Raw genomic sequence first — 57,671 nt, 5'->3', positions numbered from 1 at the left:
GCCTAACCCGACGATAAAGCTCACTTCATGACCGGAAAACGCGCTGCCGGCGATGGCCGCTGTCAGAACGCCTAGCGTCATCGATGCCTGCGTGCCCAGCACCGTCCCGCTAAAGACGCACAAAAACGTTTTCGCGCCCGAGACATTACGCGGCAGATAGCGAGAGTAATCCGAAACGTAGGGGCAGAATGCAATCTGCCACGACGACGATAACGACACGGCCAGTAAAAACATCGGCAGTGAGAAATGGTTATTCTGCGCGATCGCCGGCAGATTGGCAGACAGCAGCAGCGTCACAAACAGATAGACAAACGCCAGCACCCCGACCACGCTCGCCACTTTGCCCAGCTTATGAATGACGCGATAGCCCAGCACGGCAATCACAATAATGATCGTGCTGAACAGCAGCATACCGGCCACGTCAGAGATCGACAGCAACCTTGCCAGCGCCTGACCGGCCAGCACGGTACCGCTGGCCGAAAAGCCGACATACATCACGCACACCAGTACCAGCGGCACCACGGCGCCAAACACGCCAAACTGCGCCCGGCTGATGATCATCTGCGGCAACCCCAGGCGCGGCCCCTGCAGCGCATGCAGCGACATCACCGCCGCGCCGAGCACCTGCCCCACCAACAGCCCAATCAGCGACCAGACAACATCGCCTCCCAGCACCACCGCCAGCGCTCCGGTGACGATGGCGGTAATCTGCAGATTACCGCCAAACCACAGCGTAAACTGGCTAAAGGGATGTCCATGGCGTTCATGATCGGGAATATAATCGATCGACCGCGATTCCGTTATCCCCTGCTCGCGATGGGCTGACTGGCGGTCGGCTGGTGAAAAAGAAGACATCGTTCCCCCGCTATAGCTTATTGTTATTGATGTATTTTATTTTTATATTCTGCTGTTATTGACCGTTCAGCCGCTATGCCAGCCTGTCTGCCCGGTGGCGCTTGATGGTCGCGACCGCTTTGCCTATTTCTGGCGCCAGCCAGCGATCGTCTTCCCATGTCGCCACGCTCTGTCGCAGCAGCGCCAACGCGTGACGCGTGCCGGCTGCCAGCATGTCCTGAGCATGAAACTCCAGCCCTTGAGCGGCCAGCAGATACTCGATCGCCATAATTTGATACAGGTTGGCCAGCAGGCGCTGTAGCTTGAGCGAAGCGCCGGTTCCCAGGCTCAGGTGATCTTCCTGCAGCGCCGAGGTCACAAAATTATCGAGCACCGCCGGCTGCGCCAGCTGCTTGTTCTCCGCACAAAGCGAGGCCGCTACGTACTGGGCGATCATCATGCCGGAGTTCACCCCGGGTTTGGCCACCAGGAATGCCGGCAGGCCGCTGATTAGCGGGTTAACCAGACGATCCAGACGCCGCTCGGCGATAGCGCCCAGTTCGGCCATCGCAATCGCCAGCACATCACAGGCCATGGCGACTGATTCCCCATGCGGATGCGCCTGCGACACCACTCGCCAGTTCTCGAGGGTGCCGAGAATCAAGGGATTATCCGTGCAGGCGTTCAGCTCGGTGTTAATTTGCCGCTCGGCATGAGCGAACTGATCGCGGCAGGCGCCGTGCACCTGCGGCATAGAACGCAGACTGAGCGCATCCTGGGTGCGTATCCCCTGGCTGGCGCTCAACAGCGGGCTGTCGGCCAGCAGTTGACGTAATCGGGCTCCGCTCTGCTGCATTCCAGGACTGGCCTTCAATGCCAGGATCTCGGCGTCAAACGCCACGATTTGTCCACGCAGAGCTTCAAAACTCATTGCGCCGGTGACATCGGCCCAGTCCAGCAGTTGGCTGGCATCGTCGAGGGCCAGACAGGCCATCCCGGTCATACACGGCGTCCCGTTGACCAGGCTTAATCCCTCTTTCGCCCCTGGCGAAATGGGGGCAAGCCCCGCCTGTGCCAACGCGTCGGCAGCCGGTACCACCCGCCCCTGCCAGCTCACCTCGCCGATCCCCATCAGCGCCAGACCGATATGCGCCATATGCGTCAGATAGCCCACCGAACCTTGCGAGGGCACCTGCGGCGTGATTTGCTGATTCAGAAAGGCGAGCAGCTGGTGCACGATGGCGCAGGAAATCCCGGATTTGCCATGGCTGTAGTTGGCGACGGCGGCGCACATAATGGCCCGCGTCTGCGCGTCGTCCAGCAGAGGACCGACGCCGCAGGCGTGGCTCAGCAGCGTATTGCGCGATAGCTGGCTCAGCTGCTCTTCGGGCAGAGTGATATTGCACAAGGCCCCGAGGCCGGTATTAATCCCGTAGGCTATCTGCCCCGCGTCGATAATATGCTGAACAATCGCCCGCCCCTGTGCGATGCGCTCCCAGGCGCCGGCGCTGAGCGCCAGTTGCGCCTGGCCTCTGGCGACCTGCACGACATCCTGCCAGCATAACGGGGCGTCGCCCCACAGCACCTGTTGATTCATACGGATTGTCCTGGTTGATGATGGCTGGAGATAAACTGTTGAAAACGCGGCGACCCATGCGCGCCGAAAAGCGCCTCCGGCGGACCGTCGCAGTCAATGGTGCCTTGATGCATAAACACCACGCGGTTGGAGACATGACGGGCAAACCCCAGCTCATGCGTGACCACCAGCATCGTGCGCCCCTCTTCCGCCAGGCTACGCATCACTTTCAATACCTCCCCCACCAGTTCCGGATCTAACGCCGAAGTCGGCTCATCAAAGAGCATGACCTCCGGATCCATCGCCAGCGCCCGGGCTATCGCTACGCGCTGTTGCTGACCGCCAGAAAGCTGGGCCGGGTAAAAATCCTTGCGGTTCAGCATGCCGACACGGTCAAGCAGCTGTTCCGCCTGTTCAATACACTCCTGCTTGCTGCGTTTCAGGACATAATGCGGCCCTTCAATCACGTTTTGCAGCACCGTCATATGCGACCACAGGTTAAAGCTTTGAAACACCATCCCCAGCCGCGAACGCAGACGTTCTATCTGCTTAGGGTTGGCCGCTAACCGGTGGCCGCGCGCATGGTGCTTCATCTCAATGGTTTCACCCCCCACGCTGACCACGCCCGCATCGGGTGTTTCCAGCAGGTTGATGCAGCGCAAAAGCGTACTTTTACCTGAACCGCTGGCGCCCAGAATCGAGATCACATCGCCTTTTTGCGCCTGGATAGAAATCCCCTTCAGCACATCAAGTGAGCCAAAGGATTTATGGATATCGCTGACGGACAGCGTCACGGGACGGGGATCGTGCATACTATTCTCCTTTGGTGGCCGGTTTGAGTGCTACGGTGGCAGGGGTTTGCCGGGTATGCGGCGTCAGACGACGCTCAAGCAACGCATAAAGCTGCACGATGATAAAGTTGAGCAGCAAATAGATAACCGCGGCGCAAAGAAAGACCTCCATCGTCCGGTAGGTTCTCTGGATAATTTGCTGCGCCACGCCGGTCACATCCCACACCGTCACCAGACTGGCCAGCGCGGTGGATTTCACCAGCAAAATCGCCTCGGTCGAATAGGCCGGCAGCGCATAGCGCAGCATCACCGGGGCGATGATGCGTCGCAGCAGCAGAAAACGGGACATCCCGCAGGCCTGTCCGGCTTCAATCTGACCAGAGGGCACCGCCAGCAGCGCGCCGCGCAGGATTTCAGCGGTGTAGGCGGCGGTGCACAGCGCCAGCGCCAGCACCGCGCAGATAAACGGCTCGCGCAGCAGCGGCCACAGAAAACTGTGGCGAATCACGCCAAACTGTCCCAGTCCGTAATAGATAAGAAACAGCTGGATCAGCAGCGGCGAACCGCGAAACAGCAGAATATAGCCTTTAGCAAAACTGCTGAGTAGCGGCCAGCGGCTCATGCGCAGCGCCAGAACCCCCACCGCCAGTACACCGCCGCAGAGAAAAGAACAGATAAACAGCCCCAGCGTAACCGGCAGCGCGGCGCAGAGCTTCAGGAACGTATCGCTGAGAAAGGCAACGTCGATAAACATAAACTCTCCTTAAGCCTGAGTCGCGGCGCGACGCAGCCAGGCGCGATTCAGGCGAAGTTCCGCCCGAATAAACGCCCGGTTGGACACCAGGGTGAGTATCAGGTAGCAGCCGCCGCCAATCACATAGAACAGGAAGTATTCGCGGGTGGAGCCGGCGGCAATCTGGCTGGCGCGCATTAACTCCGCAATCCCCGTCACCGAGACCAGCGCCGAATCTTTGAGGCTCATCTGCCAGACATTTGACAGCCCAGGCAGCGAATAGCGGGCAATCTGCGGTAGCATGATGCGCTGAAAAATCCGCCAGCGCGGCATGCCGATTGCCGACGCCGCCTCGACTTCACCGGGCATCAGCGCCAGGCGCGCCGCGCGGTAAACTTCAGCCTGATAAGAGGCGGAAATTAAGCCGATAGCCAGCGAGCCAATCAGAAACGGCGGCACCTCAATAAAGCCATCGGCGCCAAACAGCTGACCAATCGCCGAAACCAGTCCAGAACCACCAAAATAGAACAGGTAAATGACCAGCAGTTCAGGAATGCCGCGGAAGACAACCGAATAGGCGGAGCCGAACCAACGCACGGGGGCGTGTGGCGACAGCTTTGCTGCGGCAATCATGCCGCCGACCACCGCGCCGACCGCTAACGCGGCGAGAGACAGCAGCAGCGTGGTCAGCGTCGCGCTCAGGATGAGCGTGCCCCAACCGTTCTCACCAAAACTCAGCAGACTAAGCATCTTCAACCTCACTTATGGCGTGACATCGCTTTTAAACCATTTTTCGCTCAGCTTTTTCACCGTTCCGTCCGCCAGCGCGGCCTGAATCGCGGTATCCAGCTTCGCTTTTAAATCGGCATCGGCGTGACGAACGCCCATCGCTTCGCCCTCGCCCCAGATGGGGCCACTCAGCTGCGGGCCGCTGAAGTTAAGGTTGCTGTTTTCCGGACGCGCAAGCGTGGTGTTGGCGAAGGTAATATCGTCGAAGACGGCATCAATACGTTCGGCCTGGAGATCCAAAATAGCGTCCGCTGAATTGCTGTATTCCCGAATATCGGCCACATCTTTGAAGTATTTGTCGATGAACGGGGTATACACGGTGCCGGAAGCGATACCGATCGTTTTCCCTTTCAGGGCCGCTTTTAATGGCGCAATCGCCGCCTGAATCTCTTTTTCATCATCGTTAAGCTTGATGGTGTGGTTGGACCCGCTCGCCGGCGGCAGCAACGTGCCTTTTACCGCGATAAATGACGCCGGTGTTGCGGCGTAGGGGATCGTGAAGGAGACCACCTGTTTTCTTTCCGGCGTAATGACGATGGCATCCATAATCACATCGTATTTTCCGGCGTTGAGTCCGGCGATCATTCCGTCCCAGTTTTGCACGACCAGCTTGCACTCCATGCCCATGCGCTGGCAGAGATTGGCCATCAGTTCCGGTTCGAAGCCGCTGAGCTTGCCGCCCGGCAGCGTCAGGTTCCAGGGTTCATAACCCCCTTCCGTTGCGATGGTGATGGACTTCCACTCTTTGGCATTGGCCGCACTGCCGCAGAGCAAGAGTCCTGAAAACAGGGTTGTCAGACAGACCTGGCGAAAAGTGATGCTCTGCTTCATGATAATTCTCCTGATTTCATTTAAGTCATGCCGCTCTGGCGGTGCCAGCCGGACGTAAATTTCAGATGACAGAGCATGTATATACAAGCATTGACAAATCAGCACACCCTCCTGATGATGGATTTGTGAGCTGCACTGTAAATAATTTGTGATCGAATTGAAAATCATGTGTAGCCAAAACTTTACACAAAGCGACAAGGCGATGGTGAAACTGCGATGATAACTCCCTTTAACTTCTCTTCCCTGCCGAGGACTCCGTGGAAAAACGGCGGCGGCGAAACGCGTGAAATTGTCAGCGTGCCCTCGCCTGACTCCGATGCCCCGTTTCTTTGGCGAGCCAGCGTGGCCACGCTGGAGAACGACGGACCGTTTTCCCGGTTCAGCGGTATTGACCGGGTCATTACCTTAATTGAAGGGCAGCCGCTCTGGCTGCGCGGCGACGGGATTCATCATCATCTGAGACGCTGGGAGCCGTGGGCATTTTCCGGCGAATGGGCGCTGGGCAGCGAAGGCATTGCCGCGCCGGGGCTGGATTTTAACATTATGACGCAACGTACCCGCGCGGCGGCGCAGGTCAGCGTAGTCTCCGGCGAACAGCATCCCGGCAGCGAAGGCATTGCCTGGGTACTTCAGGGATGCTGGCAACTTGCCGGCGAACGCTATGACGCGCGCTCAGGGCTCTGGTGGCAGAGTCAGTCGCCCGGCGCCCTGATTCCGCTCTCGCCTGATGCCCGGCTTCTGCTGGCCGGCATAACCCGTCGTTAGCCGACTCAACGCCGGGCAAGAGGCGTAAAACGAGCCTGATATCCGGTGATATACTGGAGTGTGTCCGGCCGTCATTACGCGTTAAGGCACGAAAATATCGTGACACAAGGGGTCGTCAGTGGGATATAATTCTCGGCTAAATTTGAGTTATTTTGAAATAACAACCTTAACCCCATGATTGTTAAAGTAAAAATAAGCAATAACGATAAGGATTAAAGCTATGGGTTTTCTTTCCGGTAAGCGCATTCTGGTCACTGGCGTTGCCAGCAAACTGTCCATCGCCTACGGTATTGCGCAAGCAATGCACCGTGAAGGGGCTGAACTGGCGTTCACCTATCAGAACGAAAAACTGAAAGGTCGTGTGGAAGAATTTGCAGCGGCACTGGGTTCTGACATCGTACTGCCGTGCGACGTGGCTGAAGATGAGAGCATCGACTCTCTGTTCGCTGAACTGACTAAAGTCTGGCCGAAATTTGACGGCTTTGTTCACTCAATCGGCTTCGCGCCGGCTGATCAGCTGGACGGCGACTACGTCAACGCGGTCACCCGCGAAGGTTTCAAAATCGCTCACGATATCAGCGCCTACAGCTTTGTGGCGATGGCGAAAGCCTGCCGCGGTATGCTGAACCCGGGTTCCGCCCTGCTGACGCTCTCCTACCTGGGCGCAGAGCGTGCGATTCCTAACTACAACGTTATGGGTCTGGCAAAAGCCTCTCTGGAAGCGAACGTGCGCTACATGGCGAACGCGATGGGTCCGGAAGGCGTGCGCGTCAACGCCATCTCTGCGGGTCCAATCCGTACGCTGGCAGCTTCCGGCATTAAAGATTTCCGTAAAATGCTGGCGCATTGCGAAGCGGTTACCCCGATTCGCCGTACCGTGACTATCGAAGACGTGGGTAACAGCGCAGCCTTCCTGTGCTCCGACCTGTCTGCCGGTATCTCCGGTGAAGTCGTTCACGTCGATGGCGGTTTCAGCATCGCGGCAATGAACGAGCTGGAACTGAAATAAGTTCCGTTCCCTCCTCACCCCGTGAGGAGGGATTGCCATCGCGGCATCCCGCTCTTCCCTGCATTCCCTGCATTCCAGAGACCTACATTCACCCCTGTTATTCCAAACAGCTATTTGTTAGCACGTATCAATATTTTCTCCCGCTTCAGGGTTACGCCAGGATAGTTATGCATATATGGCCCACGGAAGTGCGGCTCGCCACATACCGATCAAGGAACGCCCATGGAGCAACGCCGCGTTTATGGCAAAAACCACTGGTATCATGAAACCCAGTCAACAATCTGCCCGGTGGATGTGCTGCCGCTCGTCCCTGAAGCCGCCCATGTCGAAGATCGCTTTTTACTCGATCTGACGTTACCGGAAGAGTGGCTGCGCGCGCATGCGGGCTGGCTGGCCCCAGCGCGATGTCTGGCCGATGCGCTCTTCCCTGCCTCCGTCGTCGTCAATCGCCTACAAACCGTTAGCGCTTATGACCGTCTGAGCACGGCGCTGACCGTCGCTCAGGTGTATGGCGTGCAGCGGCTGTGTAATCACTATGCCGCCCGACTGGCGCCGCTGCCGGGACCGGACTCTTCACGTGAGAGCAACCGCCGGCTGGCGCAAATGACCCAATATGCCCGCCAGTTGGCCGGTTCGCCTTCGGTCATTAACACCCTTTCCCGCAGCCAGCTGGATGAGGTCGGATTAACCAGCCGCGATATGATTCTCATTAATCAAATTGTGGGCTTTGTCGGTTTCCAGGCGCGCGCAATTGCCGCGTTTCACGCCAGCCTCGGCTTTCCGGTGCGCTGGATGCCCGGCATGCCGCAGCAGGAAGATGCGCCGGCAGACGATTTTACGATCGGTCAGTTGACCTGGACACCTGACATCAACGATACCGATCTCCGCTATGCCAATGACGAGCGCCAGGCGCTGCTGGCCGACTGGCTACCGCATCCAGGCCTGTCTGAGCTGGCGCCGCTGCTTGCGGCCCACGAAACCATACTCAAAGCCCAGCACCAATTACTCGCCCAGTTGAGCGTGAATCAGCCTTTTGCTTCGCTGGTGGCGCTGATGACCGCGCGCATCAACGGTAGCGCCAGCTGTTTTAACGCCTGGGCTGAAGCCGGGTCAGTTTCCCCGCAGCTTACTGAGGCGTTGCGCAACGATGAGCGCGCGCCAGAAGCCTGGGAACAAAGCCATCCCACCGAGCGCATCATCTTGCAGGCGGTACAGCTTTTAACCCGGGCGCCCGACCGTTTCAGCGCGGCGCAATTAACGCCCCTCGCTGAACATGGGCTTTCCCATGCGCAGATTATCGATATTCTGGCGTGGAGCGGCGTGTGTGGCTGGGTGAATCGTCTGAAAATCGCCCTCGGGATGGTTCGTCAACAGACGTAAAATGCCAAACATCGCTTGCTGCAACAGGCATTATCGCGTAAAAATGTCAGCCGCTCTTTTAGCCACGAAAATACCTAATTATGTTTCAGGACAACCCGCTGCTAGCGCAGCTTAAACAGCAACTGCATTCCCAGACTCCTCGTGTTGAAGGGGTCGTTAAGGGGACGGAAAAAGGTTTTGGCTTCCTCGAAGTTGATGCGCAGAAAAGCTACTTTATTCCGCCGCCGCAAATGAAAAAAGTGATGCATGGCGACCGCATCAGCGCCGTGATCCACACTGAAAAAGAACGTGAAAGCGCCGAGCCGGAAGAGTTGATTGAACCTTTCCTGACCCGTTTCGTCGGTAAAGTGCATAAGAAAGATGACCGACTGTCGATCGTTCCCGATCATCCGCTGCTGAAAGACGCCATACCCTGCCGCGCCGATCGTAGCGTGAGCCATGATTTTAAAGAGGGTGACTGGGCCGTTGCTGAAATGCGCCGTCATCCGCTGAAAGGCGACCGCGGCTTTTATGCCGAATTAACCCAGTTTATTACCTTCAGCGACGATCATTTCGTTCCGTGGTGGGTTACCCTGGCTCGCCACAATCTGGAAAAAGAAGCCCCGGACGGCGTTGCGACCGAGATGCTGGATGAGGGTCTGGAACGTCGTGACTTAACGGCGCTGGACTTCGTTACCATCGACAGCGCCAGCACCGAAGATATGGACGATGCGCTGTATGTCGAAGCCGCCGCCGACGGCACGCTGCATTTGACCGTAGCGATTGCCGATCCGACCGCCTGGATTGCCGAAGGTAGCAAACTGGACAAAGCGGCAAAAATTCGCGCCTTCACCAACTATCTGCCGGGCTTTAACATCCCGATGTTGCCGCGCGAGCTGTCTGACGACCTGTGCTCTCTGCGCGCCAACGAAGTGCGTCCGGTCCTCGCCTGCCGCATGATCCTGACGGCTGACGGCACGATTGAAGACGATATCGAATTCTTCGCCGCGACCATTGAGTCAAAAGCCAGACTGGCCTACGACAACGTCTCTGACTGGCTGGAAAACACCGGCAGCTGGCAGCCTGAGAGCGAGTCTATCGCTCAGCAGATCACACTGCTGCAGGATGTCTGTCTGCGCCGCAGCGAATGGCGTAAAACCCATGCGCTGGTGTTCAAGGACCGTCCGGACTACCGTTTCGTGCTGGGTGAGAAAGGCGAGGTGCTGGATATCGTTGCCGAACCGCGCCGCATCGCCAACCGCATCGTCGAAGAGTCAATGATTGCGGCAAACATCTGCGCGGCCCGCGTTCTGCGCGACAAGCTGGGCTTTGGTGTCTATAACGTGCATACCGGCTTTGATCCGGCCAACACCGAACAACTGGCCACGTTGCTGAAGACCCACGATGTCCACGTTGATCCGGTTGAAGTGCTGACGCTCGACGGTTTCTGCAAACTGCGTCGCGAGCTTGATGCCCAGCCGTCGGGTTTCCTCGACAGCCGCATTCGTCGCTTCCAGTCCTACGCGGAAATCAGCACCGAACCGGGTCCGCACTTCGGCCTTGGCCTTGAAGCCTATGCCACCTGGACCTCACCGATTCGTAAATATGGCGACATGATTAACCATCGTCTGCTGAAAGCGATCATCAAAGGTGAAACGGCAACGCGTCCGCAAGATGAGATTGCCGTACAGATGGCCGAGCGCCGTCGCCTGAACCGCATGGCCGAACGCGATGTTGGTGACTGGCTGTACGCCCGTTATCTGAGCCCGCAGGCAGGTACCGATACGCGCTATGCCGCGGAAATTATCGATATCAGCCGGGGCGGAATGCGCGTTCGCCTGGTGGATAACGGCGCCGTAGCCTTTATCCCGGCGCCGTTCCTGCACGCCGTTCGTGATGAGCTGGTCTGTAGCCAGGAAAACGGTACCGTGCAGATCAAAGGCGAGACCGTCTACAAAGTTACCGACGTCATCGACGTCAAGATTGCCGAAGTCCGGATGGAAACCCGCAGCGTCATCGCGCGTCCGTTCGCCTGATAGCCGTCTTCAGCGGCTCCCGTTATCGGGGGCCGCTTATTTTTCTCCCGCGTGGTCTGATATTGTCCCGTTTTTCCTCGTTTTCCTGACTATCTATCGCAGATGATTTACGTTGTGCGTTTTTTTCTCTTCTCTTTTTCATCTGTTTTTTGCATCATTGATTTCATTCGTTTTTGTAACCAGGATAATGCTATGTCTGATCTGAATGCCCGCCTGCTCGCCCAACGTATCGATACCGTGCTGGATATTCTGGTTGCCGGCGATTATCACTCTGCGATTCATAATCTGGAGATCCTCAAAGCGGAACTTCAGGCGCTTTCTGCCGATGAGCCGGAAGCGAAACCCGGCCAACCCAAAGCGCCCTGGGAAATCTGATCGCCCATATCGCCACAATCGATCAATGATGTCGATTGTCAGCCAAAATAGCCCCCTAACTGTGATGTTGCTATGAACGCCCGACAACAAAGTATTTTACAAATGGTCATCGATAAAGGCCGCATGAGCGTGGCCGATCTCGCGAAAATGACCGGTGTCTCTGAAGTGACGATTCGTCAGGATTTGAATTTACTGGAAAAGCAGAGCTATCTGCGCCGGACGCATGGTTTCGCCGTACCGCTGGATAGCGAAGATGTCGAAACCCGTATGATGACCCATTTCTCGATCAAACGTGAACTGGCTACGCGCGCCGCTGAGCTGGTCAACGCCGGTGAGACGGTATTTATCGAAAACGGCAGCTGCAACGCCCTCCTCGCCCGTACGCTTGCCGAGCGCGGCGACATTACCATCATCACCGTCAGCAGCTATATTGCGCATCTGCTTAAAGAGACGCCTGGGGAGGTCATTCTGCTCGGCGGAATCTACCAGAAGCGCAGCGAAAGTATGGTCGGCCCGCTCACGCGGCAGTTTATTCAGCAGGTCCACTTCAGCAAAGCATTTATTGGCATCGATGGCTGGCAGCCGGAAACCGGGTTTACCGGCAGGGATATGATGCGCGCGGATGTGGTCAATGCGGTCCTTGAAAAGGGCTGTGAGGCGATTGTCCTGAGCGACAGTTCGAAGTTCAGCGTCGTGCACCCTTATCCGCTCGGTCCGGTGGCGCGTTTTAGCCGCATTATTACCGACAGCAGTCTGCACGATGATGCCCGCCAACAGCTGACAGAAAGCGGGCTCACCGTCGATATTGTCAGTTTTTCCTGAATTCATCCCGACTTTCTTTTTCACCCGGCGTTTTTTCTACCCCGCCGCCCACTCACGTGGGCGCAGGCCGCATGAAGCCCTGTCTGAGAGTTTTCCGAGACCGCAATTAAGAGTTTTTACCTGCCGGTAAAATTAAAAAAAAGTAGAATTAATGTTAGCGATATAACAGGAAGTGACTATCACCCGCGTGATTAAAGTAACACCTGCGCAACTTAAGTTTCATGGAATAGCCCTTAAAATCTGGCATCACGCTATGCTTTAAGGAAGTTGTATCCATGAATAGATTATTCAGGAGAAAATTATGATGACTTCAATGAGCAAAAAAATGGCTGCAGCTGTTCTGGCCGTTACCGTAGTAATGTCTCTGAGCGCATGTTCCAACTGGTCCAAACGCGATCGTAATACCGCAATCGGTGCCGGCGCAGGCGCACTCGGCGGCGCAGTATTAACCGATGGCAGCACCCTGGGCACCCTGGGTGGCGCAGCGGTTGGTGGGATTATCGGTCACCAGGTTGGTAAATAAGGCCTGAACCGGATCAACGATAAAAATAATCCGCATCGGTAGACTTACAGACTTACGCACCGGCTAAAAATCAAGGCCACGGTATTTACCGTGGCCTTGTTGTTTATTAACCGCCGGCCAGCTTAACTTTCATGCCTTTGGCTTCCAGCAGTGATTTAAGCAAATCACGCTTATCGCCCTGAATTTCAATTACGCCATCTTTCACCGACCCGCCGCAGCCGCACTTCTTTTTCAGCTCAGCGGCCAGTTTTGCCAGCGCATCATCATCCAGGTCGATACCGACGATCAGGCATACGCCCTTCCCCTTACGGCCGCTGGTCTGACGCTGAATGCGCACCACGCCATCGCCTTTAGGGCGCTCAACCACCGCCCTGGGTTCGTCAATACGGCCGCTTTCCGTCGAATACACCAGGCGACTATTGGAATCGGTCATTATGCCCCCTTAGTCAGTGACGCATTGATACTGCGTAAGGTCGCCGCCGGATCCGCAGACTGAGTCACCGGACGACCAATCACCATATAGTCTACGCCGGCTGCCTGCGCCTGTTCCGGCGTCATGATGCGGCGCTGGTCTCCGGCATCGCTGCCCTGCGGGCGAATTCCGGGCGTCACCAGCTTAAAGGCCTGCCCCAGCTCCTGCTTGAAGCGCGCCGCTTCCTGCGCAGAACAGACCACGCCGTCCAGTCCACAGCGCTGCGTTAACGCCGCCAGTTTTGCCGCATGATCGGCGGGAGAAAGCGTGATACCAAGATCCTGGAGATCGCTGGCTTCCATGCTGGTCAGGACGGTCACGGCAATCAACAGCGGCGCATCCTGGCCAAACGGGAGCAGCGCTTCGCGGGCTGCGGTCATCATTCGCGCACCGCCAGAGGCATGAACATTGACCATCCAGACGCCCAGCTCTGCCGCAGCGGCTACCGCGCGCGCAGTGGTGTTAGGGATATCATGAAATTTCAGGTCGAGGAAGACCTCAAAACCACGCTGATGCAAGTCGCGAACAAACTGTGGCCCCAGCAGCGTAAACATCTCCTTGCCCACCTTCAGGCGGCAGTCGCGTGGATCAATGCGGTCAACAAAGGCCAGCGCTTTGTCGCGGTTATCATAATCGAGCGCAACAACAACGGGAGAGGATGTGACAACGCGAGGCGAAGATGAAGCAGTAGACGTCATGACCAGACCTTAATTGTTGATGGGCGCCGTTTTGGCGCAAAAAAGGTAAACGGGCAGCATTCTACCTGCGATGAAGGGAAATTGACAGGCTGCTTTTTGCCGCCTGCCGGGCGATGGCAGCGCTGGCGTTACAGGGAGCAAGCGTTAAAAACCGATAAGTATGTTGTAACTAAAGTGCGGTTTTTTAAAAAACTATTGTCCGTCGAGACCGCGAATCGGTTTAATCGTTGACCACGAACGGCAGGACGGGCAGTGCCAGTACAGGGTATGAGCGGTGAAGCCGCACTTTTGACAGCGGTAGCGCGGTTTACTGCGGACCTGCTCCCCCACCATATTGCGCAGCACGCCAAGGCTCTCCTTCGCGCGCCCCTCTTCGGCTTCATTGAGGTGGTAGTCCATCAGCTTATGGAAGACCCGCATCGTCGGATGTCGCTCCAGCTGACGGGTAACATAGCTCTGCGCAGCCTCCACGCCTTCGCGCTGTTCGAGAATTTGCGCCAGCATCAGCTCCGCGGTTGCCCCGGTGTTTTCATCAACGCAGCGGCGCAGGAAGAGCTCCCATTCATCGGGTTTACCCAGCTGCTGATAGCAGGTCTGCAGCATGTCGAGCGTTTCGCCCACCAGCTCTTTATCCTGATTGATGACCCGCTCCAGGCTCTCTACCGCTTTTGCGTAATCGCCCTTCTCCATCCATACCCGGCCCATCATAATCGACACGCGGGCGCTGTTGCGGTCAGCCGCGGCCCCTTTTTTCAGCAGCGACATCGCTTTATCCATATCGCTGTTCGCCATCTGCTGCAGCGCGAGCTCGCACCAGAAGTTGGCAATATCACCCCGGTGTTTTTCTTTACCCAGCTTCACTAACCGCTCGGCAACATCAATAGCCGACTGCCAGTCGCTGGTGGCCTGATAGATTTGCAGCAGCTGCTGCAGCGCGCTGAGGCGAAAATCGGTCTCATCCACCAGCTGCTTGAACATATCTTCCGCGCGATCGTAAAGGCCGGCGGCCATGTAGTCGCGCCCCAGCTGCTGAACGGCCAGCAGCCGCTGATCGTAGGTCAGCGAGGCGCTTTCCATCAGGCTCTGGTGAATACGGATAGCCCGGTCAACCTCACCGCGGGAGCGGAACAGGTTACCCAGCGTCAGGTGGGCCTCAACGGTACCGGTATCCTCTTTCAGCATGTCGAGGAACAGATCCACCGCTTTATCCTGCTGGTTGCTCAGCAGGAAGTTTACCCCGGTCACGTAGTCACGCGACAGGCGGTTAGCGTCGTCCTGTTTGGACTGTTGTGCACTTCTGCGCCCCATATACCATCCGTAAGCAGCGGCAACGGGCAAAAGCAGAAACAACAACTCCAGCATAAATGATTATTCCTTCACCGCAGGAACACCTGCGTCGGCCGGCACGGCGTTGGTGGGCGCAATCTGATGTTCAAGACGCTTGATTTTACGTTCAGCGCGAACCAGAGAAACGCGAACCCGCAGCCAGAAAAGGCCGCAAATCAGCCAGCCAATAGCAAACCCTGCGGCAAAGAGCACTGCCAGCAACGTCGAAATACGGAATTCACCCTGCGCGAGCAAATAGTTGAACGTGACCAGTTGATCATTCTGTGCACCTAACGTCACGGAGATGACGAAGATGGCTAATACCAGTAAGAAAATCAGTAAATATTTCACACTACTTCCCGTTTTGTGGGTTGAGCGAAAAAATCCCGCGTTCAGCCCTATAAAGTATCATTTTCGCTGCAGCGGTGAAATGGAAAAGCATGACACCCTGTCAGGATATGCGTCCGTCTGGCGCGAAAATCAACGTTATCCCTGATTTATCGTCCGTGTCTTAATCTCCTGCGCCTCTTCTCCCGGCGGCGTAAGCGGACCGCACAGCCGCTGGGTGAGCCAGGTGGCCAGCGTCACCAGCAGCCCGGAAATAAGCGTGGCGACCAGCAAATCTTGCGGCCAGTGCATGCCAAGCGCCAGGCGGCTGCCCATCACGGCCGTCGCCCACGTCAGCAGCGCGGCGATGGTCACCCAGCGTCGCCGCGGCCACAGCAGTCCGACACCCAACAATGCCCAGCTGGCTGCAAACATCGTATGCCCGGACGGAAAAGCAAAACCGGTCTCTTTCTGCCAGTGCTTGCGCAGGAATCGAGGAATATCCTGCTCTTGCGCCAGCTGCTCATGCACCAGTTTAGCGCGTTCTTTGCGTTTTAACGCGTAGAATTGATCGACCGGCACCTGACGGGTCTTTTCCAGCCAAACCACAAAAGGACGCGGCTCCTGAACCTGCTCTTTGATCCAGGATTTTATGCCCTGCCCCAGCAGAATCGCCGCCCCCAGAATCACAAACAGCATCACCGCGGCGCGCAGACGAAAACGCAGACACCACAGAAACCAGCCGCATAAAACCGTATGGGTGATGATACCCCACGGCTGGGTCACGCTTTCGGTCACCCAGTAGAGCAGTTTTAACCACGCCTGCGGAAGGTCTGGCTGCCACTTCCAGCCGGATACCCACACCATGCCGGGCATAATCATAAGCAATGCCGCACCGATGGCGGTTCGTCTGGCGATCGACAGCATCTTATCTCCTTATCTCTTCTTCCGACTATCATAACGGAAAGTGGTGCGTTTGTGCGCTTTACGCGCAGGCAGCCGTGCGTAATTAGGAGAACGTCGCGCCACTGTGGCAAAATAGCGCCAAACAGAAAGCACATTCAGGTGCTGACAGAATCTGGAGAATCACATGCAGCTTAAACGTGTGGCAGAAGCCAAACTGCCAACCCCCTGGGGCGATTTCCTGATGGTGGGATTTGAAGAACTGGCAACCGGGCAGGATCATGTCGCGCTGGTCTTCGGCGATATTTCGGGCCAGTCCCCCGTCCTTGCTCGCGTACATTCTGAGTGCTTAACGGGCGACGCCCTTTTTAGTCTGCGTTGTGATTGCGGTTTTCAGCTCGAAGCGGCGCTGTCGCATATTGCCGAAGAGGGGCGCGGTATCCTGCTGTACCATCGTCAGGAAGGCCGCAACATTGGCCTGCTGAATAAAATTCGCGCCTATGCGTTGCAGGATCAGGGCTATGACACCGTGGAAGCCAACCATCAGCTGGGCTTTGCGGCAGACGAGCGCGACTTTACGCTGTGCGCAGATATGTTCAAACTGCTCCACGTCGACCAGGTGCGTCTGCTGACCAACAACCCGAAAAAAGTGGAAATTCTCAGCGAAGCCGGGATTAATATCGTTGAACGCGTGCCGCTGATTGTCGGGCGCAACCCGAAAAACGCCCACTATCTGGACACCAAGGCCGCCAAAATGGGGCATCTGTTGAATAAATAAATCGGCAGAAAATGAAGGGCCAGCGCTTGCTGGCCCTTTTTTTTACAGCATGTTGCGAATCACATAATGCAGAATACCGTCATTCTGATAGTAGGTCAGTTCGGTGGCGGTATCGATGCGGCAACGACAGTGGATCACCTCTTGTGTACCGTCCGTCCGCGTCAGGGTCACCGGAACCGTCGCGCCAGGCTGCAAGGCCTGCAGATTGCTGATATCTATCCGCTCCTCGCCGTTCAGCCCCAGCGTTTTACGCGTGACGCCCTGCGGGAACTCCAGCGGCAGGATCCCCATCCCGATCAGGTTGGAACGGTGAATACGCTCGAATGATTCGGCGATCACCACCCGCACGCCCAGCAAGCGCGGGCCTTTCGCCGCCCAGTCGCGGCTGGATCCTGAGCCGTACTCTTTCCCGGCCACCACCGCCAGCGGGATCCCCTCATTTTTATAGCGCATTGCCGCGTCATAAATCGCCATCGGCTCGCTGCCCGGCAGATGTCGGGTCATCCCCCCTTCCACGCCCGGCACCATTTCGTTGCGAATACGGATGTTGGCAAAGGTGCCGCGCATCATCACCTCATGGTTGCCGCGGCGGGAACCGTAGGAGTTAAAGTCAGCGCGCGCGACGCCGTGTTCCTGCAAATAGCGTCCGGCCGGGCTGTCCTGCTTGATACTCCCGGCAGGAGAAATGTGGTCCGTGGTGACCGAATCGCCGAGCATCGCCAGAATACGCGCGCCGTGAATATCTTCCACCGGCTCAGGCTGAATCCCCATCTCGTCAAAGAATGGCGACAGGCGAATATAGGTCGAATCCTCCTGCCAGTCGTAAGTATCCGAGCGATCGACGTGAATGGCTTTCCATTCTGGCGTTCCTTCAAACACCTCCGCGTACTCTTTGTGGAACATGTCGGTCGTGACCTGCTCAACCGCCTGGGCGATCTCAAGGCCGCTCGGCCAGATATCCTTCAGATAGACCGGCTGACCATTTTTGCCGGTGCCAAGCGGATCGCGGGTCAGATTGACGTTCATATTCCCGGCCAGGGCGTAGGCCACCACCAGCGGCGGTGATGCCAGCCAGTTGGTTTTCACCAGCGGATGAATACGCCCTTCGAAGTTACGGTTACCAGACAGCACCGCGCCGACGGTTAAATCCCCTTTTTTGATCGCCTCTTCGATCGGTTCCGGCAGCGGGCCGGAGTTACCGATACACGTGGTACACCCGTACCCGACCAGGTTGAAACCCAGCGCATCGAGATACGGCGTCAGCCCGGCGTGGGCCAGATAATCGGACACCACTTTAGATCCTGGCGCCAGAGAGGCTTTAACCCACGGTTGCGGCTTCAGACCCAGCTCAACGGCTTTTTTGGCCAGCAGGCCGGCGGCCATTAGCACGCTGGGGTTGGAGGTGTTGGTGCAGGAAGTGATGGCGGCAATCGCCACCGCGCCGTCGGGCAGCGAATATTGCTGTCCGTTCAGCGTATAGTCGACCGGCTGGCGCTGTTTTTGCGTCAGGTTAACCTCCAGCTCGCTGCTGGCGGCGAAGGCTTTCGGCACGTCGCCAAGCGCCACGCGGTCCTGCGGCCGTTTTGGCCCGGCGAGACTCGCTTCGACAGTTCCCATATCCAACGCCAGGGTACTGGTGAAGACCGGCTCGTCGCCCGTCTGACGCCACATTCCCTGCGCTTTGGCATAGGCTTCCACCAGCGCCACCTGTTCATCGCTGCGCCCGCTCAGACGCATGTAGCTAAGGGTTACCGCATCAATCGGGAAGAAGCCGCAGGTGGCACCGTACTCAGGCGACATATTGGCGATGGTCGCGCGGTCGGCCAGCGGGAGCGAATCCAGGCCATCGCCGTAAAACTCAACAAACTTACCCACGACGCCGTGCTGACGCAGCATCTGGGTGACGGTGAGCACGAGATCGGTGGCGGTAATGCCTTCACGGAGCTTACCGCTCAGTTTAAAGCCCACCACATCCGGGATCAGCATCGAGACCGGCTGACCCAGCATTGCGGCTTCCGCTTCAATACCGCCGACGCCCCAGCCCAGCACGCCCAGGCCGTTGATCATCGTAGTATGCGAATCGGTACCGACCAGCGTGTCGGGCCAGGCAACCCATTCGCCGTTTTGCTCTTCGCTCCAGACCGCTTTGCCAAGGTATTCGAGGTTAACCTGGTGGCAAATGCCGGTACCCGGCGGCACGACGCTGAAGCGGCTGAACGCCTGCTGTCCCCAGCGCAGGAAAACATAACGCTCGTGGTTGCGTTCCATCTCAAGACGGACGTTTTCTTCAAACGCATCGTCATTGCCGAAGCGATCGACGGTGACCGAGTGGTCGATAACCAGGTCCACCGGCGACAGCGGGTTGACCTTCGCCGTATCGCCTCCCAGGCGTTTGACCGCCTCACGCATTGCCGCAAGATCCACCACCGCGGGTACGCCGGTAAAATCCTGCATCAGCACGCGCGCCGGACGATAGGCAATTTCCCGGTCAGCATGAGCGTGTTCAAGCCAGCCTGCCAGCGCATGAATATCTTCGGCGGTGACCGAGTCACCGTCCTGCCAGCGCAGCAGATTCTCCAGCAGAACTTTAAGCGATTTGGGCAAACGGGTCAGATCGCCCAGTTCTTTAGCGGCCAGCGGCAAGCTGTAGTAATGGTAGGTTTTATCTTTGACCTGTAGCGTATCCTTACTGGCTGCTCGTAGGGTTGACGACATAGCTCCTCCTTTATCACAGGGATGGCATGCCCTGATCCTCCTCAGGGTTAATATTAAAGATAACACATACCAGGCATAACACTTTGATAACAACCCAAATTGCTAAAATCGGTAAAATCACCAGGGACAGAAAAGCTGAATAACAACAGGGGAGAATGTTGAAAGAGATTGATGGATCGGATAGAGAGCGGATGAAATTTATACGAGAGAGCAAAAGAAAAAGAACTAATCGCCGGTGGATTGACGATTAGTTCAACAGAATGGATTATTGATGAAAAAAAACCGTGGCGAAATAACTCCTCCTTGTTGCCGTTAGTATATTAAAGTGAATAATTCGTTGCGATTTCTCCGTCATAAAAATGACATATATTCATATTCAGAAAATGCAGGCTCAGCTGATGATCCAAACGTTACAGACGACGAGCGCGATGATACTCCAGAACATCGCCAGCCCAAGAATGACGGCACTCCAGGCCCTACTCCTTAACACAGGATCAATCTCCGTTTTGTCACTTTCCTGTGACATCGCAAACTTCATATAATCGATATCACTAATCATTTTATCACCACCAATCGCTAAAATTATCAGGTACGATTAAATCTTAATTATGGCTGTTCGATTAATCCAGTTAATTCTCTTAGAAATGGATATCTTTGACCATTATTTTGATCGCGATAGGTATATTTGAAATTGTGGTACGAGGAGTTAACGAAAATTGTGATTTATACGAGGTTTAGCGCTTCGATTATCGGCCATAATAGGTTTTGGCATCCCCGCAAGGATGCCATTATTATTTATAAGTCTACTTTTCTGGCAGTTTAATATCTTTGAACATCGCCTCGATATCTTCATTCGAGCGCAGAGCCACCGCGGTATCCACCACATCTCGCGTCAAATGCGGCGCAAAACGCTGAATAAAATCATACATATAGCTGCGAAGGAAGGTGCTGCGGCGGAAACCTATCTTCGTGGTGCTGTGGCTGAAAATACCGTTAGCATCAAGCTTCACCAGGTCGGGATCAGAGACCGGATCCACCGCCATGCTGGCAATCACCCCGACGCCAAGGCCAAGACGGACGTAGGTTTTGATAACGTCAGCATCGGTGGCGGTGAAGACGATACGCGGCGTCAGCCCGGCGCGGTTAAAGGCGGTATCCAGCTCGGAGCGGCCGGTAAACCCAAAGGTATAGGTGACCAGCGGGTACTGGGCCAGCTCTTCAATCGTCACCGAACCCCGGGAGGCCAGCGGATGTTCAGGCGTCACGACAATCGAACGGTTCCAGTGATAGCACGGCAGCATGACCAGATCATCATAGAGATGCAGCGCTTCGGTGGCGATCGCGAAATCAGCATTCCCCTTTGACACCGCTTCCGCAATTTGCGTCGGCGATCCCTGATGCATATGCAAAGAGACGCGCGGATAGCGCTCAATAAAGCCTTTTATCACCCCGGGTAACGCATAGCGGGCCTGAGTATGGGTGGTGGCCACATACAGCGAGCCTTTGTCGGGCCAGGTATGTTCGCCGGCGACCGACTTAATCGCATCGACCTTCGACAGGACTTCGCGGGCGATGCGGATGATCTCCTGACCTGCCGGCGTCACCTGAGTTAAATGTTTGCCGCTACGGGCGAAAATCTGAATACCGAGCTCATCTTCCAGCATGCGTACCTGCTTGCTGATACCGGGCTGTGAGGTATACAGGCCTTCGGCAGTCGAGGAGACATTCAGATTATGGTTAACAACCTCAACGATGTAGCGGAGCTGCTGTAGTTTCATGGCTGATATCCGTTAACGCGTAAAATGAATTCGTTCATACACTTTACGTTCAGGCCGCCTGCCGGCAAGCTGCACGTTTGCCGTCCCTGCGACTCGCCGTTATGGCGCCACAAAGCATCCTGAACACGATGATGTATAAGACGATTTAATAATAAAAAAGAGATTAGCTATAACCACTATATCATTTATATCTACAGTGTATAGATACTAACGAAAAATAATAAGCTGGTTATAAGGCCGCCGTCCGGCGTCAGAGGATGGCGAATAAGGCAGGAAAATCAGTGAGAAAAAGGGCCGCATCGCGGCCCTTCACAGAGAGAACTACGCTTACTTCTTCGCTTCAGTCCATTTACCGTCGATATAGAAGGCGGACCAACCGGTCGCTTTGCCCTCTTTCTCTGACGCTACGTACTGCTGCTTAGTTTTACGGCTAAAACGCACCAGCGTTTTGTTACCGTCGGGATCCTGCTGCGGCGCGTCGGCCAGATAACGCAGTTTCTCCGGCAGACGATCGCGGAAGCGATACAGCTCTTCCACCAGCGGCGCACGCGTTTCACGCGATTTCGGGAAGGTGTTTGCCGCAAGGAAAACACCTGCCGCACCATCACGCAGAACAAACCAGGCGTCCGACTTCTCACACGGCAGCTCCGGTAACGGAACCGGATCTTCCTTCGGCGGAGCGACTTCGCCGTTACGCAGAATTTTGCGCGTATTCTTACATTCGTCGTTGGTGCAGGCCATGTACTTACCAAAACGCCCCATTTTCAGGTGCATTTCAGAGCCACATTTTTCACACTCAACCACCGGGCCGTCATAACCCTTTATGCGGAACTCGCCCTCTTCGATCTCATAGCCATCGCAGGTTGGGTTGTTACCACATACGTGCAGCTTGCGCTTAGGATCGATAAGGTAGCTGTCCATCGCCGTACCGCACTTCTGGCAACGACGCTTGGCACGCAGCGCGTTGGTTTCGGCATCGTCGCCTTCCAGCACGTTGAGCACTTCGTTTTCCGGCACCAGGTTAATGGTGGTCTTGCAGCGTTCTTTCGGCGGCAGCGCATAGCCTGAACAGCCCAGGAACACCCCGGTGCTGGCCGTGCGAATCCCCATCTGACGACCGCAGGTCGGACAGTCGATGCTGGTCAGCACCATCGGGTTCGGCTGCATGCCCCCCTCTTCCGGATCCTTCTCCGCCGTTTCCAGCTGAGTCGTGAAGTCACCGAAGAAGTGGTCCAGTACCTGACGCCACTCGGCCTGGTGATTCGCCACCTGATCGAGGCGGTCTTCCATTTGCGCGGTAAAATCGTAGTTCATCAGATCGCGGAAGTTCTCTTCCAGACGATCGGTGACAATCTCACCCATTTTCTCGGCGTAGAAGCGGCGGTTTTCCACCCGCACGTAGCCGCGATCCTGAATGGTCGAAATGATCGACGCATAGGTAGACGGCCGGCCGATACCGCGTTTTTCCAGCTCTTTGACCAGCGAGGCTTCGCTAAAACGCGCAGGCGGTTTGGTAAAGTGCTGTGCCGGGGTCAGTTCGACCAGGCTCAGGCTCTCGCCCTGGTTGACGACCGGTAAGGTCCGATCTTCATCGCCTTTACGCAGCGCCGGCATCACTTTGGTCCAGCCGTCAAAACGCAGGGTACGACCGCGCGCTTTGAGTTTAAAGTCGCCGGCTTTCACGGTCAGCGTGGTGGAATCGTACTGCGCCGGCGTCATCTGACAGGCAACAAACTGGCGCCAAATCAGCTGATACAGTTTCAGCGCGTCGGCTTCCATCCCTTTAAGGTCTTCGGCCATCACGTTCACGTCAGAAGGACGAATCGCTTCGTGCGCTTCCTGTGAGTTTTCTTTGCTGGCGTACTGGTTGGCGTTCTCTGGCAGATATTTTTTGCCGAAGTTATCGCCGATATAGCCGCGAACCATACTCAGCGCATCCTGGCTCAGGTTCGTTGAATCGGTACGCATATAGGTGATGTAGCCGGCCTCATAGAGGCGTTGCGCCATCATCATGGTTTTCTTCACCCCGAAGCCCAGGCGGGTGCTGGCTGCCTGCTGCAAGGTCGAGGTAATAAACGGCGCGCCAGGCTTGCTGCTGGTCGGTTTGTCTTCACGCTCCAGCACGCTGTAGCTGGCTTTCTCCAGCAGCGCAACGGCAGCCATGGTTTCATCGCGGTTAACCGGACGGAACGGCTTGTCGTGCTGATGCGTCACCTGCAGCGGCAGAGCATCGCCACCCGGCGTGGTGGTGCTGGCGTCGATTTCCCAGAACTCTTCCGGCACGAACGCTTTAATTTCGCGTTCACGCTCCACGACCAGGCGTACAGCAACCGACTGGACGCGACCTGCGGACAGACCGCGGGCAATTTTTTTCCACAGCAGCGGGGAAACCATATAGCCCACGACGCGGTCCATAAAGCGACGCGCCTGCTGGGCGTTAACGCGATCGATATTCAGCTCGCCCGGCTTCTCAAAAGCCTGACGAATCGCATTTTTGGTGATTTCGTTGAACACCACGCGGCTATAGCGTTTTTCATCTCCACCGATCACTTCCCGCAGGTGCCATGCAATGGCTTCCCCTTCGCGGTCAAGGTCGGTTGCGAGATAGATGTGGTCGGCTTTTTCCGCCAACTGCTTGAGTTCTGAAACTACCTTTTCTTTACCCGGAAGTACCTCATACTGAGCATCCCAGTCATGCCATGGGTCTACACCCATACGATTGACCAGAGCGCTACGTTCATCCTTTTTAGGCTTTTTAGCCCCTTTGGTGGAGGTAGAGTCGGCGCTCTTTTTGGAAGCTGAGCCACTGGTCGGCAAATCGCGGATATGACCCACGCTGGATTTCACCACGTAGTCATTACCCAGATACTTATTGATCGTTTTGGCTTTTGCCGGGGACTCAACGATAACGAGAGCTTTACCCATATTCACCTTTACCTAATTTGATTCATCCAGGAATACATCGCACATTTTGATTCACCATCCACTGACGACGTACGTCAAATGTTGCGACGCCGTCGATGGATATCAACCCTCTGCACGTCCAGTTTCACATCCATAAAACCAGATAGCTGAGTTTACTGACTTTTGCTCGTCAGGTGACATAGCACGAAGAATTTTTGGCCGAATGTCAAGCAAATCTGTTGCCAGATCGCCGAAAGCGTCACACTGTACCTGATAAAATTCGTTACGCAACTTTATTAGCATGCAAAAGCAAATCCTGCCAGTAAAGTCCTGTTTCTTAGAGCTTTGCCATTAACCCTGTACTCTGAATGGAAAATTTGCCCCATCTCGCCGCGCGGCGTAAACTACCGGACGAAGAATTACAGGAGTCACTTATGCAAGGTACAACCCAACCTATCGATCGCCAGTCGCTGCTTGAAATAGCCAACAAACTCATTCGTGAACATGAAGATACGCTCGCCGGGATCGAAGCTACTGACGTCGCTCAGCGTAACGGCGTTCTGGTATTCAGCGGCGAGTTTTATCTTGATGAGCAAGGCCTGCCGACGGCGAAGAGCACGGCGGTATTCAATATGTTCAAATACCTCGCGCACGCGCTGTCAGAGAAATACCATCTGACCGATTAAGCCCTCTTATATTTAGCGGGCATAAAACGCCAACGCGAGGCAGTTGCCTCGCGTTGTTTTGTTCACCTGCGCTGATTACATCAGCGGCTTTTCCCCTCGCTGCCACCAGCGTAGCAGCAGACGGTCGGCGCTTTCGGCGGCGCTACCGGTAAAACGGTCGAGCATTTTTTTACGTTGCTGGTAACGAACGCCGATGACATCATGATTGTCGATCAGCCCCAGAAGCAGTTCGTCACTGGTTTCGACCAGATCCACCAGCCCTTTCTCCAGCGCCTGAACGCCGTACCAGTGTTCACCGGTAGCAACGGCCTCAATATCCAGCGAAGGCCGCATTTCGTGGACAAAATCTTTGAACAACTGATGAGTCTCATTCAGGTCTTCACGGAACTTACGCCGACCTTCGTCAGTATTCTCACCCAGCATCGTTAAGGTCCGTTTGTACTGCCCGGCGGTATGCAGTTCAATATCGATATCTTTGTTCTTCAGGAAGCGATGCAGGTTAGGGATCTGCGCAACCACGCCGATAGAGCCCAGAATGGCGAACGGCGCAGCCACGATTTTGTTCGCCACACAGGCCATCATGTAACCACCGCTGGCCGCGACTTTATCCACCGCTACGGTTAAGGGTATTTGCTTATCGCGCAGACGCTGCAGCTGTGATGCGGCGAGGCCATAACCGTGGACCACTCCACCGGGGCTTTCCAGACGGAGGATCACCTGATCGCGCGGTTTCACCGCCGCCAGGACTGCGGTGATCTCTTCGCGCAGGCTGGCGACTTCGTGGGCGTCCATACTGCCTTTGAAATCCAGCACCCAGGCACGCGGCTTGCTGTTTGGCTCCATAGACCCGAGCTTAGCCCGCGCCCTGGCCGCTTTCGCCTCCTGCTTGTGCTTTTTCTTTTGCGCTTTGTGCCACACTTTTTGCTGCGGACCATCAAGCAGCGCGACCGCCAGCTCTTCCCGCATCTCTTTGTATTGCTCGCTGAGATTGGTTACCCGCAGTTCCCCGCGCTGTTTCTTCCGCTGGGTCAGGTTAACGATGAGGGCGGTAATAACCGCAATGGCGACGACAACGGTCGCGATTTTGGCCAAAAACAGGCCATATTGAGCAAGTAATTCCACGTATTCACCTTGTGCAAACCACTGACGTTGAAGCACAGTGTACATCAGCCCGCGTGACGAAGTCTCTGCGCTTTGTGTGGTGCGCGAGGCCCCTTCCCGTTTTTTTCAGCGACGATGAAATCATTGCAAGATGTTCATTCCGCAAAGAGTTTCCCTTTCGCTGATTGCAATGCCCGGCTGTTTCAGGCATAAAACGCAAAAGTATGAGACCGAATACAACGCGCGATCGTCAGCAGATTGCCTAAGGAGTCGCCGTGCACTATCAACCGCAGCATCATTTATTAAAAGATCGCATTATCCTGGTTACCGGCGCCAGCGACGGTATCGGCCGCGAAGCCGCATTGACCTATTCCCGCTACAGCGCAAGCGTTGTGCTGGTCGGACGTAACGAAGAGAAACTGCGCAGCGTGGCGCAGGAAATAGACCAGGCCGGCGGGCTTCCGGCACGTTGGTTCACGTTGGATCTGTTAACCTGCACGCCGCAGGAGTGCCAGCAGCTGGCACAGCAGATCGCCGTCCACTACCCGCGCCTCGATGGCGTACTGCACAATGCCGGTTTGCTGGGCGATGTCTGCCCGATGGATCAGCAAAAACCGGAAGTCTGGCAGCAGGTGATGCAGGTCAACGTCAACGGCACCTTTATGCTGACCCAGGCACTGCTTCCTTTATTACTCAAGTCGGAGGCGGGTTCACTGGTCTTCACCTCTTCCAGCGTCGGCCGCCAGGGACGCGCCAACTGGGGCGCCTATGCGGCCTCCAAGTTTGCCACAGAAGGGATGATGCAGGTGCTGGCCGAAGAGTACCAGAGCCGTCATCTGCGGGTTAACTGTATCAATCCCGGCGGAACGCGCACCAAAATGCGCGCCAACGCTTTCCCGACGGAAGATCCGCAAAAGCTCAAAACCCCCGCCGATATTATGCCGGTTTATTTATGGCTAATGGGCGATGACAGCCGTCGCAAGACGGGAATGACCTTCGATGCCCAGCCAGGGCGTAAACCAGGAATTGCACAATGAGTGATGAACGCTACCGTGAACGCCAGCAGCGGGTAAAAGACAAAGTTGATGCCCGCGTGGCGGCAGCGCAGGAAGAACGCGGCATTGTTATCGTGTTCACCGGTAACGGAAAAGGCAAAACGACGGCCGGTTTTGGTACCGTCACCCGCGCTATCGGGCATGGAAAAAAAGCGGGCGTCATCCAGTTTATCAAAGGCACCTGGCCCAACGGCGAGCGTAACCTGCTGGAACCGCACGGCGTAGAGTTTCAGGTGATGGCCACCGGGTTTACCTGGAATACCCAGGATCGTGAAAGCGATACGGCGGCCTGCCTTACCGTCTGGGAACACGCGCAGCGGATGCTGGCCGACGAATCCCTGGATATGGTGCTGCTGGATGAGCTGACTTACATGGTGGCGTACGACTATTTGCCGCTTGAGACGGTACTCACCGCGCTGCGCAATCGCCCGATACAGCAGACGGTGATTATCACCGGACGCGGCTGCCATCGGGAGATTATCGAGCTGGCCGATACCGTCAGCGAACTGCGGCCGGTTAAACACGCATTCGATGCCGGTATCAAAGCCCAGATGGGGATTGATTACTAAGCGTCAGCCGCTCCAGCAGCGCATGATTCAGCGGCAGACACAGGCAATCCTCCCCCAACGCCAGCGCGCTTTCAATCATGTTCTGCCGCGAAACAAAGCGCTTACGGTATTCCGTAGGCGTCAGACCACAGTATTTATTGAAGGCGGCAATCAGGTACTTATGTTCCTGAAAGCCGCAGCTGTGGCTGATTTCGGTAATTGGCGTACGGGTATCGCGCAGCAGCGTTCTCGCCTTATTCAGCCGGACCAGGGTGAGATACTCTTTGAAATTATGCCGGCTGACCTTTTTGAACAGACGCGAAAACCATGAATAGCTCATACCGCTATGGTTCGCCACCTCGCTCAGGGTCAGCGGCTGGTCGAAGTGCTGATTAATAAAATCGATCCCTTTCTTGATCATCGCCTCTTCGCGCAGTGAACTCTCCACCTGGGTGGCCGGTTCTCCGGCCTGTACCAGCGCATCGAGCAGCAGATAGGTCATCGCGATACGCTGGAACGGCGCGCGATTATCAATCAGTTGAGCCAGCAGGTCGCAAAGGCACTGCTGTACCTGTCGGTCTGCCGCGCTCTGGCGGCGCCCTCGAGTACACCAGGTCAGAACCGGCGCCGGGTGCAGCTCATCGAACAGACCGGGGGAAAACTGGACGGTCCCCAGCGAACTCCCCGCCGCTTCCGCACGCAGCGAGTGCACCGCCTCGGCGTTGATGTAGAGCATGTCCCCCTCAACCATCTCCACGCTTTGCTGGCCGACGACAATAGAAAACCGCCCGCTCAGAACGGTGATAAGCTCTGGCGCCGGGTGCCAGTGAGGTTCGCAGTAGCGCACCTCGGCCGCAAAGACATTTAGCTTTTCAGCATCAAAGGCAATCAGCTCATAGCCACTGTTCGCCGTATGGCGCCCGGTCTCTGTCGCCGAACGTGGATGTGTCACGGAAAATGGAAACACGCATCATCTCCTGTCGCGGGACGATTATTCCGTCCCTTTAAGCGCGGCATTCAGCTCATCGCGGTCAATATCAAGCGCTAAAAACTCCGTCAGCGCGATCAGCAGCCCGCAGAACAGGTCCGGTGCCAGTTGGATCAGTCGTTCGCGGATTTGCGCCGGCGGCCGCTGACTCTTACGGGCAATCAGCGCCACCACCCGCGCGAACGCCTCCGGCTGCTGGATTAACTGCTGCAACGAGTTATCATCACGTAGCGGGACATAGCGCGGCGGACAATCTACCTCGACTTCCGCACTCAGCGCCTGATCGCGAGAGGAGCTCCCCAGCCGAATCTGCCAGCGCCCCGGCGTCACCACCCAATCCGCCAGCCCTGGATGATAGCAGGCAAGCTCAGCGACCGGCAGCTGCAGCGTGACGCGGCGAGTTTCTCCGGCTGCGAGCGACACCTTACAGAACCCTTTCAGCGCCTGCTCTTCACGAATCAACTCCCCGACCGGCGCGCTGACGTACAGCTGCACGATCTCTTTGCCTTCGCACTCGCCGCAGTTGGTCAGATCGAAAGAGACGGTGAGGGTCTCATCAGTCCCGACGCGCGACGCCGAAAGCCGGATATCGCGATAGGCAAAGCGGGTGTAGCTCAGGCCGAAGCCGAACGGAAACCGCGGCGTCATGCGGCGTTTATCATAATAGCGATAGCCGACAAACAGTCCTTCGCCATAATGATGACGCAGGTTTTCCCCGGGATAATGCAGCCAGGCGGGCGTCTCTTCAAGGCTGTCAGGTACTGTGACCGTAAGTTTGCCGCAGGGATTACGTTTACCGAACAGAATCTCGGCCACCGCCCGGCCCATCCCCTGCCCGGCGAAGAAGGTTTCCAACAGCGCTTTGCACTCAGAGATCCACGGCATCACCACCGCATCGCTGTTCGCCAGCACCACCACGATATTGGGCTGAACCGTTGCCACCTCCCGAATCAGCTGCTCATGTACCGCCAGAATATTCAGATCCTGACGATCGCCGTTTTCACCGTCTTCGCCGACGGCGGTACTGACAAAGATAATCGCCACGTCCGCCGCCTGAGCTACCGCTCGCGCTTCTGCCAGCGCCTGCGGGTCGCTACGCAGGTCGTCCGGGGCGCCAATGGCCCAGGAGACGCTAAAATCATCCCCGGCGAGGTCAAAAATTTCATCGAGCGGGCGATCCAGCAGCCAGGGCACCGTGGTCGCGCAACCCGATCCCTGAATCACCGGTTCCTGCGCCGGTTTGCCGAGAACGGCAATCCGGCGGGTGCATTCCGCCCGCAGCGGCAGCAGGTTATCGTCATTCTTCAGCAGGACGATAGATTCTGCCGCCAGCTGCTGCGCCAGCGCATGATGCGCCGGGAAATCGGCCTGCGTCTGCGGGCGACGATGGCGCTGAACCTTATCCAACAGCGTCAACATCCGCAGACAGGCGCGATCGACAACCGCCATCGGCACTTCACCGGCGTGAATGGCCGCCAGCAGCGTCTGCTTGTCGCGGCGGGTTTCCGGCATCGCCAGATCGTTCCCCGCCAGCAGAGATGCCGGCCGGTCTTTAATGCCATACCAGTCGGACATCACCAGCCCATCGTAGCCCCACTCATCGCGTAATATCTGGGTGAGTAAAAAAGGATCCTGCGATGTCTGCACGCCATTAAGCCGGTTATAGGAGGACATCACCGTCCACGGGCGGGATTTGGCGATGGCCCGCTGAAAACCGGCCAGATAGATTTCGCGTAGCGCCCGTTCGTCGATGATCGAATCCATTTCGGTACGCCGGTATTCAGAATTATTCGCCGCAAAGTGTTTCAGACTGGCGCCAACCCCTTCCTGCTGCAGACCGTTGATTAACGCTGCGGCGATATCCCCGCTGACTACCGGGTCCTCGGCATAGTATTCGTAGCCTCGTCCGGCCAGCGGCGTACGGCGAATATTGATCCCCGGTCCCAGCAAAATCCCTACGCCCATTTGCTGACATTCGCGTCCCAGCGCCTGCCCCATCTGATACACCAGGTCTACGTCCCAGCAGCAGGCCAGGCTGGATCCGTTGGGGAAACAGGTCGCCGGCAACGAAGGACTGAACAGCGCTTCGCTACCGCCCTTTGCCGCAGGCTCTTCCCCGTTGACCCGGTCAGCGGTCTGCGTAATCACCGAGATAAAGTCGTCCATACTCCATTTTTCGTCGCCGTCGATCTGCGCGCTGCTGTAGCGCACGCCGTAGGTGCCGTCGGTCATCACGATATCATCGATGCCATGCTGTGGCAGGGATGCCGTCCGCCACAGCCCGCTCCCGGTCAACAGCGCAACTTTCTCTTCTGCGGTCATCGCCGCGATAAGGGTATTCAATTCGGTATTCATCTCTGGCTCCCTGAGGTTAAAGCGCATTCTGTTTACGCAGGCTAATTTTGTGAACAATCTCGCGATACGTTTTTTCATCCAGCGAGTAACATGCGACAAATATCGCGCTGATGGCAAACATTGCCCCGGGGAATAACGTCATCAAAATATTAATCCCGTTAATTGCGCTGGCACTAATATTGCCGGCATCATATTGATAGTAGTCCAGCATCCAGCCCGCGCAGCCGCCGCCGATCGCCATCGCAATTTTGGTAATAAAGTTAAAGAAACCATAAATTGCGCCTTCGGTACGTACACCATGATGCCACTCGGCATATTCCACGGTATCCGCAATCATTGACCACATGGCTACAAAACCCATCCCCAGCGTAATACTGTAGAGACACACCCCGGTCATAATCAGCCACAGGTTATGCCCGGCAACAAAATACTGCATCAGTACCCCAAAAATGCCGATTAGCAGCGCTACCAACGCCATTTTCTTTTTGCCCATCAGCGCTATCGCTTTTTCTGAAATAACGGTGCCGACAATATAGGCGCCAGACTGAATCAGGAAAAAGGTGGCGGTATAGCCTTCACTGCCGATAATGTACTTAATAAAATAGATCGCAATCGCCATCCACACGGTATAGGCAATATAGAAGAATACCGTAAACAGCGATAAATTAAGCAGCGGCGCATTCCCCATCACCGCCCGCAGCATTTCCCGCAGCGATGGCGCCGGAGTCTCTTCCTCTTCACCCACCCGTTCACGGGTCATGCCGAAACAGGCGAGGAACAAAAAGGTTGCCAGCAGCGCAAAGCAAGAGACCGCGAAGACATACCCTGATTGCTTATCGGTGAAGGGCGAGATCAGCATATCAGCGGTGGTTGAAACAATGAGATAACCGACAATCGCCAGCACAAACCGATATACCGACAACGATGAACGAGATGCTTCATGTTGCGTCAGACGATTGGTTAGCGCCGAATAGGGGGTGTTGACCGAAGTATATGCCAGGCAATACAGCGTATAAGAGATCAGCGCAAAATAAAATTTCGCCTCACCACCGAAGGGGACAAAGCACAACACCGTTAAAAACCCTAACGGTATCGCCCCATATAATAACCAGGGACGCAGTTTGCCATATCGGCTGTGCGTTTTATCAATCGCAAAACCGATCAAAATATTAAAGATGGCATCAATGACCCGGGCTATAACAAATATCAGACTGGCCTGCACCGCGCTGATGCCGTAAATATTAGTATAAAAAAACAGTAAGAACAGAGAGACAAAGCCGAAAGATAAATTGGAAGCAAAGTCACCAAAGCCGTAACCTATTTTCTCTTTCACGCCGATAACCACATAGCTTGCCGATAACTTTCCTGCTGTATCCATTTCTTGGCTACCTGTTATTGTAATCAGTGTCGACAGTATATGGTGATAGCAGAAACCGTACTTTGCGTTATTTGTCCGGGCGTTTCCTGTTTTTTGTCTTTATGCAGAAGTGTGAAAGGAATCACATGCAAGGAGGGTAGCGCAGAGAAATCCGGCGGGTGCCCGCCGGATTTAATCAGATTAGCCGTTGCTACGGCTGCCGCCCGAACGGCGGTTGTTGCTGTTCCCCACCTGGGAATGGCGTTTCACCGCGCGACGAATTTGATTCGCCTTCATGCGGCGGCGATCTTTCTCTACCGCGACTTTCGAGGTGGTTTCCGCAGGCAGTTCAACCAGCTCACGCAGGTAGTTGGTTTGCGCCAGATCCAGCTCGGTATAACCGCCGCGTGGCAGGCCTTTCGGCAGCGGAATATCGCCGTAGCGAACGCGAATCAGGCGGCTGACCTGCACGCCAACCGCTTCCCACAGGCGGCGCACTTCACGGTTGCGCCCTTCGGTCAGCGTGACGTTGTACCACTGGTTAATCCCTTCGCCACCGGCAAACTTAATCGTTTTAAACGCCGCCGGGCCGTCTTCCAGCTGCACGCCGCGAGACAGCTGACGCAGTTTGTCGTCATCAACCTGACCGAACACACGCACGGCATACTCACGTTCCACTTCGCGGCTCGGGTGCATCAGACGGTTTGCCAGTTCGCCATCGGTCGTGAACAGCAACAGACCGCAGGTGTTGACGTCCAGACGCCCCACCGCAATCCAGCGCGCGCCGCGCAGTTTCGGCAAACGGTCAAACACCGTCGGGCGGCCTTCCGGATCGTTACGCGTACAGAGTTCGCCTTCCGGTTTGTAATAGGCCAGGACGCGGCAAATCTGCTCAGCGGACTCTTTCACCGAAATCAGATGACCATCGATACGAATTTTTAAACCAGGAACCACTTCTACACGATCGCCGAGGGTGGCGACTTTACCATCGACGCTGACGCGGCCAGCTTCGATTTTAGATTCAATTTCACGGCGGGAGCCGTGGCCAGCGCGGGCCAGCACTTTCTGTAATTTCTCGCTCATTGAGCTTCCTTAAGGTGTCGCCTTCCCAGGCGTCTGGTATACTTTATAAAACAACAGGTTAGATTGAAAATCAACTTAACCCACTGTTCTGTAACTATTTCATGGTACACAGTATGGCAAACAACATGTCACACAAGCTGTCACACACTATGATTCGTGGGCGCACATACTACACGAATTTTAGACTAAATGATTCAACTAGTTTTGTACGTCTGAGTCTTGGTACTGACAGTCAAAAACAAGCTGAAGTGATCATGAATCAGATCCGCCCGTTTATCCCTCTCGTACAAAATGGAACCATGGGGATTGAACAATTCAAACTCAAGATTCAGGGCTATCGCGCTGCAACTAAGCAGGACTTTGATAACTATCTGTTACGTACCCTGCGACGGGATGTTGAGGAAGTTGAGCGGCTCCCTGTACTAGGACAGTGCCATAAGAAAATGTTTCCAGACGCACCATTATCAGCATCCGGCACTGTAGAACATGCGCGAGGTTACGCTGATTTTTATTTTGATCGGATGGTGGGAGGTAGCGAACAAACAGCGAACGAAATTCTTGGAACACTTAAATTGCAGAAACTTGAACTGTCCAAAGATATTTTTCCCTTTGCTGAGCAAGTGGCGGCATCACTCGATATGAGTCGTGCAACTGTGATGCAGGCTTATGAAGCGTTTTACTCTAAAGACATAGTCCGCTACCGCCAACTCACCGAAACATTACAGGCGCAATTAGAGCAGGCAAAACTGAAATCGGAGCCTGTGGTTAAGGTCGAGTGACCTGCACTCGCTTAAGGGTATCAGTCGCCACAGGACGACCTAACTTCTTACCTTCCTTCTTCGCTCGTGCGAGGCCCTCTTTAGTACGCTCAATGATGCGGGACTTTTCGAATTCAGCGAAAGCCGAGAACATTTGAAGCATTAACTTCCCTTCCGTGCTGGCAAGGTTACGCACTGGCAAATCCAGCGACACAATATCGATTCCTTTTTCTACAAGCATCGCTATCGTTTGCTGCACGTCGATGTTATCGCGACCTAAGCGATCCAGTTTCAATACCACCAGCGCCGGACGCATCACTCTGAACAACCCAGACGAGCAAGAACTACACGGAGGAAAGCGCCTGTGCATCTACACAAGCACTGTCGCAGGCACATTCACTTACGTCACGAAGTCGAAGAAACTCCCTGCTGTGAAAAGCTTCGATACTTCACAAACCGAATGAAAAGCAGTTAATCATTCATGAAACAAATAATATGAAACGCTATTTCATTTTTATGAAAAGCCGCTTCCTGTACATGGATGTTATTCGTACAATGGATTACGTATGAAGGTAAATTCACAACATGCAGAGGGACTTATGCAGCAATACACTAACGAAATCACACCTGAAATTCGTGAAACTCATTCACAGCCACCCTACGACGAAGAACTTTTGTCCCTCTGCGACGACAAAACCAGAAAAGAACTTGAGGAAATTAACGAGCAGTGTTTAAGCCGCCCGTTAGCTCACATTTTCCGGTTTGCAGTCGTTGGGAGTCTGACCCATCGTGGTGGAGTCATTCGCCATGCTTCCGGTGGTGCGACTACGGGAGGGCTACAAGTTGCTCGGGTAGGTGACAAGGTTGTATATGCTGATGGCAGCGAGGCCACCATTATTTCCGGTGCTGGCAAGGCCCGAATCATGCACGGCGCATCCGCTGCACTCGTTGGCAGCATGCTTGATAATGGTGATGAAATAATCTCTACCCCACAATCATGCAGCAAACTGGTTTTTCCTGAAGGCCGTGAATTCCCGGAAGGATTCCTGACCATCCCAGGGAGTAAGCACTGATGGCGGTTAAGGGATACTATTTATTCAGAGGTGATAAAACGCGATGTGGTGGTGTTATCACTGAGGGATGGACCGACCACCAGCACTTTGATAAAGATATGGCCTGCGAAGGACATAAAGTAACGTGTGGTAAACATCCTGGGCTTTACCGTATCTGTGGTGGTCTTGATGATGATTACATACATGGTAAAAGGATTGCCGGAACGTTGCACAGCTATAGTTCGTGCCCCTGTAAATCTAAATTCCTCAATTCAAACTGGGATGATGATTACGAACTTGGCGGAGAAGCAACAGTAACGCACACCGATCTCTCTCACCTTGTTGAGATACCTGTACTTCCGGGGCCAATCGATTCACCTGAACCAGAACAACATGCCCAGACAGCAAAAAAGAAAACAGGTATCGATGCAGGTTTTGCCGTTATCCCCTATGGCGGTACAACGGAAGCTTGGCAACGTCTGCTATTCACCGAAAACCCGCCAGCGGGAGCAAAGGAACTATTCGCTACGCTGAACGGCCCGGATGAAAGATACAAAGCTGGTTCGATTATGCTTCTGGTCGATCCTGATAAGCAGGACGACGAACAGATCGCCCATATGAAAGCCGCGAAAGCACGAGTTGATGCGGCGTTAGAACCGTTGACCATCCAGGAAGCGAACTTCCTGCACAAGAATAAAGACACGATAGACCTTTTTACTTCTCGCGCCAGTACGACAACCGGGATCGCCTCAGAAGCTGCGGGAAAATACTTTGAGAAGATCGAAAGTGTTCTGGTCAGGATTCAACAGGCATACAAAAATCAGTACATCACCAGCGGATCGCTGATTAGCGAACAGTTTTATGTACAAAGACGCCAGCTATTCAGCGAACTCGATAGCATCCTTACCGATTTCACCCGCCACAAACTTGCATTGCAAGACTACCCGGACATTAAGCGAGCCTTGGGGCTTTCAACCAGCTCTATCACTCATCGCTGGAACCAGACCGGGGTTGCTGACATTGAAGGCTACGCGACTTTCATCGAGAAAGCCGCAAAGTATGTGAAAATGATGAAAACAGCGGGTTATGTTGGCATCGCTCTTGATGGCGTGAACAGGCTGGATAAGATTTATGAAGCCTGTACGGTTGGTTCCGACTGCGAGAAAACTACTTATACCGAAGTCGGTAGTTTTGGAATGAGTATTGGGGGAGGAGTATTTGCTGGTTCACTGGCATCTGGTGGAGCCTCTGCAACTGTTTGTTCCTTTGTTTTGGGTGCATTAACTATTGAAGCCGCTGGTGCTGGAATGCTGGCTTGCGGTGTAATCTTCACTGGTGCGGCTGGTTATGCAGGGGGAGAGATAGGAGGTAAACTTGGTGAAACATTGGGCGAAAAAGTTTATGAGGTAACAAAATGACTGTTACCGCATCTGATCTACTACTGTTCATCATTTCAGGTGCAATGATGATTGCCTTGGTTTCAATGGTCGTCTTATCCATTCTAAACAAGAAGAGATTTCTTGAGGTCTGTCAAATGTATGAGGCCAAGTTTGGCTCCTTGCCACTTGCCGCCGCAGTATTGAAAGAAGCCGACGTAATCGGATTTACAGCAGGGTATACAACGAAAATGGATTTCATAATTCATCCATTAATCTACGGGAAAAAGTCCATCCATAGCAAAAACGATGATGTCGCATTCATCAGAGGGTTGCCAGCAAAGATCCGATACTGGTTTATTGCAGAATTCGTATGCTCTGTGATTGGTTTGGTCGCCTTGCTTCTCGGCGGTGTATGGCTTTGGGTCAACAAATGACCAACTCATCAGACCTGATCATCTGTGGGCCTGGAGGGTTAAGCCTCGTCTGTGGTATGGCTGTAGCAGTGCTGTCATTTCTCAACAAAAAGCGCTTTTCCACGATTTGTACTCTGTATAGAGAAAAGTTTGGTTCTCTCCCCGTTGGGGCGGTTATTTTCGACAAGGTCGATTCCATAGGATTTAGCTCAGGTTATGCAGCAAAGATCAACTTTATCGTGAATCCGTTAATCTTTGGCAAAAGCTCGGTAGACAGTAGCAACGATGATGTTTCGTTCATCAGAGGATTACCAACTCACCTCAAAAATTGGTTTATCGTCGAGTATGCTTTTTCAGCTCTCGGGTTGCTGTCAATCATTATTGCCGGAGCCGTGTTGCACTTCCGGTAATCTCTCAAAATCAAGCCAGCAACCACGCTGGCTTGCACTTGATAATTCTCTATCCCTCATCCTCACCAACCTTTCCCCTATCCCAGATTTTAGGCGATAGAAGCCATAAAGCCTCGTTGGCGATACACAAACGTAGCAATCCTTTCGGAGCAGATGATGAAACATGCCAGAGAACTGAATGCGCTTCCCGGGTGGAGAAATGGTTGGCTTGTACAGCCATCGCTGGGAAATCGAGCTGGGATACCGGGAGATAAAGCAGACAATGCAACTGAGCAGACTGACCCTGAGAAGTAAAAAGCCGGAGCTTGTGGAGCAGGAGCTGTGGGGCGTACTGCTGACCTATAATCTGGTGCGGAATCAGATGATAAAGATGGCGGGAGCACTGAAAGGGTACTGGCCGAATCAACTGAGCTTCTCAGAATCCTGTGGTCTGGTGATGCGAATGTTGATGACGTTAAAGGGAGCTTCACCGGGGCGGATTCCGGAGCTAATGGGCGATCTGGAAAGTCTGCGGAAGATGGTGAAACTACCAATAAGAAGAGAAAGAGCCTTCCCGCGAGTGGTAAAGGAGAGGCCCTGGAAGTACCCAAAAGCTGATAAAAAAGCCAGTCAGTTACTTAACTGACTGGCATTAGTCACAGATGGGCTGCATTTATTATGCACCACACGCGGCCATTTATCCCTGTCCCACATCGAAATCCTGCGCAATGCAGAAATAAAATGGCGCAAATTCGTCGCCCGTCAATTCTGTCCGCCGGACCACTCGACCAGCAGCATGGCAATCTCCCCTCTGAGACTGCGGCGTCCGGTCACCGCCTCAACGCTCCCGCTGCCGGTAATAATGCTGCGCGAGCGTTTGCCTGATCCTTTCCGGCGCGTCTCCCTGACGCATCAATGTCAACAGCGTCTGCATGATAGGTAAAACGTGGCGCAGATGCAGCATGTAGCCGTCGCAGAAATAATTCTTATTGGGTCGTCCATCGTCGGAAAGTGTGAAACGGTGTTTCGGACAGCCGCCGTTGCAAAGCGGACGGAACGAACAGCTAAGGCATTCGCGGCCGAGGTGGGTCCGCTTACGTTGGGCAAAGGCGATATTCTGCGCCGAGTTAACCAGCGCGGAGAGACTATTGTGGTTGATGTTGCCCAGCTTATGCTCGGGATAAACGAAATGGTCGCAGGAATAGATATCGCCATTGGACTCCACAATCAGATTGTCGCCACAGGTTTCGTTCATCACGCAGGAGCCGGATCTGCCAGCCATTTTTGCCAACGTCTGCTCGAAGTTCATCACGAAGACGCTTCCCATATCGTCTTGTACCCAGCTATCGAAGATAGCGTTGAGGAAGCGCCCGTACGCGTTGGCCGCGACCGACCATTCTGTCACCCGGCACTGCGCGGAAAAATCAGGGGAAATCAGCGTCAAACCGTTGGCATCGGGCTGTGCGGCTCGCCGTTCCACCAGCGGAATAAACTGCATATAGCGACTGCCGATCTGCTTAAGAAAGCGGTAGATTGCCAACGGCCGTTTGACGTTTTCCGCATTCACCACCGTCAAAGTATTGAACTCCACATGGTGCCGCTTCAGCGCCTCCAGGCCGCGGATAACGGCGTCAAAGGTGCTTTTCCCGGCGCGCGTCCGGCGATACGCATCGTTGCTGAGACGATCGCCGTCGAGGGAGAGACCAACGAGAAAACCGTGCTGTTTCAGGAACCGGGCCCAGTCATCATCAAGGTTAATTCCGTTGGTCTGAAAAACATTGCTGATGCGCTTCCCGCCGCGGTAGCGCTCCTGTAATCGCAGCGCCTCGCGGAAAAAGTCAATCCCGAGCAGGGTCGGCTCGCCGCCCTGCCAGTGAAAATCAACCGTTGGCGCAGGTTGGCTGGCGATATTTTTCCGCACGTAGTTTTCGAGCGTCGCGCCGTCCATTTTCCAGTGGGCCTGCCGCTGCGGATAGAGCCGCTGCTTTTCCAGGTAGTAGCAGTAGGTGCAGTCGATATTGCACACCGCTCCTGACGGTTTCGCCATCAGCTGGAAGCGATTGATATGATGACTCATAGCCCGAGATAACTGATAACCGCGGGTTTCGCCGGTTCGCCGCTGCGCGTCGTCACCCCATCCAGCCAGCTATCCAGCAGCTGCGGACGGCGTTTTAACTCTTCGCGCGCCGCCTCCTGCGCCGTTTGCTGCTGGTCCAGCATACGGGCAATCACCGCGTTTTCCAGCCCGACGTCAAAGGTCAACTGACTATAAAAGCGATTCAGATTCGGACATTCAGCAGCAAAATTCTTGCGCGTCACCGTATTCACCGTAGCGCTGCCATAGTGGGCGCCAAAGTACTTGTCGCCGCCGCTCAGGTAGACCAGTCTGAAGCGTGTATTCATAGCGTGCGGCTCCCAGCCCAGGAACGCGATCCACTGTTGACGTTCCACCGCGCGCGCCACCTGCGCCAGCATGCCGCTTTCGCTGGACTCCACCAACGTCCAGTTTTGCAGGGCGAAATCATGCGCGTCGATCATCCTCTTCAGACTGAGGTTAGCCGGCGCCCCGGGGGCAATGCCGTAAATTTTATGGCCGAACTTATCAGCAAATTTTTGCAGGTCGGAGAAGTCTTTTACCCCTGCGGCGGCGACGTAATCCGGTACGGCGAGCGTGAAGCGCGCGGCCGGGAGATTGCTGCCGAGCACCTTAATCGCGCCATCGGCGGTGAACTTACCGATCACCGGCGCCTGCGCGGGCATCCAGTTGCCGAGGAATACGTCAACCTGGCCGGTTTTCAGCCCCTGAAACGCCAGCGCAACCGACAGGTTTTGTACTTTTTGCCGATAGCCCAGCGCATTCAGTATCGTCCCGGAAAGGGCATTGGTCGCCGCAATATCGGTCCAGCCCGGATCGGACTGTGTGACGGTGGCGCAACGCGCGTCATCGGCGGCGAAGCCACTCAGCGGCAACCAGCCGGCGGCCGCCAACAGCATCAGTCGGGTCATGCGTTTCATTTTCATTATCATTCCTGGTGTTTCGCGGGAGAAGGATAGCGAGCGAACGCCTCTTGTTCATCCAGCGTTTGATGGTTACGGATATAGCGTGTCGAGGCGCGCTGAAACGGCTGATAGTCCCAGTCTGGAATGGCATCCCGTCCGGCGACCTGGGTTAAAAACAGGCGTTTTTGCTGACTGGCGAGCACCTGGTGATAGAGGGCATCAAGATCCCAGCGCGCCGCGATTTCATCGACGAACGCCTGCGCGACCGCTTGATAATTGTTATTCGTCGCCAGATTCACCCGCTCGTGGGGATCGTCGCGTAAATTGAACAGCTGCGGCGTCTCACTGACTGAATGAATATATTTCCACTCCCCCCGGCGAAACATCAGCATCGGCCCGAGCGCGCCTTCGGCCAGGTATTCGCTCACCGCCCCGTCCGGCCCTGGTAGCCCCTGTAAATGCGGCACCAGACTGTTGCCATCCAGCGGAGCGATAGCCTGCGCTTTGCGATCTTCGCCGCTGGCAAGCTCGACAAGCGTAGGCAACAGATCCACCAGCGAGACGCTTTCGCTGACCCGACGGGGCGCGAAGCGCGTGGGGTTATGCACGATAAACGGCACGCGTACGGCGTTCTCGAAGAAGTTCATCTTGTACCACAGGTCACGTTCGCCGAGCATTTCGCCATGGTCGGCAATCACCATAACCACGGTATTTTCGGCCAGCCCCGTTTCTTCGAGGGTGCGCACCATTTCGCCAAAGCAATCATCAACGTAGGCCAGAGCGCCGTAGTAGGCATGACGGGCGCGCCGAATATGCTCATCGTGGATTAAGCCCGGTTCCAGCTGATACATGGCGCGCATCCGCGCCGAATGCGCATCGTCTGCAATATCGTTGCCGCGCGTAACCGGCATATCGATGTCATCTGGCGAAAAACGATCGAGGTAGCGTTTGGGGATCGCGAAAGGATCGTGGGGATGCGTGAGCGACAGGAGCAGCATAAACGGCTGTTCATCGGGGCGACGGGCGGCGTCATACAAGCGCTGGCGGGCGAGGAATAAGGCCTCATCATCAAAATCAAGCTGGTTGGTACGCACGCACTCGCCTGCTTCCAGCACCGAACTCATGTTGTGATACCAGTCGAGTCGGCGTTCAGGATGTTTCCAGTCCGGCGTCCAGCCAAAATCGGCGGGGTAAATGTCCGTCGTCAGCCGTTCGTCAAAACCGTGCAGCTGATCGGGGCCGCAAAAGTGCATTTTCCCCGACAGCCAGGTGCGGTAGCCCTGTTCGCGCAGATAGTGGCAAAAGGTTGGCGAGTCGGCATGGAACTCGGCGGCGTTGTCATACACCTGATTACGGGAAATATACTGCCCGGTCATCAACGATGCACGCGATGGCGCGCACAGCGGACTGTTGCAATAGGCGGAATCAAATACCACCCCTTCGCGAGCTAATTTATCTATATTTGGCGTCAGACTAACGTTATTGCCATACGCTCTTAAGGCGCTGGCCGTTAACTGATCGGCCATCAGAATAACGATATTCGGTTTATTTATAAGCATGACCTTTCCGCACAGTAAAATAATTAATAAAACGTGTTAGCCTTATCTCATGTATCAACAGGCCCTGTGAAGGGGCTATTTTTTTATCATGACATAAGGTGAATTTATGGCAGGAAAATTACAGCTTCCGCCTTTACAGGCGCTAGTGGTATTTGAAGCGGCGGCGCGTTTAGGTAATTTTACCGCCGCCGGAAATGAACTCGGACTATCGCAGCCGGCGGTCAGTCAGCGTATTCAGATGCTGGAGAATCTGATTAATTCACCGCTATTTGAACGCCGTCATCGCGGCGTCCAGCTCACCGAATCCGGCAATAGTCTGTATCTGATCGTCCGCAGTAGCCTGCTGGAAATCAGCGAGCAGTTTGAACGCACGCGTCTGCAGCGCAATGTCCTGCGTATCGATACCGATATGGGGTTTGCCAGCTACTGGCTCTTACCCCGCATGGAGAGGCTGCAAGCGTTAATTCCGGGGGTGGAGGTACAGATAACCACTTCGCCCAACGACTATAACTTTCGCGATAGTAACGCGGATCTGGCGATCTATTTTGGCCACGGAAACTGGGCCGGAACGCAGAGCCAGCGGCTGTTCCCTGAGATTGTTATTCCTGTTTGCAATCAAAAGATTAAGCAAGAAATGGCGTCGGTCTCCGCCCCCGAATCTCTGCTGGATTATCCCCTGCTGAAGCTGCCGGAATCCCGGCCCCAGCGCTGGATGACGTGGGACGACTGGTTCCGCCAGCATCAGGTATCCGGGCAAAATCATGCCGCCTCCCGGACCTTCAACGCCTATTCCCTGGTGATCCAGGCGGCGCTGGAAGGCCAGGGGATCGCCCTCGGCTGGCAGCCGCTGATCGCGCCGTTTCTTGCCAGTAAACAGCTGGTGCAATGCGGGCCGATGCACCGTACCGAACGGGGCTATTATCTGATTTCCGCCAATGCTAAACCGGTCTCGGCGCAGCAGGAAAAAGTCAAAGCATGGTTATTGGATGAAGCCTGGAGTTTTCACGCTTCCGGTCATCTAATACCAGAAAATAAATAAGCTAAGACAGAAAACACATATTGATTTGACGAAATAGATTAGCGCGCTCGACGGTTTTATATGTTAGTTTTTTAACGCCACCCTAAAATAAACACGATGCCATGTTACAACCTATATTTGAGTTACAATCCGTTAATAAAAATTATTATTCCAGCGATAATACACGTTTTTTCTTAACAGCGCCAAAAAGCGCGGCGATTAATGCCTTGAGCGATATCAATTTAGAAATATATCGCGGAGAGATTTTTGTCATTATCGGTCTTTCCGGCTCCGGTAAGTCGACATTGCTGCGCACGCTTAACCACCTGCTCCCGGCCAGTTCCGGCTCGGTGATTTTCCAGGGTAAAACGCTTTCCGCGCTGCGGGAATCCGAGCTGATCGCCCTGCGCCGCCGCCATATCGCCATGGTTTTCCAGTCGTTCGCGCTGTTTGATGAACGCAGCGTACTGGATAACGTCGCGTTCGGCCTTGAAGTAGCCGGCGAATCCCGGGATCTGCGCTACCGAAAAGCGAACGAGATGCTGGCAAAAGTCGGGCTTGCCGACGTTGCCGAACAGTACCCGCCTCAGCTCTCCGGTGGTATGCAACAGCGGGTCGGGCTTGCGCGCGCGCTGGTCATGGACCCCACCGTGCTGTTAATGGATGAAGCATTTTCCGCGCTCGATCCGATTATTCGCCGTGAAATGCAGACGCTGCTGCTGTCGCTACAGGCACATTCCCGGCGCACCATCGTCTTTGTCACCCACGATATGGAAGAGGCGCTGCGCCTCGGAACGCGGATTGCGATTATGGAAAAAGGCAGGCTGGTGCAGGTTGGCACCGCGGAAGAGCTGATAAACGCGCCGGCGACCGCGTATGTGCAACACTTTTTCTCCGGGGTCGACGTTTCGCGCTGGCAGCTGGCCGAAAGCTATGCCGATATCTGGACAACGCGTCAGGAGCCATCATGAGCTACCCCCTCGATTTTAGTCGTCAGATTGACGATGCAGTACAACGCCTGCTGGCACACGCCGGCGGCGGCTTTGACGGTTTTGCCGGGGCTATCGACCGCTTTGCCGGGGGCCTTGAGAGCGTGATAAATGCGCTTTCGCCGTGGGGGCTGGTGATCATCGCGGTCTGGCTGGGCGCATGGCGGATTGGCAAAGGTTTTGCGCTGTTTGCCCTGCTTGCTTCGCTGTATATCATTTACAGCGGCTACAGCGAGCACGCTGCGGTGACGCTGGCGCTGACCCTGTCATCAACGTTTTTCAGCCTGCTGATCGGCATTCCACTCGGGATCTGCAGCGCGCGACGCGCGGCTACCGGCAGGATCATTCGCACGGTGCTTGATTTTATGCAGACCATGCCCGCCTTTGTGTACCTGATACCCGCGACGATTTTGTTCGGGCTTGGCCGCCCGCCGGGGATCTTCGCGACGATTCTGTTTTCTATGCCGCCGGTGGTGCGTCTGACCGATTTAGGTATTCGCCAGGTCAACGCTTCGCGCATCGAAGCGGGCATCGCCTTTGGCTGCACGCCGTGGCAGTTGCTGTGGAAAGTGCAGTTGCCCGCTGCGCAGCCCTCGATTATGGCCGGCATAAACCAATCGATCATGATGGCTATGTCGATGGTGATTATCGCGTCGATGGTCGGGGCCGGCGGGCTGGGTAACGATATTTTGAGCAGTATCCAACAGCTGGAAATTGGCACTGGCCTACAGAGTGGTTTCGTGGTGGTGCTGATTGCCATCCTGCTGGATCGGCTGTCGGCAAGCTTTGCAAGACGCGACGGCCCCCCTGGCGCCAGAAAGACGATGCTTCACGGGCTGTTTCGACTCAGAGCGAAATAGCGCGGCAGTCCTGCATCAGGAATGGGGCAAGCTCATCACGACCCCGGCAGCCGGGGTCGCGATGCTGCCGGGGAATACGTAGTCCGTTACTGGAACGGTTTAACGTCGCCGACGCCTTCACGCAGCACGACCGGCGCGTCTTCGGTCAGGTCGATGACGGTGGTAGGCTGCTGGCCAAGATAGCCGCCGTGGATAATCAAATCCACCAGCTTCTCCAGCCGGTCTTTGATCTCTTCCGGGTCGGATTCGGTGAATTCGCTACCGGGCAGCATCAACGAGGTCGACAGCATCGGTTCGCCGAGCGTCTCCAGCAGCGCCTGGGCTATCGGGTTCGACGGCACGCGCATCCCGATGGTCTTACGCTTCTCCTGCAGCAGGCGACGCGGTACCTCTTTGGTCCCCTTGAGGATAAAGGTGTAGTTACCCGGGGTGTTATTTTTTATCAGGCGAAACGCCACGTTATCGACAAACGCGTAGGTCGACAGCTCAGACAGGTCGCGGCACATCAGCGTAAAGTTGTGGCCATCAGGCAACTGACGAATGCGGCAAATACGCTCCATCGCGCCTTTATCTTCAATCTTACAGCCCAGCGCGTAACCGGAATCGGTGGGATAAACGATCACCCCACCCTTACGCACAATCTCCACCGCCTGGTTAATCAACCGTGCCTGCGGGTTGTCCGGATGGATATAAAAAAACTGGCTCATACTTCCCTCTCAATTTTATTCTGCGGCCGTTTCCCAGCTGTGCCAGATCCCTTCTACGCCAGCGGGTAGCCAAAGTTTGCGGCCCAGTTCGATCCACGGACAAGGCTGATGAAAATCAGATCCTTGTGAACCCAGAAGACCAAACTGCACGGCGTACGCGGCAAGCTGCGTACGTTCATGGGGCGCCTGCTGGCATTGCGCCAGTTCCATCGCATCGCCACCCTGCTCGCTGAAGTGGGCCAACAGCCGTTTTAGCCACTTGGCGGAGAGGTCGTAACGCCCGGGATGGGCGATAACCGCTTTGCCGCCAGAATGATGAATGACATCAATCGCTTGTTTTATTGTACACCACTGCGGCGGAACGTATCCGGTTTTCCCGCGGGCGAGATATTTTTTAAAAACATCGGCAATATTGCTGGCATAACCGGCTTCCACCAGGAAGCGCGCGAAGTGTCCGCGGGTTACCGCGCCGCCGTCAGCAAGCTTCATGGCCCCCTCCCAGGCGCCTGGAATCCGCGCTTTCTCCAGCCGCTCGGCGATCATCTGTGCGCGCAGCTGGCGACGCGCCTTCTGCTCTTCCAGAAGCGCGCTCAGTGCCGGGTGCGCAATATCAATATTCAAACCGACAATATGAATCTCGTGGTTTTCCCACAATGTTGAAATTTCCACCCCGGTCACCAGCGTGAGCGGTAAACCGGCGCGGGCGATTTCGGCACGCGCGGCGGGAATCGCCGCAACGGTATCGTGGTCGGTAATCGCCAGGGTCCCGACGCGCATCTGGTGAGCGCGATGAACCAGTTCTTGCGGAGTCAGCCGCCCGTCAGAGGCGGTGGTGTGGCTGTGCAGATCGTAAATCACTGCGTAATGGGTGTCGCTCAAAGAGACTCCTGCTGGACATGGACTTAAATTAGCGCATTATCATAACGACTCGCGGAGAAAATCTGCAAACAGGGGTTGACTTTATTCCTCTGGACTAGTTAACTAGTACGCAAGTTCACATGAAGGGGTATCACGATGAAAACGCAATTTATCACTCTGCACGGCTGGTGGCGCACCTCCTGATATCGGGCGGCGTGATCGCGTTTTGCACTCAGCATACAGATACCCGGCCCGCCAATGAGCGGGCTTTTTATTGGACAAATTATTATACCGAAAGGCGAGAACAATAATGCAAACATCAAAACCGGCACTCGAACTTCTCACCAGCGACGCCATCTATCGCGAAAACCCCACGGCGCTGTTTCACCAGCTGTGCGGCGCTCGCCCGGCCACGCTGCTGCTGGAATCGGCGGATATCGACAGCAAAGACGATTTAAAAAGCCTGCTGCTGGTAGACAGCGCGCTGCGCATCACCGCGCTAGGTGACACTGTCACTCTGCAGGCGCTTTCTGCTAACGGCGCGGCCCTGCTGGATTTACTGGATAATACTCTGCCTTCGGGCATCGACAATCAGCGCCAGCCCAATAGCCGGATCCTGACCTTCCCGCCTGTCAGCGCGCTGCTGGATGAAGATGCCCGCCTGTGCTCTTTATCCGTCTTTGACGCCTTCCGTCTGCTGCAGGAACTGGTCACCGTTCCGCCGGACGAGCGCGAAGCGATGTTCTTTGGCGGCCTGTTTGCCTATGACCTGGTAGCCGGTTTTGAAAATCTGCCGCCGCTGGAAAGCGACACCGCCTGCCCGGACTACTGTTTCTACCTGGCCGAAACCCTGCTGGTTATCGACCACCAGACCAAAAATACCCGTATCCAGTCGAGCCTGTTCACCCCGCTGGAGAGTGAAAAACAGCGTCTGACCCAGCGTATAGCCCAGCTTCGCCAGCAGCTTAACGAGCCGCCTGCGCCGCTGCCGGTGACTAAAGTTGAATCGATGACCTGCGACTGCGATCAGAGCGATGAAGAGTACGGCGCGGTGGTACGCAAAATGCAGCGCGCCATTCGCGCCGGTGAAATCTTCCAGGTGGTGCCGTCCCGCCGCTTCTCTCTGCCCTGCCCGTCGGCGCTGGCGGCCTACGACGTCCTGAAAAAGAGCAACCCGAGCCCGTACATGTTCTTTATGCAGGATAACGACTTCTCTTTATTTGGCGCATCGCCAGAGAGCTCGCTGAAATATGACGCCCTCAGCCGCCAGATTGAGATCTACCCGATTGCCGGTACCCGCCCACGCGGCCGCCGCGCCGACGGATCGCTGGATCGCGACCTCGACAGCCGTATCGAACTGGAAATGCGCACTGACCATAAAGAGCTTTCCGAGCATCTGATGCTGGTTGACCTGGCGCGTAACGACCTCGCGCGAATCTGTACGCCGGGCAGCCGCTACGTCGCCGACCTGACCAAAGTTGACCGCTACTCCTTTGTGATGCACCTGGTGTCCCGCGTGGTTGGCGAACTGCGTAGCGACCTCGACGTCCTGCATGCCTACCGCGCCTGTATGAACATGGGCACCCTGAGCGGCGCGCCGAAGGTTCGCGCCATGCAGCTTATCGCCGCCGCCGAAGGCAAACGCCGCGGCAGCTACGGCGGCGCGGTGGGCTACTTTACCGCCCACGGCGACCTCGATACCTGCATCGTGATTCGTTCTGCCTATGTGCAGGACGGCATCGCCACCGTCCAGGCTGGCGCCGGTATCGTTCTGGATTCAGTGCCTCAGTCCGAAGCGGATGAAACCCGCAATAAAGCTCGCGCGGTGCTGCGCGCAATCGCTCAGGCCCACCACGCTAAGGAGACTTTCTGATGGCCGACATCCTGCTGCTCGATAATATCGACTCTTTTACCTATAACCTCGCAGACCAGCTGCGCGCGAACGGCCATAACGTGGTGATTTACCGTAACTCGGTGCCGGCGCAGACCTTAATTGAGCGCATTGGTACCATGGATAATCCGGTGCTGATGCTCTCTCCGGGCCCGGGGACCCCCAGCGAAGCGGGCTGCATGCCGGAGCTGCTGACCCGGATGCGCGGCAAACTGCCGATCATCGGTATCTGCCTCGGTCATCAGGCCATTGTTGAAGCTTACGGCGGCTACGTCGGCCAGGCTGGCGAAATCCTGCACGGCAAAGCCTCCAGCATCGAACATGACGGCCAGGCGATGTTTGCCGGGCTGACCAATCCGCTGCCGGTAGCGCGTTATCACTCGCTGGTGGGCAGCAATATTCCTGCCGGGCTGACCATTAACGCCAACTTTAACGGGATGGTCATGGCGGTGCGTCATGATGCCGACCGCGTCTGCGGCTTCCAGTTCCATCCTGAGTCGATTCTCACCACCCAGGGCGCACGTCTGCTGGAGCAGACCCTGGCATGGGCGCTGCAGAAACTCGAGCAGACCAACGTGATTCAGCCGATCCTCGAGAAGCTGTATCAGGCCGAAACCCTGAGCCAGCAGGAAAGTCACCTGCTGTTCTCTGCGGTGGTGCGGGGAGAAGTGAAACCCGAGCAGCTGGCTGCCGCGCTGGTGAGCATGAAGGTGCGCGGTGAACAGCCGCAAGAGATTGCCGGCGCCGCCACCGCCCTGCTGGAAAACGCCGCGCCGTTCCCGCGTCCGGACTACCTGTTCGCCGATATCGTCGGTACCGGCGGCGACGGCAGCAACAGTATCAATATTTCCACCGCCAGCGCCTTTGTGGCGGCGGCCTGCGGCCTGAAAGTCGCCAAACACGGCAACCGCAGCGTATCGAGCAAGTCGGGCTCTTCCGATCTGCTGGCCGCGTTCGGTATCAACCTGGATATGAATGCCGACAAGTCCCGCACCGCGCTGGATGAACTGGGCGTCTGCATCCTGTTTGCGCCGAAGTATCACACCGGTTTCCGCCATGCGATGCCGGTTCGCCAGCAGCTGAAAACCCGCACGCTGTTCAACGTGCTCGGGCCGCTGATTAACCCGGCACATCCGCCGCTGGCGCTGATTGGCGTCTACAGCCCGGAACTGGTGCTGCCGATTGCCGAAACCCTGCGCGTGTTGGGCTACCAGCGGGCTGCGGTAGTCCACAGCGGCGGTATGGATGAAGTGTCGCTGCATGCGCCGACGGTGGTCGCTGAGTTGAATAACGGGGAAATTAAAAGCTATCAGCTGACGGCTAATGACTTTGGTCTCACGCCTTACCATCAGGAGCAGCTGGCTGGCGGCACGCCGGAAGAAAACCGTGACATTCTTACGCGCTTGCTACAAGGTAAAGGTGAAGCCGCTCACGAAGCCGCCGTCGCCGCCAACGTCGCTATGCTGATGCGCCTGTACGGGCACGAAGACCTGAAGGCCAACGCTCAGCAGGTGATCGACGTGCTGCGCAGCGGAGCGGCCTATGACAGAGTGACCGCATTAGCGGCAAGAGGGTAAATAATGCAGACCGTTTTAGCAAAAATCGTTGCCGACAAAGCGATTTGGGTAGAAGACCGCAAACAACAGCAACCGTTAGCCAGTTTTCAGAATGACGTCGTCCCGACTCAGCGTAATTTTTACGATGCGCTCGTCGGTACACGCACCGCGTTTATTCTGGAATGCAAAAAAGCGTCTCCGTCGAAAGGACTGATTCGCCAGGATTTTGACCCGGCGACCATCGCCGGCGTCTATAAAAATTATGCCTCGGCCATCTCCGTCCTGTGCGACGAGAAATATTTCCAGGGCAGCTTCGACTTTCTGCCGATCGTCAGCGCCATCGCGCCGCAGCCGATTCTGTGCAAGGATTTCACCATCGATCCTTACCAGATCTACCTGGCGCGCTACTACCAGGCCGACGCCTGCCTGCTGATGCTGTCGGTGCTTGACGACGACCAGTATCGCCAGCTTGCCGCTGTGGCCCATAGCCTGAACATGGGCGTGCTGACCGAGGTCAGCAATGAAGAGGAGCTGGAGCGCGCCATTGCGCTGAAGGCCAAAGTGGTCGGGATTAACAACCGCGACCTGCGCGATATGTCGATTGATCTGAACCGCACCCGCCAGCTGGCGCCGCGCCTGGATCATGATGTGACGGTTATCAGCGAATCCGGTATTCATACTTACGCCGAAGTGCGTGAACTCAGCCATTTTGCCAACGGTTTCCTGATCGGTTCCGCCTTGATGGAACAGGCGGATCTCGATGCCGCCGTGAAGCGCGTGCTGCTCGGCGAGAATAAAGTCTGCGGCCTGACCCGGCCTCAGGATGCACAGATCGCCTGTGAATCCGGCGCAATTTATGGCGGGCTGATTTTTGTTCCCTCCTCGCCGCGTGCCGTGAACGATGCCCAGGCGAAAGAGATTATTCAGTCCGCTCCGCTGCGCTACGTTGGCGTCTTCCGTGACGCGCCCATCGAGGCGGTCGCCGCCCGGGCAGAACAGCTTCCGCTGGCGGCGATTCAACTGCACGGTAGCGAAGATCAGACCTATATTGACGCGCTGCGTGCGGCCCTTCCGGAGTCGGTGCAAATCTGGAAAGCCCTCAGCGTCAGCGACACGCTACCCTCACGTCACTTCACCCATGTCGATAAGTATGTTTTCGATAATGGCCAGGGCGGTAGCGGCCAGCGTTTCGACTGGACGCTGCTGCAGGGCCAGGACCTGCGTAATGTCATTCTGGCAGGCGGCCTGGGTGCCGATAACTGTGTAGAAGCTGCGAAAAGCGGCTGTGCCGGACTCGATTTCAATTCAGGCGTAGAGTCGCAGCCGGGTATTAAAGATCCCAGCAAACTGGCTTCGGTGTTTCAAACACTGCGCGCATATTAAGGAGCAATAATGAGCACTTTACTTAATCCCTATTTTGGCGAATTTGGCGGTATGTATGTCCCGCAGATTCTGATGCCTGCCCTGCGCCAGCTGGAAGAAGCGTTCGTCAGCGCGCAGAAAGATCCGGCGTTTCAGGCGGAATTTACCGATCTGCTGAAAAACTACGCCGGTCGTCCCACGGCGCTGACTAAATGTCGTAACCTGACCGAAGGGACCCGCACCACGCTGTATCTGAAGCGCGAAGATCTGCTGCACGGCGGCGCGCACAAAACCAACCAGGTGCTGGGTCAGGCGCTGCTGGCTAAACGAATGGGTAAAACCGAAATTATCGCCGAAACCGGCGCCGGCCAGCACGGCGTAGCGTCCGCACTCGCCAGCGCTCTGCTCGGTCTGAAGTGCCGCATCTATATGGGCGCAAAAGACGTCGAACGCCAGTCGCCAAACGTGTTCCGCATGCGTTTAATGGGTGCCGAAGTGATTCCGGTGCACAGCGGTTCCGCCACGCTGAAAGATGCCTGTAACGAAGCGCTGCGCGACTGGTCTGGTAGCTACGAGACCGCGCACTATATGCTCGGTACCGCGGCGGGCCCGCATCCGTTCCCGACCATCGTGCGTGAATTCCAGCGCATGATTGGCGAAGAGACCAAAGCGCAAATTCTCGAAAAAGAAGGTCGTCTGCCGGATGCGGTTATCGCCTGCGTCGGCGGCGGATCCAACGCTATCGGGATGTTTGCTGACTTTATCGATGAAACCAACGTCGGTCTGATCGGCGTCGAACCTGCGGGTCACGGGATTGAAACCGGTGAACACGGCGCGCCGCTGAAGCATGGTCGCGTTGGCATCTACTTCGGTATGAAGTCACCGATGATGCAAACCGCAGACGGCCAGATTGAAGAGTCCTACTCCATTTCCGCCGGTCTGGATTTCCCGTCCGTTGGCCCGCAGCACGCTTTCCTCAACAGCACCGGCCGCGCGGATTACGTGTCGATTACCGATAACGAGGCCCTGGAGGCCTTTAAAGCGCTCTCCCGCCATGAAGGGATTATTCCGGCTCTGGAGTCCTCTCACGCTCTGGCGCATGCGCTGAAAATGATGCGCGAAAACCCGGAAAAAGAGCAGCTGCTGGTGGTTAATCTGTCCGGTCGCGGCGACAAAGACATCTTCACCGTACACGATATTCTGAAAGCGCGAGGGGAAATCTGATGGAACGTTATGAGACGCTGTTTGCACAACTGAAAACCCGCCGGGAAGGCGCGTTCGTTCCCTTCGTCACCCTCGGCGATCCGAACCCTGAGCTGTCGCTAAAGATCATCGATACGCTGATTGAAGCCGGCGCCGACGCCCTGGAGCTGGGGATTCCGTTCTCCGATCCGCTGGCGGATGGCCCGACGATTCAGGGCGCAACCCTGCGCGCCTTTGCCGCTGGCGTTAACCCGGCGCAATGCTTTGAAATGCTGGCGGCGATTCGCCACAAGCACCCGACTATCCCGATTGGCCTGCTGATGTATGCCAACCTGGTATTCAGCCCGGGTATTGACGAGTTCTATGCCGAGTGCGCACGTGTCGGAGTCGATTCGGTGCTGGTCGCCGATGTCCCGATTGAAGAGTCCGCCCCGTTCCGTCAGGCGGCGCTGCGCCATAATATCGCGCCGATCTTCATCTGCCCGCCGAACGCCGATGATGACCTGCTGCGCCAGATTGCCTCCTGGGGCCGCGGCTATACCTACCTGCTGTCACGCGCTGGCGTTACCGGAGCGGAAAACCGCGCCGCGCTGCCGCTGCACCACCTGGTGGAAAAACTGGCCGAATATAACGCCGCGCCGCCGCTGCAGGGCTTTGGCATCTCCGCGCCGGAACAGGTGACCGCCGCGCTTGAAGCCGGTGCGGCCGGGGCGATTTCCGGTTCGGCGATCGTGAAAATTATCGAGCGCAACGTTAACGATCCGCAGACCATGCTGGCCGAGCTCAAAGCATTCGTGCAGAGCCTGAAGGCGGCGACGCGCTAATCGAACGCGGCATACGGTAACGGCTTTAAGCGAAAAGCCGTTACTAGCGCTGTTTACCCACTCCATCCAGCGCTTCCATCACGGGACTCAGCAGGTAACTCAGGATTGTTCTGCGTCCCGTTTTTATTTCACCGGTAACCTGCATCCCCGGTTCAAGAAGTTTTTCCTCTCCCTCCACCATCAACGTTCGCTGTTTCAGGGAAATCACCGCCCGATAAACCAACCCCAGCTCCCGATCTTCAACGGCATCGGCCGAGACCTGCCGAAGTTCACCCGTCACCCACCCATAGCGGGTGAAGTCAAAGGTACTGATTTTCACCGCCGTCTTTTGCCCGGGCCGTAGAAAACCGACGTCCTGGTTCCTGACCATGACTTCCGCTACCCGTTCACCGCTATCGGGAACGATCTTCAGCAGCTCCTGCGCCGGCTCCACGGCGCCGCCGGCATCCCTGAAGACCAAAGACTCCACCGTTCCGCTAACCGGCGCGCGCAACAGGTATTGTGCGCTCAGGGACTGGAGCTGATTGAGCTGGGTTTCCAGCACCCGGTTTTCATCGCTGCGCTCCGCGCTCTCTTTGGCAAGGGCATGGGTTTTATCAGCCGTTCTGGCCTGCGCTTCTTCATCTATCTGATGGAGGCTGTCACGCACCTCCTGTGCGCGGGTTTCTGCGGCCACCACCCGATGGCGGGACTCGGTATATTTTTTCCCGCTCTCCAGCAGGCTGTCCCGACTGGTGAGCTTCTTCTGATACAGCGCTTCCAGCGCCTGATATTGTTCTCTGAAAAGCGGCAGCAAATTTTCAGCCAGCGCTTTTTCCACCTGCCCCTCGGCCAGCTGCGCCAGCAGAACCGCTCTTCGGCTGTCAAACACCGCTTTTTCACGGCGATCCGCCTCGATTTCCGCCGTTAGCCGTAACGCCGCCTGTTCAGCCAGCGCAACATCCTCTTGTAGATAGGCGGGAGGAAGCTGAGCGGTAACGCTCCCCTGATGATAATAACGGTTAAGCAATGTCAGACGCGCAATATGAAACCGGTTAATACGCTGGCGCAGCCGGTTCTCTTTGATTTGCGCCTGCAAATGACCGTCGTTAAATTTGATCAGCGGCTGGCCCTGGGCCACGTGCATCCCCTCCCGCACCATCACCGCCGCGACTTCAGCGGTGACCGCGGCATTCACCGGGCGCGACAGTTCGCTCACCACGATTTTCCCCTGCGTCACGGCAACAATATCAACCTTACCCCAGGCTGCCCATAAGAGCGCCGCGGACATCGTCAACATCACGCACCAGATGATGCCCCTGCCCGCAGGCGAAGGCGGCGTATCCTGAACCTCCAGCACCGCGGGGAGAAATTCCCGGTAACGCTTCATCCGGTCATCCCCTGCTGTAGCGCATATAAACGCGCGTACAGACCATTCCCGGCAAGCAGCGCAGCATGCGTTCCCTGCTCGCCGATCGCGCCGCTTTCCATCACGATAATACGGTCGGCCAGCCGCACGGTGGATAAGCGGTGGGCGATAATAAATACCGTCCTCCCCCGACAGATTTCCGCCATATTGTGGTGAATAATCCGTTCAGATTCGTAGTCCAGCGCGCTGGTGGCTTCATCGAGAATCAATACTTTCGGGTTAGTTATCAGCGCACGGGCAAGGCCGATACGTTGTTTCTGCCCGCCGGAAAGTTGCCCGCCGTGTTCGCCAACCGGTGTGTCATAGCCCATCGGCAGTTCACTGATAAACTCATGGGCGCCGGCCAGCGCGGCAGCGGCCATCACCTGCTCCTGCGAGGCATCGGGTACGGCAAGGGCGATATTTTCCCGCAGGGTGCCGGAGAAAAGCTGAGTTTCCTGTAACACGACGCCAACCTGACGGCGCAACCATTGCGGATCGGTATGAGCGATATCCGTGCCATCGATAAATATCTGGCCTACCGAGGGTAAATACAGCCTTTGCATCAGTCTCGCCAGCGTACTCTTACCCGAGCCCGAGCGCCCTACGATGCCAATAACCTCGCCTGGCCGCACGGATAGCGTCACGCTGTTCAGCACCTGAGCGCCGCCGGGATGGTAGGCAAAGCTGATCCCGGCGAACCTTACCGCCCCCTGCATTTGGGCGAGAGCGATGCCGCTCGCAGGCTGTTGCTCGGTCGGCATATTCAGAATATCCCCCAGCCGTTTGATGGAAACCGAGACCTGCTGTATGTCCTGCCATAGCTGTACGAAGCGCAGCACCGGCGCGGTAACCTGGCCGGCAAACATGTTAAAGGCAATCAGCGCGCCGACCGTCATGTCGCCCTGAATAACCTGCTGCGCGCCGTACCACAGGATCGCCACGCTGGTTGCCCGGCTAATAAAGCGGGAAATCTGCCCGGCTATATTCCCCAAATTCTGCGTTCTGAAGCTGCTGCTGACAAAAGCGGCGATTCGGGTATCCCAGCGACGGACCATATGATGCTCAACCGCCATCGCTTTCAGCGGCTCGATCGCCGTGATGCTCTCCACCAGAAAAGCCTGATTCTGCGCTCCCTGACGAAACTGATCGTTGAGACGACGGCGCAGAGATGGCGTGATAACCGCCGATAAAATGGCGTAAAAAACCAGCGAAATGATGACGATAAGAGTCAATGGAATACTGTAGAACGCCATGACGACGAAAAAAATCACCATAAAGAGCAGATCGGTACAAAGCGTCAGAGCGCTGCCGGTGAGAAATTCCCGTACCGTTTTGAGTTCGTGAACCCGTGCTACGGTAACGCCTGCCTGCCGTTCCTTAAACCACGCCAGCGGCAGCGCCAGAAGATGCCGAAAGAGCAATGAGCTCAAGGTGACATCAATTCTTTGCGCGGTATGTGCCAGCTGGTAAGTTCGGAGTCCATCCAGCACGACTTCAGTAACGGTAATACAGAGCATTCCCAGCGCCAGGACGTCCAGCGTCGTCAGACTCTGATGGGCCAAAACCTTGTCGACCACAACCTGGAAAAAAAGGGGGGTGATTAATGCCAGCAATTGAATAAAAAATGAAGCCAGCAAGACTTCACCAACCAGCCTGCGATACTGCATAAATGCCTGCCAGAACCAGCGCAGATTGAACTCGTTGGCCAGCTTTTCCACAGAGAAACGTTGGCTAAATAAAAAACCGCCGACCCTGGCCCCCTCCACAGGCGAGTACACGGAGGGTTGCGGCCGATCGATCTCCTGAACCAGCCATTGCCCGTCCTTAACCGCCAACAACACGCTATATCCCCGATCGGGTAAATGAACCAGCGCCGGCAGAGGTAAGCGAGAGGTGACGTGCAGGCGGGGATAGTAGCGACAACGAAAGCCACAATGGCGGGCCGCACGCACCAGTTGCAGGGTGATGTGATGTTCCGCATCGACAAAAAATTGCTCACGCAGGGCCCGGATATTCACCGCCGTACCGTGGTAGCGGGCAATCAGCCGCAGCCCCTGCCATAGATTATCATCCGATGACATAACGCAGCTCCACTAATAGCCAACGGCTGTTCGCCAGTTTTCCGCCGTCGTTTGCGCGGTAGCCAGCGGTATAGCCACCCCGGCATCGTCCGCATCATCAACGTCGCCCGAGGCCAGAAACTGGCAGATCTCCTGCTTCAACAGCGCGATGTCTGCCGTGCTTTCCGCGGTATCCATGACCGGTAAAGGAATATTGTGTTCGATATAATTCAGCACATCCTCCGGCAGCCATAGCGTGTCGTCGGCGAAGACAATCTGCTCCACCTGATAGTAGTCCAGACTGAAGTAACCCCGGATAATCACGCTGTCCGCCCGGTCGCGGAAGTTGAGCACCAGACTGTCATAGCCCTGCACCCGCTGCCGGGAGAGCACCGCCTGCTCCGCCTGCAGCCCCTCCCCGAGCCGCAGCGTGTCCGCTCCGCTGCTCTCGATAATCGTGTCCTGCCCGTCTCCGGCGTTAAAGAGGTAGGTGTCATCCCCGTATCCGCCCTTCAGCAGATCGTTCCCCGTGCCGCCGCTCAGCAGGTCGTTGCCGAAGCTGCCGTCAAGGGTGTCGTCCCCCGCCTCGCCGTACAGCGCATCGTTGCCGCTGTCTCCGGTCAGCACGTCATTCCCGCCCCCGGCGTGGATCTCGCTCCCCTCCCGGTAGGCCTGCAGGCTCTGCGCCGCCTCCGTTCCCGCCAGCAGCATCGCCTTCACGGCGGCCACGTCCCATACCGTGCCGTCGGCGAAGACAATCTGCTCCACCTGATAGCTGCCCAGGCTGAAGTACCCCTGGATGATCACGCTGTCCGCCCGGTCGCGGAAGCCGAGCACCAGGCTGTCATAGCCCTGCACCCGCTGCCGGGAGAGCACCGCCTGCTCC

Annotated in this window: 52 protein-coding genes, 2 pseudogenes and 1 other annotated feature (1 of these 55 running past the window's edge); of the genes and pseudogenes, 25 read left to right on the top strand and 29 right to left on the bottom strand. The window is 55.9% G+C overall.

Annotated elements, in window-relative coordinates:
* From BV390_RS22840 to BV390_RS22815, 6 genes are all read right to left on the bottom strand, one after another.
* Window positions 1–804 carry the 5' portion of a purine-cytosine permease family protein gene (locus BV390_RS22840; protein ID WP_168185427.1) on the bottom strand. The gene continues 573 nt to the left of window position 1, outside the view, so only the first 804 of its 1,377 coding nucleotides appear in the window; the start codon lies at window positions 802–804; its stop codon lies beyond the left edge, outside the window.
* Between the two features lie 124 nt (window positions 805–928).
* Window positions 929–2,431 carry an HAL/PAL/TAL family ammonia-lyase gene (locus tag BV390_RS22835; protein WP_064793111.1) on the bottom strand — a complete coding sequence of 501 codons (1,503 nt, stop codon included), beginning with the start codon at window positions 2,429–2,431 and terminating at the stop codon, window positions 929–931.
* Window positions 2,428–3,222: an ABC transporter ATP-binding protein gene (locus BV390_RS22830; RefSeq protein ID WP_032688094.1), complete on the bottom strand. Its 795-nt coding sequence runs from the start codon at window positions 3,220–3,222 to the stop codon at window positions 2,428–2,430. Before BV390_RS22830 ends, BV390_RS22835 begins: the two co-directional genes overlap by 4 nt.
* Window position 3,223: 1 nt before the next feature.
* Window positions 3,224–3,955, bottom strand: coding sequence for an ABC transporter permease (locus tag BV390_RS22825; protein ID WP_032688096.1), 732 nt, complete (start codon window positions 3,953–3,955; stop codon window positions 3,224–3,226).
* Window positions 3,956–3,964: 9 nt separating this feature from the next.
* Window positions 3,965–4,684: an ABC transporter permease gene (locus BV390_RS22820; protein ID WP_085397388.1), complete on the bottom strand. Its 720-nt coding sequence runs from the start codon at window positions 4,682–4,684 to the stop codon at window positions 3,965–3,967.
* A gap of 12 nt (window positions 4,685–4,696) precedes the next feature.
* Window positions 4,697–5,554: a transporter substrate-binding domain-containing protein gene (locus tag BV390_RS22815; RefSeq protein WP_085397387.1), complete on the bottom strand. Its 858-nt coding sequence runs from the start codon at window positions 5,552–5,554 to the stop codon at window positions 4,697–4,699.
* Window positions 5,555–5,770: 216 nt separating this feature from the next.
* Here BV390_RS22815 and BV390_RS22810 point away from each other — a divergent pair, with 216 nt between their 5' ends.
* From BV390_RS22810 to osmB, 7 genes are all read left to right on the top strand, one after another.
* The gene (locus tag BV390_RS22810) at window positions 5,771–6,319 is read left to right on the top strand and encodes a HutD/Ves family protein (protein ID WP_032688100.1); all 549 of its coding nucleotides are present in this window, start codon (window positions 5,771–5,773) and stop codon (window positions 6,317–6,319) included.
* Window positions 6,320–6,539: 220 nt separating this feature from the next.
* Complete coding sequence (gene fabI / locus BV390_RS22805) at window positions 6,540–7,328, top strand: enoyl-ACP reductase FabI (RefSeq protein ID WP_004861084.1); 789 nt, start codon at window positions 6,540–6,542, stop codon at window positions 7,326–7,328.
* Between the two features lie 222 nt (window positions 7,329–7,550).
* Window positions 7,551–8,708, top strand: a complete 1,158-nt coding sequence (locus BV390_RS22800; RefSeq protein WP_085397386.1) for a carboxymuconolactone decarboxylase family protein — start codon at window positions 7,551–7,553, stop codon at window positions 8,706–8,708.
* Between the two features lie 80 nt (window positions 8,709–8,788).
* The gene (locus BV390_RS22795; RefSeq protein WP_047664755.1) at window positions 8,789–10,723 is read left to right on the top strand and encodes an exoribonuclease II; all 1,935 of its coding nucleotides are present in this window, start codon (window positions 8,789–8,791) and stop codon (window positions 10,721–10,723) included.
* A gap of 192 nt (window positions 10,724–10,915) precedes the next feature.
* Window positions 10,916–11,098: a YciZ family protein gene (locus tag BV390_RS22790; protein ID WP_004861074.1), complete on the top strand. Its 183-nt coding sequence runs from the start codon at window positions 10,916–10,918 to the stop codon at window positions 11,096–11,098.
* Between the two features lie 72 nt (window positions 11,099–11,170).
* A complete protein-coding gene (gene yciT, locus BV390_RS22785; RefSeq protein WP_032688102.1) occupies window positions 11,171–11,920 on the top strand; it encodes a DNA-binding transcriptional regulator YciT in 750 nt (249 codons plus the stop codon).
* A gap of 304 nt (window positions 11,921–12,224) precedes the next feature.
* Complete coding sequence (gene osmB / locus BV390_RS22780; RefSeq protein ID WP_032688354.1) at window positions 12,225–12,443, top strand: osmotically-inducible lipoprotein OsmB; 219 nt, start codon at window positions 12,225–12,227, stop codon at window positions 12,441–12,443.
* A 106-nt stretch (window positions 12,444–12,549) separates the two neighbouring features.
* Here osmB and yciH read toward each other — a convergent pair whose 3' ends face one another.
* The 5 genes from yciH to pgpB form a co-directional block, all read right to left on the bottom strand.
* Window positions 12,550–12,876 (bottom strand): stress response translation initiation inhibitor YciH, encoded by a 327-nt coding sequence (yciH, locus tag BV390_RS22775; protein ID WP_032688103.1) that lies wholly within the window; start codon window positions 12,874–12,876, stop codon window positions 12,550–12,552.
* Entirely contained in the window at window positions 12,876–13,613 is a 738-nt protein-coding gene (pyrF, locus tag BV390_RS22770) for an orotidine-5'-phosphate decarboxylase (RefSeq protein ID WP_032695883.1), read from the bottom strand. The genes yciH and pyrF overlap by 1 nt, the downstream gene beginning before the upstream one ends.
* A gap of 192 nt (window positions 13,614–13,805) precedes the next feature.
* Window positions 13,806–14,975, bottom strand: coding sequence for a lipopolysaccharide assembly protein LapB (gene lapB / locus BV390_RS22765; RefSeq protein WP_032688106.1), 1,170 nt, complete (start codon window positions 14,973–14,975; stop codon window positions 13,806–13,808).
* A gap of 6 nt (window positions 14,976–14,981) precedes the next feature.
* Complete coding sequence (locus BV390_RS22760; RefSeq protein ID WP_032688107.1) at window positions 14,982–15,290, bottom strand: LapA family protein; 309 nt, start codon at window positions 15,288–15,290, stop codon at window positions 14,982–14,984.
* Between the two features lie 135 nt (window positions 15,291–15,425).
* Window positions 15,426–16,193: a phosphatidylglycerophosphatase B gene (pgpB, locus tag BV390_RS22755; RefSeq protein ID WP_032688108.1), complete on the bottom strand. Its 768-nt coding sequence runs from the start codon at window positions 16,191–16,193 to the stop codon at window positions 15,426–15,428.
* 163 nt (window positions 16,194–16,356) lie between these two features.
* On the opposite strand from pgpB, the gene ribA reads away from it, so the two are divergent.
* Window positions 16,357–16,947 (top strand): GTP cyclohydrolase II, encoded by a 591-nt coding sequence (gene ribA / locus BV390_RS22750; RefSeq protein ID WP_004861045.1) that lies wholly within the window; start codon window positions 16,357–16,359, stop codon window positions 16,945–16,947.
* Window positions 16,948–16,989: 42 nt separating this feature from the next.
* Here ribA and acnA read toward each other — a convergent pair whose 3' ends face one another.
* From acnA to topA, 4 genes are all read right to left on the bottom strand, one after another.
* A complete protein-coding gene (gene acnA, locus BV390_RS22745; RefSeq protein ID WP_085397385.1) occupies window positions 16,990–19,662 on the bottom strand; it encodes an aconitate hydratase AcnA in 2,673 nt (890 codons plus the stop codon).
* A gap of 391 nt (window positions 19,663–20,053) precedes the next feature.
* Complete coding sequence (locus BV390_RS22735) at window positions 20,054–20,221, bottom strand: YmiA family putative membrane protein (RefSeq protein ID WP_071999999.1); 168 nt, start codon at window positions 20,219–20,221, stop codon at window positions 20,054–20,056.
* A 244-nt stretch (window positions 20,222–20,465) separates the two neighbouring features.
* The gene (gene cysB / locus BV390_RS22730) at window positions 20,466–21,440 is read right to left on the bottom strand and encodes an HTH-type transcriptional regulator CysB (protein ID WP_004861036.1); all 975 of its coding nucleotides are present in this window, start codon (window positions 21,438–21,440) and stop codon (window positions 20,466–20,468) included.
* A 327-nt stretch (window positions 21,441–21,767) separates the two neighbouring features.
* Window positions 21,768–24,365, bottom strand: coding sequence for a type I DNA topoisomerase (gene topA, locus BV390_RS22725; RefSeq protein ID WP_032688111.1), 2,598 nt, complete (start codon window positions 24,363–24,365; stop codon window positions 21,768–21,770).
* Window positions 24,366–24,778: 413 nt separating this feature from the next.
* On the opposite strand from topA, the gene BV390_RS22715 reads away from it, so the two are divergent.
* Window positions 24,779–25,030, top strand: a complete 252-nt coding sequence (locus BV390_RS22715) for a YciN family protein (RefSeq protein WP_004861030.1) — start codon at window positions 24,779–24,781, stop codon at window positions 25,028–25,030.
* Window positions 25,031–25,105: 75 nt separating this feature from the next.
* Here the strand turns inward: BV390_RS22715 and sohB are convergent, their stop codons facing one another.
* Complete coding sequence (gene sohB / locus BV390_RS22710; RefSeq protein WP_085397384.1) at window positions 25,106–26,152, bottom strand: protease SohB; 1,047 nt, start codon at window positions 26,150–26,152, stop codon at window positions 25,106–25,108.
* A 254-nt stretch (window positions 26,153–26,406) separates the two neighbouring features.
* On the opposite strand from sohB, the gene BV390_RS22705 reads away from it, so the two are divergent.
* Together BV390_RS22705 and cobO are read left to right on the top strand one after the other, a co-directional pair.
* A complete protein-coding gene (locus BV390_RS22705; protein ID WP_085397383.1) occupies window positions 26,407–27,168 on the top strand; it encodes a YciK family oxidoreductase in 762 nt (253 codons plus the stop codon).
* On the top strand, window positions 27,165–27,755 hold the full coding sequence (gene cobO, locus BV390_RS22700; protein ID WP_085397382.1) for a cob(I)yrinic acid a,c-diamide adenosyltransferase: 591 nt from the start codon (window positions 27,165–27,167) through the stop codon (window positions 27,753–27,755). Before BV390_RS22705 ends, cobO begins: the two co-directional genes overlap by 4 nt.
* Here the strand turns inward: cobO and BV390_RS22695 are convergent.
* The 4 genes from BV390_RS22695 to rluB all read right to left on the bottom strand — a co-directional run bounded on the left by BV390_RS22695 (window position 27,727) and on the right by rluB (window position 33,517).
* Window positions 27,727–28,701 (bottom strand): helix-turn-helix transcriptional regulator, encoded by a 975-nt coding sequence (locus BV390_RS22695; protein ID WP_085397381.1) that lies wholly within the window; start codon window positions 28,699–28,701, stop codon window positions 27,727–27,729. The two genes, cobO and BV390_RS22695, sit on opposite strands and share 29 nt — an antisense overlap.
* Before the next feature lie 24 nt (window positions 28,702–28,725).
* Window positions 28,726–31,077: a beta-glucosidase gene (locus BV390_RS22690; RefSeq protein ID WP_085397380.1), complete on the bottom strand. Its 2,352-nt coding sequence runs from the start codon at window positions 31,075–31,077 to the stop codon at window positions 28,726–28,728.
* A gap of 16 nt (window positions 31,078–31,093) precedes the next feature.
* Window positions 31,094–32,455, bottom strand: coding sequence for an MFS transporter (locus tag BV390_RS22685; protein ID WP_032695878.1), 1,362 nt, complete (start codon window positions 32,453–32,455; stop codon window positions 31,094–31,096).
* Window positions 32,456–32,635: 180 nt separating this feature from the next.
* On the bottom strand, window positions 32,636–33,517 hold the full coding sequence (rluB, locus tag BV390_RS22680; RefSeq protein WP_004861010.1) for a 23S rRNA pseudouridine(2605) synthase RluB: 882 nt from the start codon (window positions 33,515–33,517) through the stop codon (window positions 32,636–32,638).
* A gap of 113 nt (window positions 33,518–33,630) precedes the next feature.
* Here rluB and BV390_RS22675 point away from each other — a divergent pair, with 113 nt between their 5' ends.
* Complete coding sequence (locus BV390_RS22675) at window positions 33,631–34,296, top strand: hypothetical protein (protein WP_053090480.1); 666 nt, start codon at window positions 33,631–33,633, stop codon at window positions 34,294–34,296.
* Here the strand turns inward: BV390_RS22675 and BV390_RS22670 are convergent.
* Window positions 34,289–34,579 (bottom strand): annotated as a pseudogene (locus BV390_RS22670) (recombinase family protein); the annotation flags it as partial. The gene BV390_RS22675 and the pseudogene BV390_RS22670 sit on opposite strands and share 8 nt — an antisense overlap.
* A 262-nt stretch (window positions 34,580–34,841) precedes the next feature.
* Here BV390_RS22670 and BV390_RS22660 point away from each other — a divergent pair.
* The 5 genes and pseudogenes from BV390_RS22660 to BV390_RS22640 all read left to right on the top strand — a co-directional run.
* Window positions 34,842–35,348 carry a PAAR domain-containing protein gene (locus BV390_RS22660; RefSeq protein WP_049266230.1) on the top strand — a complete coding sequence of 169 codons (507 nt, stop codon included), beginning with the start codon at window positions 34,842–34,844 and terminating at the stop codon, window positions 35,346–35,348.
* Window positions 35,348–36,745 carry a PAAR domain-containing protein gene (locus BV390_RS22655; protein WP_064793103.1) on the top strand — a complete coding sequence of 466 codons (1,398 nt, stop codon included), beginning with the start codon at window positions 35,348–35,350 and terminating at the stop codon, window positions 36,743–36,745. Before BV390_RS22660 ends, BV390_RS22655 begins: the two co-directional genes overlap by 1 nt.
* Window positions 36,742–37,140: a hypothetical protein gene (locus BV390_RS31595; protein ID WP_223525932.1), complete on the top strand. Its 399-nt coding sequence runs from the start codon at window positions 36,742–36,744 to the stop codon at window positions 37,138–37,140. The genes BV390_RS22655 and BV390_RS31595 overlap by 4 nt, the downstream gene beginning before the upstream one ends.
* Complete coding sequence (locus tag BV390_RS22645; RefSeq protein ID WP_073554152.1) at window positions 37,137–37,529, top strand: hypothetical protein; 393 nt, start codon at window positions 37,137–37,139, stop codon at window positions 37,527–37,529. The genes BV390_RS31595 and BV390_RS22645 overlap by 4 nt, the downstream gene beginning before the upstream one ends.
* Window positions 37,530–37,707: 178 nt before the next feature.
* Window positions 37,708–38,154: pseudogene (locus BV390_RS22640) on the top strand (transposase); the annotation flags it as partial.
* A 192-nt stretch (window positions 38,155–38,346) separates the two neighbouring features.
* On the opposite strand, the gene BV390_RS22635 reads toward BV390_RS22640, so the two are convergent.
* From BV390_RS22635 to betC, 3 genes are read right to left on the bottom strand one after another with little or no spacing between them, the layout of a single operon-like run.
* On the bottom strand, window positions 38,347–39,585 hold the full coding sequence (locus tag BV390_RS22635; RefSeq protein ID WP_047664743.1) for an anaerobic sulfatase maturase: 1,239 nt from the start codon (window positions 39,583–39,585) through the stop codon (window positions 38,347–38,349).
* On the bottom strand, window positions 39,582–40,529 hold the full coding sequence (choX, locus tag BV390_RS22630; protein WP_227517245.1) for a choline ABC transporter substrate-binding protein: 948 nt from the start codon (window positions 40,527–40,529) through the stop codon (window positions 39,582–39,584). The genes BV390_RS22635 and choX overlap by 4 nt, the downstream gene beginning before the upstream one ends.
* 2 nt (window positions 40,530–40,531) lie before the next feature.
* The gene (betC, locus tag BV390_RS22625; RefSeq protein ID WP_032695876.1) at window positions 40,532–42,067 is read right to left on the bottom strand and encodes a choline-sulfatase; all 1,536 of its coding nucleotides are present in this window, start codon (window positions 42,065–42,067) and stop codon (window positions 40,532–40,534) included.
* A 106-nt stretch (window positions 42,068–42,173) separates the two neighbouring features.
* Between betC and BV390_RS22620 the strand changes: the two genes are divergently transcribed.
* The 3 genes from BV390_RS22620 to BV390_RS22610 all read left to right on the top strand — a co-directional run bounded on the left by BV390_RS22620 (window position 42,174) and on the right by BV390_RS22610 (window position 44,934).
* On the top strand, window positions 42,174–43,106 hold the full coding sequence (locus BV390_RS22620; RefSeq protein ID WP_085397379.1) for a LysR substrate-binding domain-containing protein: 933 nt from the start codon (window positions 42,174–42,176) through the stop codon (window positions 43,104–43,106).
* A 206-nt stretch (window positions 43,107–43,312) separates the two neighbouring features.
* A complete protein-coding gene (locus BV390_RS22615) occupies window positions 43,313–44,056 on the top strand; it encodes an ATP-binding cassette domain-containing protein (protein WP_227517244.1) in 744 nt (247 codons plus the stop codon).
* On the top strand, window positions 44,053–44,934 hold the full coding sequence (locus BV390_RS22610) for an ABC transporter permease (RefSeq protein WP_047664741.1): 882 nt from the start codon (window positions 44,053–44,055) through the stop codon (window positions 44,932–44,934). The genes BV390_RS22615 and BV390_RS22610 overlap by 4 nt, the downstream gene beginning before the upstream one ends.
* Before the next feature lie 86 nt (window positions 44,935–45,020).
* On the opposite strand, the gene BV390_RS22605 is transcribed toward BV390_RS22610, so the two are convergent.
* Window positions 45,021–45,641, bottom strand: coding sequence for an L-threonylcarbamoyladenylate synthase (locus tag BV390_RS22605; protein WP_032695873.1), 621 nt, complete (start codon window positions 45,639–45,641; stop codon window positions 45,021–45,023).
* 15 nt (window positions 45,642–45,656) lie between these two features.
* Window positions 45,657–46,520, bottom strand: coding sequence for an RNase RNM (gene rnm / locus BV390_RS22600; protein WP_032695872.1), 864 nt, complete (start codon window positions 46,518–46,520; stop codon window positions 45,657–45,659).
* Window positions 46,521–46,679: 159 nt separating this feature from the next.
* Window positions 46,680–46,775, top strand: a sequence feature (Trp leader region).
* Window positions 46,776–46,809: 34 nt separating this feature from the next.
* Between rnm and BV390_RS22595 the strand changes: the two genes are divergently transcribed.
* Genes BV390_RS22595 through trpA form a run of 5 tightly spaced genes read left to right on the top strand, consistent with a single transcriptional unit; the run spans window position 46,810 to window position 53,335 of the window.
* Window positions 46,810–48,372 carry an anthranilate synthase component 1 gene (locus tag BV390_RS22595; protein ID WP_032688127.1) on the top strand — a complete coding sequence of 521 codons (1,563 nt, stop codon included), beginning with the start codon at window positions 46,810–46,812 and terminating at the stop codon, window positions 48,370–48,372.
* Complete coding sequence (gene trpD, locus BV390_RS22590) at window positions 48,372–49,967, top strand: bifunctional anthranilate synthase glutamate amidotransferase component TrpG/anthranilate phosphoribosyltransferase TrpD (RefSeq protein ID WP_085397377.1); 1,596 nt, start codon at window positions 48,372–48,374, stop codon at window positions 49,965–49,967. Before BV390_RS22595 ends, trpD begins: the two co-directional genes overlap by 1 nt.
* A 3-nt stretch (window positions 49,968–49,970) precedes the next feature.
* Window positions 49,971–51,329, top strand: a complete 1,359-nt coding sequence (gene trpCF / locus BV390_RS22585) for a bifunctional indole-3-glycerol-phosphate synthase TrpC/phosphoribosylanthranilate isomerase TrpF (RefSeq protein ID WP_085397376.1) — start codon at window positions 49,971–49,973, stop codon at window positions 51,327–51,329.
* Between the two features lie 9 nt (window positions 51,330–51,338).
* Complete coding sequence (trpB, locus tag BV390_RS22580) at window positions 51,339–52,532, top strand: tryptophan synthase subunit beta (RefSeq protein ID WP_004860995.1); 1,194 nt, start codon at window positions 51,339–51,341, stop codon at window positions 52,530–52,532.
* Window positions 52,532–53,335: a tryptophan synthase subunit alpha gene (trpA, locus tag BV390_RS22575; protein ID WP_047664738.1), complete on the top strand. Its 804-nt coding sequence runs from the start codon at window positions 52,532–52,534 to the stop codon at window positions 53,333–53,335. The genes trpB and trpA overlap by 1 nt, the downstream gene beginning before the upstream one ends.
* A 43-nt stretch (window positions 53,336–53,378) precedes the next feature.
* Here the strand turns inward: trpA and BV390_RS22570 are convergent, their stop codons facing one another.
* From BV390_RS22570 to BV390_RS31870, 3 genes are all read right to left on the bottom strand, one after another.
* A complete protein-coding gene (locus tag BV390_RS22570) occupies window positions 53,379–54,704 on the bottom strand; it encodes an HlyD family type I secretion periplasmic adaptor subunit (RefSeq protein WP_085397375.1) in 1,326 nt (441 codons plus the stop codon).
* Window positions 54,701–56,806 (bottom strand): type I secretion system permease/ATPase, encoded by a 2,106-nt coding sequence (locus BV390_RS22565; protein ID WP_085397374.1) that lies wholly within the window; start codon window positions 56,804–56,806, stop codon window positions 54,701–54,703. Before BV390_RS22565 ends, BV390_RS22570 begins: the two co-directional genes overlap by 4 nt.
* A 12-nt stretch (window positions 56,807–56,818) precedes the next feature.
* Window positions 56,819–57,671, bottom strand: an 853-nt coding sequence (locus BV390_RS31870; RefSeq protein WP_304442496.1) for a calcium-binding protein, incomplete at its 5' end; no start/stop codon positions are given.

The sequence above is a fragment of the Klebsiella sp. YJ genome, assembly GCF_002108615.1.
Classification (GTDB): Bacteria; Pseudomonadota; Gammaproteobacteria; order Enterobacterales; family Enterobacteriaceae; genus Klebsiella; species Klebsiella planticola.
The sequence above is the reverse complement of the archived record's forward strand: the minus strand, read 5'-3'. Positions and strand labels throughout refer to the sequence as shown.

Bases quoted from the DNA above. Each gene is read 5' to 3' on its own strand.
- trpCF (WP_085397376.1), top strand. From the start codon at position 49,971: ATGCAGACCGTTTTAGCAAAAATCGTTGCCGACAAAGCGATTTGGGTA.
- BV390_RS22825 (WP_032688096.1), bottom strand. From the start codon at position 3,955: ATGTTTATCGACGTTGCCTTTCTCAGCGATACGTTCCTGAAGCTCTGC.
- betC (WP_032695876.1), bottom strand. From the start codon at position 42,067: ATGCTTATAAATAAACCGAATATCGTTATTCTGATGGCCGATCAGTTA.
- BV390_RS22815 (WP_085397387.1), bottom strand. From the start codon at position 5,554: ATGAAGCAGAGCATCACTTTTCGCCAGGTCTGTCTGACAACCCTGTTT.
- BV390_RS22620 (WP_085397379.1), top strand. From the start codon at position 42,174: ATGGCAGGAAAATTACAGCTTCCGCCTTTACAGGCGCTAGTGGTATTT.
- ribA (WP_004861045.1), top strand. From the start codon at position 16,357: ATGCAGCTTAAACGTGTGGCAGAAGCCAAACTGCCAACCCCCTGGGGC.
- BV390_RS22655 (WP_064793103.1), top strand. From the start codon at position 35,348: ATGGCGGTTAAGGGATACTATTTATTCAGAGGTGATAAAACGCGATGT.
- acnA (WP_085397385.1), bottom strand. From the start codon at position 19,662: ATGTCGTCAACCCTACGAGCAGCCAGTAAGGATACGCTACAGGTCAAA.
- BV390_RS22610 (WP_047664741.1), top strand. From the start codon at position 44,053: ATGAGCTACCCCCTCGATTTTAGTCGTCAGATTGACGATGCAGTACAA.
- trpD (WP_085397377.1), top strand. From the start codon at position 48,372: ATGGCCGACATCCTGCTGCTCGATAATATCGACTCTTTTACCTATAAC.
- BV390_RS31595 (WP_223525932.1), top strand. From the start codon at position 36,742: ATGACTGTTACCGCATCTGATCTACTACTGTTCATCATTTCAGGTGCA.
- topA (WP_032688111.1), bottom strand. From the start codon at position 24,365: ATGGGTAAAGCTCTCGTTATCGTTGAGTCCCCGGCAAAAGCCAAAACG.
- rluB (WP_004861010.1), bottom strand. From the start codon at position 33,517: ATGAGCGAGAAATTACAGAAAGTGCTGGCCCGCGCTGGCCACGGCTCC.
- BV390_RS22830 (WP_032688094.1), bottom strand. From the start codon at position 3,222: ATGCACGATCCCCGTCCCGTGACGCTGTCCGTCAGCGATATCCATAAA.
- BV390_RS22675 (WP_053090480.1), top strand. From the start codon at position 33,631: ATGGCAAACAACATGTCACACAAGCTGTCACACACTATGATTCGTGGG.
- BV390_RS22800 (WP_085397386.1), top strand. From the start codon at position 7,551: ATGGAGCAACGCCGCGTTTATGGCAAAAACCACTGGTATCATGAAACC.
- BV390_RS22795 (WP_047664755.1), top strand. From the start codon at position 8,789: ATGTTTCAGGACAACCCGCTGCTAGCGCAGCTTAAACAGCAACTGCAT.
- fabI (WP_004861084.1), top strand. From the start codon at position 6,540: ATGGGTTTTCTTTCCGGTAAGCGCATTCTGGTCACTGGCGTTGCCAGC.
- yciH (WP_032688103.1), bottom strand. From the start codon at position 12,876: ATGACCGATTCCAATAGTCGCCTGGTGTATTCGACGGAAAGCGGCCGT.
- BV390_RS22660 (WP_049266230.1), top strand. From the start codon at position 34,842: ATGAAGGTAAATTCACAACATGCAGAGGGACTTATGCAGCAATACACT.
- BV390_RS22685 (WP_032695878.1), bottom strand. From the start codon at position 32,455: ATGGATACAGCAGGAAAGTTATCGGCAAGCTATGTGGTTATCGGCGTG.
- BV390_RS22645 (WP_073554152.1), top strand. From the start codon at position 37,137: ATGACCAACTCATCAGACCTGATCATCTGTGGGCCTGGAGGGTTAAGC.
- lapB (WP_032688106.1), bottom strand. From the start codon at position 14,975: ATGCTGGAGTTGTTGTTTCTGCTTTTGCCCGTTGCCGCTGCTTACGGA.
- BV390_RS22690 (WP_085397380.1), bottom strand. From the start codon at position 31,077: ATGAATACCGAATTGAATACCCTTATCGCGGCGATGACCGCAGAAGAG.
- cobO (WP_085397382.1), top strand. From the start codon at position 27,165: ATGAGTGATGAACGCTACCGTGAACGCCAGCAGCGGGTAAAAGACAAA.
- cysB (WP_004861036.1), bottom strand. From the start codon at position 21,440: ATGAAACTACAGCAGCTCCGCTACATCGTTGAGGTTGTTAACCATAAT.
- trpB (WP_004860995.1), top strand. From the start codon at position 51,339: ATGAGCACTTTACTTAATCCCTATTTTGGCGAATTTGGCGGTATGTAT.
- BV390_RS22810 (WP_032688100.1), top strand. From the start codon at position 5,771: ATGATAACTCCCTTTAACTTCTCTTCCCTGCCGAGGACTCCGTGGAAA.
- pyrF (WP_032695883.1), bottom strand. From the start codon at position 13,613: ATGACGTCTACTGCTTCATCTTCGCCTCGCGTTGTCACATCCTCTCCC.
- BV390_RS22595 (WP_032688127.1), top strand. From the start codon at position 46,810: ATGCAAACATCAAAACCGGCACTCGAACTTCTCACCAGCGACGCCATC.
- BV390_RS22570 (WP_085397375.1), bottom strand. From the start codon at position 54,704: ATGAAGCGTTACCGGGAATTTCTCCCCGCGGTGCTGGAGGTTCAGGAT.
- yciT (WP_032688102.1), top strand. From the start codon at position 11,171: ATGAACGCCCGACAACAAAGTATTTTACAAATGGTCATCGATAAAGGC.
- BV390_RS22820 (WP_085397388.1), bottom strand. From the start codon at position 4,684: ATGCTTAGTCTGCTGAGTTTTGGTGAGAACGGTTGGGGCACGCTCATC.
- osmB (WP_032688354.1), top strand. From the start codon at position 12,225: ATGACTTCAATGAGCAAAAAAATGGCTGCAGCTGTTCTGGCCGTTACC.
- BV390_RS22835 (WP_064793111.1), bottom strand. From the start codon at position 2,431: ATGAATCAACAGGTGCTGTGGGGCGACGCCCCGTTATGCTGGCAGGAT.
- BV390_RS22565 (WP_085397374.1), bottom strand. From the start codon at position 56,806: ATGTCATCGGATGATAATCTATGGCAGGGGCTGCGGCTGATTGCCCGC.
- BV390_RS22735 (WP_071999999.1), bottom strand. From the start codon at position 20,221: ATGATTAGTGATATCGATTATATGAAGTTTGCGATGTCACAGGAAAGT.
- BV390_RS22715 (WP_004861030.1), top strand. From the start codon at position 24,779: ATGCAAGGTACAACCCAACCTATCGATCGCCAGTCGCTGCTTGAAATA.
- pgpB (WP_032688108.1), bottom strand. From the start codon at position 16,193: ATGCTGTCGATCGCCAGACGAACCGCCATCGGTGCGGCATTGCTTATG.
- BV390_RS22605 (WP_032695873.1), bottom strand. From the start codon at position 45,641: ATGAGCCAGTTTTTTTATATCCATCCGGACAACCCGCAGGCACGGTTG.
- choX (WP_227517245.1), bottom strand. From the start codon at position 40,529: ATGAAAATGAAACGCATGACCCGACTGATGCTGTTGGCGGCCGCCGGC.
- trpA (WP_047664738.1), top strand. From the start codon at position 52,532: ATGGAACGTTATGAGACGCTGTTTGCACAACTGAAAACCCGCCGGGAA.
- BV390_RS22635 (WP_047664743.1), bottom strand. From the start codon at position 39,585: ATGAGTCATCATATCAATCGCTTCCAGCTGATGGCGAAACCGTCAGGA.
- BV390_RS22790 (WP_004861074.1), top strand. From the start codon at position 10,916: ATGTCTGATCTGAATGCCCGCCTGCTCGCCCAACGTATCGATACCGTG.